The sequence below is a fragment of the Corynebacterium sp. HMSC14B06 genome (assembly GCF_001807075.1).
GTDB lineage: Bacteria > Actinomycetota > Actinomycetes > Mycobacteriales > Mycobacteriaceae > Corynebacterium > Corynebacterium jeikeium_D.
The window spans coordinates 50933-108603 of sequence record NZ_KV787396.1 but is presented as its reverse complement, the minus strand read 5'-3'; the positions used below and the strand labels follow the sequence as shown (position 1 = coordinate 108603).

At 58.3% G+C, this 57671-nt stretch carries 51 protein-coding genes and 1 tRNA gene (1 of these 52 cut by a window edge); 36 read left to right on the top strand and 16 right to left on the bottom strand.

The annotated features are described in order from the left end of the window. Positions 1–556 carry the 3' portion of a hydrogenase maturation protease gene (locus tag HMPREF3130_RS09095; protein WP_049193329.1) on the top strand. 29 nt of this gene lie to the left of the window's left edge, so only the last 556 of its 585 coding nucleotides appear in the window; the start codon falls outside the window, past its left edge; it ends in the stop codon at positions 554–556. On the opposite strand, the gene HMPREF3130_RS09090 is transcribed toward HMPREF3130_RS09095, so the two are convergent. Beyond that, the gene (locus HMPREF3130_RS09090) at positions 553–912 is read right to left on the bottom strand and encodes a hydrogenase maturation nickel metallochaperone HypA/HybF (protein WP_187271236.1); all 360 of its coding nucleotides are present in this window, start codon (positions 910–912) and stop codon (positions 553–555) included. The genes HMPREF3130_RS09095 and HMPREF3130_RS09090 overlap by 4 nt on opposite strands. Before the next feature lie 40 nt (positions 913–952). On the opposite strand from HMPREF3130_RS09090, the gene HMPREF3130_RS09085 reads away from it, so the two are divergent. Then, the gene (locus HMPREF3130_RS09085; protein WP_070429802.1) at positions 953–2290 is read left to right on the top strand and encodes a nickel-dependent hydrogenase large subunit; all 1338 of its coding nucleotides are present in this window, start codon (positions 953–955) and stop codon (positions 2288–2290) included. Positions 2291–2311: 21 nt separating this feature from the next. Further along, a complete protein-coding gene (locus tag HMPREF3130_RS09080; protein ID WP_016422191.1) occupies positions 2312–2572 on the top strand; it encodes a HypC/HybG/HupF family hydrogenase formation chaperone in 261 nt (86 codons plus the stop codon). Here the strand turns inward: HMPREF3130_RS09080 and HMPREF3130_RS09075 are convergent. After that, positions 2569–4065 carry an LCP family protein gene (locus HMPREF3130_RS09075; protein ID WP_246815147.1) on the bottom strand — a complete coding sequence of 499 codons (1497 nt, stop codon included), beginning with the start codon at positions 4063–4065 and terminating at the stop codon, positions 2569–2571. The genes HMPREF3130_RS09080 and HMPREF3130_RS09075 overlap by 4 nt on opposite strands. A 274-nt stretch (positions 4066–4339) precedes the next feature. Between HMPREF3130_RS09075 and rfbD the strand changes: the two genes are divergently transcribed. From rfbD to HMPREF3130_RS09055, 4 genes are all read left to right on the top strand, one after another. Continuing rightward, positions 4340–5314, top strand: coding sequence for a dTDP-4-dehydrorhamnose reductase (gene rfbD, locus HMPREF3130_RS09070; protein ID WP_069359448.1), 975 nt, complete (start codon positions 4340–4342; stop codon positions 5312–5314). 11 nt (positions 5315–5325) lie between these two features. After that, positions 5326–6249, top strand: a complete 924-nt coding sequence (locus HMPREF3130_RS09065) for a glycosyltransferase family 2 protein (protein ID WP_070429800.1) — start codon at positions 5326–5328, stop codon at positions 6247–6249. A 41-nt stretch (positions 6250–6290) separates the two neighbouring features. Further along, on the top strand, positions 6291–7448 hold the full coding sequence (locus HMPREF3130_RS09060; RefSeq protein WP_048731655.1) for a mannose-1-phosphate guanylyltransferase: 1158 nt from the start codon (positions 6291–6293) through the stop codon (positions 7446–7448). Between the two features lie 320 nt (positions 7449–7768). Then, positions 7769–8137: a WhiB family transcriptional regulator gene (locus HMPREF3130_RS09055; RefSeq protein ID WP_005510060.1), complete on the top strand. Its 369-nt coding sequence runs from the start codon at positions 7769–7771 to the stop codon at positions 8135–8137. 372 nt (positions 8138–8509) lie between these two features. On the opposite strand, the gene HMPREF3130_RS09050 is transcribed toward HMPREF3130_RS09055, so the two are convergent. After that, positions 8510–8992: a metallopeptidase family protein gene (locus tag HMPREF3130_RS09050; RefSeq protein WP_070429799.1), complete on the bottom strand. Its 483-nt coding sequence runs from the start codon at positions 8990–8992 to the stop codon at positions 8510–8512. A gap of 172 nt (positions 8993–9164) precedes the next feature. Between HMPREF3130_RS09050 and HMPREF3130_RS09045 the strand changes: the two genes are divergently transcribed. From HMPREF3130_RS09045 to manA, 4 genes are all read left to right on the top strand, one after another. Further along, a complete protein-coding gene (locus HMPREF3130_RS09045; RefSeq protein WP_005509890.1) occupies positions 9165–9572 on the top strand; it encodes a DUF3499 domain-containing protein in 408 nt (135 codons plus the stop codon). A gap of 116 nt (positions 9573–9688) precedes the next feature. Further along, complete coding sequence (locus tag HMPREF3130_RS09040) at positions 9689–11068, top strand: phosphomannomutase/phosphoglucomutase (RefSeq protein ID WP_082149737.1); 1380 nt, start codon at positions 9689–9691, stop codon at positions 11066–11068. Between the two features lie 38 nt (positions 11069–11106). After that, complete coding sequence (locus HMPREF3130_RS09035) at positions 11107–12123, top strand: hypothetical protein (protein WP_070429798.1); 1017 nt, start codon at positions 11107–11109, stop codon at positions 12121–12123. 86 nt (positions 12124–12209) lie between these two features. Continuing rightward, complete coding sequence (gene manA / locus HMPREF3130_RS09030; RefSeq protein WP_070429797.1) at positions 12210–13412, top strand: mannose-6-phosphate isomerase, class I; 1203 nt, start codon at positions 12210–12212, stop codon at positions 13410–13412. On the opposite strand, the gene HMPREF3130_RS09025 is transcribed toward manA, so the two are convergent. Beyond that, positions 13409–14167 carry a hypothetical protein gene (locus tag HMPREF3130_RS09025; protein ID WP_070429796.1) on the bottom strand — a complete coding sequence of 253 codons (759 nt, stop codon included), beginning with the start codon at positions 14165–14167 and terminating at the stop codon, positions 13409–13411. The genes manA and HMPREF3130_RS09025 overlap by 4 nt on opposite strands. Positions 14168–14516: 349 nt before the next feature. Between HMPREF3130_RS09025 and HMPREF3130_RS09020 the strand changes: the two genes are divergently transcribed. The 9 genes from HMPREF3130_RS09020 to secA all read left to right on the top strand — a co-directional run bounded on the left by HMPREF3130_RS09020 (position 14517) and on the right by secA (position 25847). Next, positions 14517–14891: a DUF4259 domain-containing protein gene (locus HMPREF3130_RS09020; RefSeq protein WP_038627901.1), complete on the top strand. Its 375-nt coding sequence runs from the start codon at positions 14517–14519 to the stop codon at positions 14889–14891. Positions 14892–14958: 67 nt separating this feature from the next. Beyond that, the gene (gene ahcY / locus HMPREF3130_RS09015) at positions 14959–16413 is read left to right on the top strand and encodes an adenosylhomocysteinase (protein ID WP_069359453.1); all 1455 of its coding nucleotides are present in this window, start codon (positions 14959–14961) and stop codon (positions 16411–16413) included. 45 nt (positions 16414–16458) lie between these two features. Next, positions 16459–17088, top strand: a complete 630-nt coding sequence (locus HMPREF3130_RS09010) for a dTMP kinase (RefSeq protein ID WP_069359479.1) — start codon at positions 16459–16461, stop codon at positions 17086–17088. A 54-nt stretch (positions 17089–17142) separates the two neighbouring features. Further along, positions 17143–17817 (top strand): MtrAB system response regulator MtrA, encoded by a 675-nt coding sequence (gene mtrA, locus HMPREF3130_RS09005; protein WP_048731669.1) that lies wholly within the window; start codon positions 17143–17145, stop codon positions 17815–17817. A 78-nt stretch (positions 17818–17895) separates the two neighbouring features. Beyond that, positions 17896–19569 (top strand): MtrAB system histidine kinase MtrB, encoded by a 1674-nt coding sequence (gene mtrB / locus HMPREF3130_RS09000; protein ID WP_070429795.1) that lies wholly within the window; start codon positions 17896–17898, stop codon positions 19567–19569. Then, entirely contained in the window at positions 19570–21411 is a 1842-nt protein-coding gene (locus HMPREF3130_RS08995) for an LpqB family beta-propeller domain-containing protein (protein WP_049193303.1), read from the top strand. 493 nt (positions 21412–21904) lie between these two features. Further along, entirely contained in the window at positions 21905–22162 is a 258-nt protein-coding gene (locus tag HMPREF3130_RS11175) for a hypothetical protein (protein ID WP_141737802.1), read from the top strand. Between the two features lie 161 nt (positions 22163–22323). Next, a complete protein-coding gene (raiA, locus tag HMPREF3130_RS08985) occupies positions 22324–22983 on the top strand; it encodes a ribosome hibernation-promoting factor, HPF/YfiA family (RefSeq protein ID WP_016422210.1) in 660 nt (219 codons plus the stop codon). A gap of 161 nt (positions 22984–23144) precedes the next feature. Further along, a complete protein-coding gene (gene secA / locus HMPREF3130_RS08980; protein ID WP_070429794.1) occupies positions 23145–25847 on the top strand; it encodes a preprotein translocase subunit SecA in 2703 nt (900 codons plus the stop codon). Positions 25848–25850: 3 nt separating this feature from the next. Here secA and HMPREF3130_RS08975 read toward each other — a convergent pair whose 3' ends face one another. After that, complete coding sequence (locus HMPREF3130_RS08975; protein WP_070429793.1) at positions 25851–26474, bottom strand: hypothetical protein; 624 nt, start codon at positions 26472–26474, stop codon at positions 25851–25853. 288 nt (positions 26475–26762) lie between these two features. Between HMPREF3130_RS08975 and HMPREF3130_RS08970 the strand changes: the two genes are divergently transcribed. The 4 genes from HMPREF3130_RS08970 (at position 26763) to HMPREF3130_RS08955 (ending at position 30468) form a co-directional block, all read left to right on the top strand. Continuing rightward, entirely contained in the window at positions 26763–27173 is a 411-nt protein-coding gene (locus HMPREF3130_RS08970; protein ID WP_038627918.1) for an HAD-IA family hydrolase, read from the top strand. After that, positions 27173–27664, top strand: a complete 492-nt coding sequence (locus HMPREF3130_RS08965; RefSeq protein WP_070429792.1) for a DUF6912 family protein — start codon at positions 27173–27175, stop codon at positions 27662–27664. Before HMPREF3130_RS08970 ends, HMPREF3130_RS08965 begins: the two co-directional genes overlap by 1 nt. Before the next feature lie 329 nt (positions 27665–27993). Beyond that, positions 27994–29058: a flavin reductase family protein gene (locus tag HMPREF3130_RS08960; RefSeq protein ID WP_049191133.1), complete on the top strand. Its 1065-nt coding sequence runs from the start codon at positions 27994–27996 to the stop codon at positions 29056–29058. 69 nt (positions 29059–29127) lie between these two features. Then, on the top strand, positions 29128–30468 hold the full coding sequence (locus tag HMPREF3130_RS08955; protein WP_070429791.1) for a fatty acid desaturase family protein: 1341 nt from the start codon (positions 29128–29130) through the stop codon (positions 30466–30468). On the opposite strand, the gene HMPREF3130_RS08950 is transcribed toward HMPREF3130_RS08955, so the two are convergent. From HMPREF3130_RS08950 to aroA, 3 genes are read right to left on the bottom strand one after another with little or no spacing between them, the layout of a single operon-like run. Further along, the gene (locus HMPREF3130_RS08950; protein ID WP_070429790.1) at positions 30465–31850 is read right to left on the bottom strand and encodes a chloride channel protein; all 1386 of its coding nucleotides are present in this window, start codon (positions 31848–31850) and stop codon (positions 30465–30467) included. The two genes, HMPREF3130_RS08955 and HMPREF3130_RS08950, sit on opposite strands and share 4 nt — an antisense overlap. Next, a complete protein-coding gene (rsgA, locus tag HMPREF3130_RS08945) occupies positions 31837–32883 on the bottom strand; it encodes a ribosome small subunit-dependent GTPase A (RefSeq protein ID WP_070429789.1) in 1047 nt (348 codons plus the stop codon). Before rsgA ends, HMPREF3130_RS08950 begins: the two co-directional genes overlap by 14 nt. Positions 32884–32885: 2 nt before the next feature. Beyond that, the gene (gene aroA / locus HMPREF3130_RS08940) at positions 32886–34364 is read right to left on the bottom strand and encodes a 3-phosphoshikimate 1-carboxyvinyltransferase (RefSeq protein ID WP_070429788.1); all 1479 of its coding nucleotides are present in this window, start codon (positions 34362–34364) and stop codon (positions 32886–32888) included. Positions 34365–34434: 70 nt separating this feature from the next. On the opposite strand from aroA, the gene HMPREF3130_RS08935 reads away from it, so the two are divergent. Continuing rightward, positions 34435–35130, top strand: a complete 696-nt coding sequence (locus tag HMPREF3130_RS08935) for an SOS response-associated peptidase (protein ID WP_070429787.1) — start codon at positions 34435–34437, stop codon at positions 35128–35130. A 39-nt stretch (positions 35131–35169) separates the two neighbouring features. On the opposite strand, the gene ybaK is transcribed toward HMPREF3130_RS08935, so the two are convergent. Next, positions 35170–35682 carry a Cys-tRNA(Pro) deacylase gene (ybaK, locus tag HMPREF3130_RS08930; protein WP_049193314.1) on the bottom strand — a complete coding sequence of 171 codons (513 nt, stop codon included), beginning with the start codon at positions 35680–35682 and terminating at the stop codon, positions 35170–35172. A gap of 98 nt (positions 35683–35780) precedes the next feature. On the opposite strand from ybaK, the gene HMPREF3130_RS08925 reads away from it, so the two are divergent. Beyond that, a complete protein-coding gene (locus HMPREF3130_RS08925) occupies positions 35781–36410 on the top strand; it encodes a sigma-70 family RNA polymerase sigma factor (protein WP_016422221.1) in 630 nt (209 codons plus the stop codon). Further along, a complete protein-coding gene (rsrA, locus tag HMPREF3130_RS11615; RefSeq protein WP_016422222.1) occupies positions 36407–36715 on the top strand; it encodes a mycothiol system anti-sigma-R factor in 309 nt (102 codons plus the stop codon). Before HMPREF3130_RS08925 ends, rsrA begins: the two co-directional genes overlap by 4 nt. A 152-nt stretch (positions 36716–36867) precedes the next feature. Here the strand turns inward: rsrA and HMPREF3130_RS08915 are convergent. From HMPREF3130_RS08915 to HMPREF3130_RS08905, 3 genes are all read right to left on the bottom strand, one after another. Continuing rightward, positions 36868–36940, bottom strand: a tRNA-Ala gene (locus tag HMPREF3130_RS08915). A 516-nt stretch (positions 36941–37456) separates the two neighbouring features. Next, positions 37457–37726, bottom strand: a complete 270-nt coding sequence (locus HMPREF3130_RS08910) for a WhiB family transcriptional regulator (protein ID WP_005511107.1) — start codon at positions 37724–37726, stop codon at positions 37457–37459. 486 nt (positions 37727–38212) lie between these two features. Then, on the bottom strand, positions 38213–39319 hold the full coding sequence (locus HMPREF3130_RS08905; RefSeq protein WP_240593296.1) for a diacylglycerol/lipid kinase family protein: 1107 nt from the start codon (positions 39317–39319) through the stop codon (positions 38213–38215). Positions 39320–39419: 100 nt separating this feature from the next. Here HMPREF3130_RS08905 and HMPREF3130_RS08900 point away from each other — a divergent pair, with 100 nt between their 5' ends. Continuing rightward, on the top strand, positions 39420–39878 hold the full coding sequence (locus HMPREF3130_RS08900) for a hypothetical protein (protein WP_246815140.1): 459 nt from the start codon (positions 39420–39422) through the stop codon (positions 39876–39878). On the opposite strand, the gene HMPREF3130_RS08895 is transcribed toward HMPREF3130_RS08900, so the two are convergent. Both HMPREF3130_RS08895 and HMPREF3130_RS08890 read right to left on the bottom strand, forming a co-directional pair. Then, positions 39875–41206 carry an Rv3212 family protein gene (locus HMPREF3130_RS08895; RefSeq protein ID WP_070429785.1) on the bottom strand — a complete coding sequence of 444 codons (1332 nt, stop codon included), beginning with the start codon at positions 41204–41206 and terminating at the stop codon, positions 39875–39877. The two genes, HMPREF3130_RS08900 and HMPREF3130_RS08895, sit on opposite strands and share 4 nt — an antisense overlap. A 68-nt stretch (positions 41207–41274) precedes the next feature. After that, positions 41275–42639, bottom strand: a complete 1365-nt coding sequence (locus HMPREF3130_RS08890; RefSeq protein ID WP_049191109.1) for a DEAD/DEAH box helicase — start codon at positions 42637–42639, stop codon at positions 41275–41277. A gap of 94 nt (positions 42640–42733) precedes the next feature. Here HMPREF3130_RS08890 and HMPREF3130_RS08885 point away from each other — a divergent pair, with 94 nt between their 5' ends. From HMPREF3130_RS08885 to HMPREF3130_RS08855, 7 genes are all read left to right on the top strand, one after another. Beyond that, complete coding sequence (locus HMPREF3130_RS08885; RefSeq protein ID WP_042388469.1) at positions 42734–42958, top strand: DUF3107 domain-containing protein; 225 nt, start codon at positions 42734–42736, stop codon at positions 42956–42958. After that, on the top strand, positions 42958–43866 hold the full coding sequence (locus HMPREF3130_RS08880; protein ID WP_049172838.1) for a DUF3152 domain-containing protein: 909 nt from the start codon (positions 42958–42960) through the stop codon (positions 43864–43866). The genes HMPREF3130_RS08885 and HMPREF3130_RS08880 overlap by 1 nt, the downstream gene beginning before the upstream one ends. A 9-nt stretch (positions 43867–43875) precedes the next feature. Beyond that, entirely contained in the window at positions 43876–44727 is an 852-nt protein-coding gene (locus HMPREF3130_RS08875; protein ID WP_048733339.1) for a TIGR02569 family protein, read from the top strand. Positions 44728–44831: 104 nt separating this feature from the next. Further along, positions 44832–48182, top strand: a complete 3351-nt coding sequence (locus HMPREF3130_RS08870) for an ATP-dependent helicase (RefSeq protein WP_246815139.1) — start codon at positions 44832–44834, stop codon at positions 48180–48182. Between the two features lie 2 nt (positions 48183–48184). Then, entirely contained in the window at positions 48185–51679 is a 3495-nt protein-coding gene (locus HMPREF3130_RS08865) for an ATP-dependent helicase (RefSeq protein WP_070429783.1), read from the top strand. Positions 51680–51794: 115 nt separating this feature from the next. Then, a complete protein-coding gene (locus HMPREF3130_RS08860) occupies positions 51795–52862 on the top strand; it encodes a potassium channel family protein (protein ID WP_049182182.1) in 1068 nt (355 codons plus the stop codon). 119 nt (positions 52863–52981) lie between these two features. Beyond that, positions 52982–55051, top strand: a complete 2070-nt coding sequence (locus HMPREF3130_RS08855) for an ATP-dependent DNA helicase UvrD2 (RefSeq protein ID WP_070429882.1) — start codon at positions 52982–52984, stop codon at positions 55049–55051. 26 nt (positions 55052–55077) lie between these two features. Here the strand turns inward: HMPREF3130_RS08855 and HMPREF3130_RS08850 are convergent, their stop codons facing one another. After that, the gene (locus HMPREF3130_RS08850; protein ID WP_049191098.1) at positions 55078–56013 is read right to left on the bottom strand and encodes a TOMM precursor leader peptide-binding protein; all 936 of its coding nucleotides are present in this window, start codon (positions 56011–56013) and stop codon (positions 55078–55080) included. A gap of 68 nt (positions 56014–56081) precedes the next feature. Here HMPREF3130_RS08850 and HMPREF3130_RS08845 point away from each other — a divergent pair, with 68 nt between their 5' ends. Then, positions 56082–56612, top strand: a complete 531-nt coding sequence (locus HMPREF3130_RS08845; protein WP_016422236.1) for a YgjP-like metallopeptidase domain-containing protein — start codon at positions 56082–56084, stop codon at positions 56610–56612. A 4-nt stretch (positions 56613–56616) separates the two neighbouring features. Here HMPREF3130_RS08845 and HMPREF3130_RS08840 read toward each other — a convergent pair. Then, the coding region (locus tag HMPREF3130_RS08840; RefSeq protein WP_246815138.1) for a zinc-dependent metalloprotease at positions 56617–57671 on the bottom strand (1055 nt) is incomplete at its 5' end.

Below are 57671 nucleotides of genomic sequence, written 5' to 3'. Positions count from 1 at the left end.
CGTCATGGGCGACGACGGCATTGGTCTCGAACTGCTGAGGCGCCTCGCCCCGGAACTGGAATCTGCAGGCATGAGGCAGGCAACTCAGGCCGGAGATTCTGCGCATTTGGTCTGGTCGCCCTCTAATCTCGATGATCCTGCGAACATCGCCGGGCGAGGGGACGAATGGACGGGTGCGGTTGCCTACATCGATGGCGGCACCTGCGGTATGGAGTTGCTGCCCCTCGTGCAGGAGGCCAAGAACTTATTGCTGCTCGACGCTCTCGCTGGTCCGGGGGATCCCGGTACCGTCGTCAAGCTTGTCGGTGACCAGATTCCTCGACTATTGGCGGCAAAGCTGTCCGCGCACCAGGTCGGCTTGTTGGATTTGCTCACCGCGGCGCGCCTGTTGGGGCAGGAGCCTGCGCGCGTCGGTGTGGTGGGAGTGGTCTACGAGTCGGCTGACATGGTGGTGGGGCTCAGCGACACGGCACTTGTCGGCATTGAGGAAGCGACTGAGGTTGCGCGTGAGCTCATCGACAGCTGGCTTGCCGACGAGCACGACAGCGGCGTCTAACTCTCGCCCTCAGCGTTGACCTCAATACTGGAGATTTCAAACTCGCGGCCGTGCCGTAGATCCGCAGTTGGGGTGCCGCAGACGGGGCAGGTTAGAGCATAGAATTCATCGATCTCATGCTCGGCCTCGCAGGTGGGGCAGTAGACCGTCGACACAATGAGCTCGGCGTCTAACTCGGCGCCCTCACACTGTGTCGCGGCACTGGCCACGGGCCACGCGGCGATGAGGGAATCGTAGACGACTCCGGAGCGGTCGCCCACACGCATTGACACCTTTGTCACGGTGCGTCCCGGGCAGACCTCGGCAATCTTTTCCACCACGCTGGTCAACAATCCAAGCTCATGCACAGATACCATTATGGCGAAGCACTCAGCGCAAAGGAGGCGCAGGCGGACCATGTCATCCAAATCCGTTCCGGTTACCCAGCACATCCAGCTCGATGAGCTTGTTGACCCATTCGAGGCACGACTGGATGTCTATCGCGATGACAACGGCGCCATCACACAGGTGTCCTTCGACCTTTCAGGGCTACCGCGTATCGACGGGATGCTCGTGGGCAAGCAGGCGCTGGCTGTACCAGATATCACCAAGCGGCTGTGTGGCCTGTGCCCGGTTGTGCATCATCTTGCAGGCGTGCGGGCGGTAGAGGACCTTTACGGGGTCTTCGACATTCCTCGAACCGCACAGTTGATTCGAGAGCTGCTGGCGGCCGGGTCGACCTTGGATAATCTAGCGACCAAATTTGTGGCCGTCGACCGCGAGGGGGCGCGGGCAATGAAGCGTGCCGGAAAAGCTCTGATGCGTGCAGCGGGGGCACCGTCGCATTTCCCAGATGTCGCCGTCCCCGGCGGTGTGCGCGCGGCAGTGGATAAGACGCTTGTTTCTGAGGCCGAAAGTGCTCTGGAGGTGCTGGCTGAGACGGCGGTAATCAAGGAAGTGGAGCTTCTTGCTGCCCCCGATGCTTCTGATGCTTGGACGGATACTTTTGACGGTCTCGACGTCGCAGTCGTCGACGCTGACGGTGAACTTGCTCCGCTGGGAAATCACCTGGCAGTCGCGCGGCACGACACCGATACCGCAGCGCAGATTTTCCCGGCTGCTGATTGGCCTACACGTGTTCGGGAATCCCGTCCGGGCGATGCCGCTCCCAGACCGGTGTTTGATGCCTCGAAGGAGTTGGGCAAGCATGGCTGTGAAGGTCAGCAGGCCGATTTCTACCGGGTGGGGCCGGTCTCCAGGCAGGTTGTCGTCGATAAGCGTGGAATCAGCCCACGCGACGCCCAACGCCAGCTTCTCGCCGACACCGTGGCCTGGGCGAAGCGGGTGCTTGCCGACGGGGAGCTGCTCGGCGACCATGTGTGCAATCCGAATGCTGCGACGGCGATTGAGAATGCTGACTTTGAAGAACCTCGCAGCGGTGTCGGGATGATTGACGGGCCACGTGGGCTGTTAGTGCATCGTTATACGGCAGGAGCTGACGGCATCATTACGGATTGTCAGATTATGACACCGACTGCGCAGAATGAACCCTGGCTGACGCGTATGCTTACCGAGCAGCTGTGCGGTGGCGGGGAGACTGCGGGGGTCGAGAAGTCGATTTGGGCCGCTGATCCGTGCCTACCGTGTAGTTCGGCACCTGCGGGAGTGATGACATTCACGATGCAGGAACATGCCGGTGCACCTGCGGACAATATAACAACGGATAGCCCTGGTTCGGCGGACGCCCGACTGTAGTGGAGAGGACGAAGTAACACGATGTGTCTTGGAATTCCTGCCCGGGTTTTGGCAATCGCCGATGGTCCATTGCCGATGGCGACGGTGGATATGGCGGGGCAGAAGCGGCAATGCTCGGCAATGTACGTGCCTGAGCTGGTGGCAGGTGATTGGGTGTTCGTCCAGAACGGGTTCATCATGAACGTGCTGGACGAACAGGAGGCCAAGGAGGCCTTGGCCGCAATTGAGGAATATAACCTCATCGAACATGTCGCTGAGGTCTCCCCGAAGGGACGGGCCTAGTTCACGCAGGTCACGCCGGCGGCGTCGATAGCGGGGCGATCTTCCTGCGGAATTGCCCCGCCTTCCTGGCCGATGACATCGCCATTGGAACCATCTTCGACTTCAGGCGCGGGTTCGGCACCGTCGCCCGAATCAGCGGCCATTCCCTCTGATGTCAATCCCGGGCCTTCGTAGTCACCGGCAATTGTCACTGAGATGTGGTGCGGGTCGAGGTATGGATCGTGGACAATCGGTACGCCACCGAGTGCCTCAGAGATGGCCTGCGCTGCCGGATCCTCTGGGTCAGCCGCATTGATCTGGCTGGAGGCAACGCCGGCGAACTCAGCGTTGCCGACCTCGCCCTGGGTGTAGCCCTTTTCCGTTAAGAAACCTGAGACGCCGCTGGCCAAACCTTCAATGCCTGTGGCGTTGTAAACGCTGACCGTAGTTTCAGCCGCGTTGGGGTCAGCCTTCTTTTCGTCTTCTTCCTTCGCCGGAGCTTTTTCTTCCTTGGTGCCCAGCAGGGTCTCGAAGTACTTGTGAACCTGGCCCTTATCGATTGTGACCACCGACTCGCCATAGTCACCGACACCGTCAATCGAGGTCACCGGGATAGTTTCAAACTTCACGTTGCCACCACTGAGGCCCTGCATCTGGGTAGCAAATCCGGTGACATCCCAGTTGTCGTCGAGTACCACCGAGCGCTGGACAGCATTGCCCAGTTCAGACAGCTTCGCGGGATTAGACAGTGTGCCAGCGCCGAGCAGCTTATTGGTGAACGAGGCCATGAAGACCTGCTGGCGAGTAATTCGGTCGAGGTCACCGCGGGGCAGACCATGGCGTTGGCGGACGAATGAGAGCGCGTCGGCACCCTTCAACGTCTGTGAGCCCGCTGGGAAATCTGCACCCGAGAACTCGTCGTAGACAGCCTCATTCAGACATACATCGACACCACCAATCGCATCGGTGAGCAGGACAAAGCCGAGCAGACCAACTTCTGCGTAGTGGTCAACGGTGATACCGCTGAGATCGCTAATGGTTTCAATTAGAGCTCTACGTCCGGCCTCGGTCGAGCGACGCTCAATGTCTTCCGGCGAGGCGCCGCTTCTTGCGAGTTCCTCTTCGACCATCTGCTTTGTGTTGCCGTAGACACCATTAATCTTTGTGTTGCCTAGGCGATTGGTGTGGACATAGGTATCGCGCGGAATGGAAATTGCCGTCGCTGAAGAACCATCGGCAGGAACACGAATCACAATAATCGTGTCTGTATTCGTGGCTTCTTCGTCGCCGGCACGCAGAAGCTCAACTTCTTCCGGAGTCAGCGGGTTGCCCTGGGCATCGGTGCGAGAGTCGGAGCCGACGAGCAGAATATCGGTTGCACCGTCCTTCTCACTGCCCAGACCGAAATCGCCACCCGAACCCAAGTTGTCGGTGGTTCTACCAAGTGTCCACCAGCCAACTGCGGAAATAACCAGGATAATGGCTGAGAGCAGCACAAGCGCATTGCGTAGCATCGGCGGCCAAGCTTGGGCTGTACTCTCTGCAGAGGACGGTGGCGCTTGAATATCGCGTGCGTGACGCGCGCGTGGCGTGTGGCTGCTCAAACCGGGGCTCCTCTTAAACCGTTTTTCGAAAATATAATTTGTGCTGCATGTCTGCGTGGGCATTCCACACATCGTGGAGCGCAGTAAGCAGCTGCGGAAACTACATAAACCTTAACCGTCCAACCGTGTGCGGTTACACCTCAACACAGTGTCAATCGTATCTACGATAGTGATAAAGAAGAATATGTCCGAAATTTCAGTCTCGCATTTCGCCACTCCTGGACCAACCCACAGCAACTCGCGGCGTCCCATTGTCGCCATAACTGGTGCGGCGGGACAGCTGGGTACTGCGCTTCAGTGTGATTCCTTCGCCGCCGATGTTGAGGTGCGCGCTCTCACTCGGGCACAGTTGGATATCACTGATTCGGCTGCTGTGGAGGCAACGCCTCTGCTTGACGACGTCGACATCATCATTAACGCGGCAGCGGCGACCGATGTCGATGGCGCAGAATCCGATCCCGGTTCGGCGCACCTTATCAATGCACTCGGACCGAAGTACTTGGCGGCTCGGGCGAAAAAGGAAGACGCGTATCTCATTCATATCTCCACCGACTATGTCTTCGGTGATGTAGCAATCGATGAGATGACGGGGCAGCGTCGAGCGCTGCGAGTTGATGATTTCACCTCGCCTCGGACTATGTATGGACGTACCAAGTTAGTGGGGGAGAATAATGTGCGTGATTCGGGCGCGCGTTTCGCTATTTTGCGCACGGCGTGGGTCTGGTCGGGGCCCACACAGCCGGAGGCTAAGGACTTCGTTTCCACGATGATGCGTCTGGCAGAGACGGCGACTGACGACAAAGGCAATCCGGCAATTATTAAGGTCGTTGACGATCAGCACGGAAACCCCACATTTGTCGGTGATCTCGCCGGAGCTGTCTGGGAGTTGTCCGAACGTGTGTTGTCCGAACCGAGCAGCGCACCGACCGGCACCTTCCATGTCACGGGCAGCGGTGAGGCGACATGGTTCGAGGTGGCTCGCGAAGTGTTTCGGCTCACCGGTCACGATCCGCAGCGTGTGGTGGCTTGTACCAGCAGTGAGTTCCCACGTCCGGCCCCACGTCCGGCCTGGTCCGTGTTGGATGGTTCGGCATGGAGTGAGGTAGGTCTACATGCGCTTCCGGAGTGGCAGGACACTTTGCGGGCAGTCCTGACCTAGGGTCTAGGTTTGTGATTGAAACCTCGAATTCCCCGCAACCCTCGCAGCTTCCGCTCGGTGTGGTCACCGTGACCTTTTCGCCCGGTGAGCACCTGAGCAAGCTGGTGGATTCGCTGGGCCCCGCCGCCAGTGCCTCCACGCGTCTGATTATGGCCGACAACGGCTCGACGGATGGTTCCGTGGAGAAGGAAGAAGCTCGGGCCAAGGAGACCGGAGCGGATGTTCAGCTTCTGCGCACCGGCGGCAACATTGGCTATGGCGCGGCCGCCAACCGTGGCATTGCGGAGCTGGGGCGGGCTCGCCGTGCTGGTGAAATCAATCCTGATTACGTCATGCTGGTCAACCCTGACGTGGTGTTTGCCCCTGGCGCAATCGATGTTCTGTTGGCATGCGCGCAGCGCAATCCCAAAGCTGGAGCGATTGGTCCGCTGATTCGCGAGGCGGATGGCAGCGTGTACCCGTCGGCACGCGCGGTTCCTAAACTTGTCAGCGGTATCGGACACGCGCTGCTTGCCGATATCTGGCCTACTAACCCTTTCTCACGTCACTACCGGGATGACACGGATATGGATCGTGAGCGATCGGCGGGATGGTTGTCGGGCGCATGCCTGCTGCTGCGGTGGGATGCGTTCGACCAGATTGATGGCTTTGATACCCGCTACTTCATGTACATGGAGGACGTGGATTTGGGTGACCGACTGGGCAAGGCCGGTTGGAGCAATGTTTTCTGTCCCCGTGCAGAGATACGTCACGCGCAGGGACATTCTGCCAGTAAGCACCCGGAAATTACCGTAAAGGCCCATCACGAGTCGGCATACCGTTTTATGTCAGATCGCCTGCCGGGGCCGGCGCTGGCACCTGTGCGACTGGCATTGCGTTTGGGGCTGTTCCTGCGTGGCAAAGTCATAATCGCGGTCAAAAAGCGTAGGAATTAATTAACTGTTGGAACGATCCATCGAAGAAAGTTACCGATTTCATGACTACCGAAGTTCGTCCGAGTGCTGGGCATGGCTCCGCCTTCCAGCCGGGAGCGGATGCTGCACAGCAGGCGGGAGCCACGTTGGCTGAACAGACTGACGCTGTCATTCTGGTTGGCGGGCAAGGTACGCGTTTGCGTCCCCTTACCGTGAATACGCCGAAGCCGATGCTGCCCACGGCAGGGCATCCATTCCTGGAGCATCTGCTTGGCCGCATTCGTGCAGCAGGTATGAAGCACGTGGTATTGGGCACCTCCTACCGAGCTGAAGTATTTGAAGAACACTTCGGCGACGGTTCGGATTTGGGTCTCGAAATTGAATACGTCTTTGAGGCTGAGCCGCTGGGAACCGGTGGCGGTATCCGAAACGTCCTAGACAAGCTGCGCTATGACACCGCGATGATTTTCAACGGCGATGTCCTCGGCGGTACCGACTTGCGCGCGGTATTGGGTACTCATGCGGAGAAGGATGCGGACGTTACGATGCACCTCGTCCGTGTGCCGGATCCACGCGCGTTTGGCTGTGTTCCGACCGATGAGGATGGGCGCGTCCTGGAGTTCCTGGAGAAGACCCAGGATCCGCCGACCGATCAGATTAATGCCGGTATCTACGTGTTCCGCCGCGAGATTATCGAGTCGATTCCGGCTGGTCGCCCCATTAGCGTTGAGCGTGAAATCTTCCCAGCGCTGCTTGACCGCGGTATGAACGTCTACGGTCACGTTGATTACGCCTACTGGCGTGACATGGGGACTCCGGGTGACTTCGTCCGCGGCTCCTCCGATTTGGTCCGCGGTATCGCGCCGTCACCACTTCTAGAGGGTAAGCACGGCGAAGCGCTTGTCGACGAATCTGCGTCGGTCGGTGGCGGCGCTCTTCTCTACGGTGGCTCTGTTGTCGGCCGTGGGGCGGAGATTGGTGCGGGAGCTCGGATTGATCAATCGGTGATCTTCGACGGCGCACGCATCGGTGCCGGTGCTGTGATCGAGCGCTCTGTGATTGCCGATGGTGCCGATATTGGCCCGCGAACGGTCATCAGTGATGCCATTATCGGCGAGGGTGCCGTCGTTGGTGCGCGCTGTGAATTGATCAACGGTATCCGTGTGTGGCCGGGTGTCCAGATCCCCGATCACGGAGTACGTTTTTCGACGGATGTCTAGTCTGCAGCCTTCGGCGTGTCAGACTTTTGTCGGCAATATCTGATTAGAGTTGCCGAAGTGTCGCCAAAGGTGCTGGTGAGAGGCATGTGGCGAATGTGATTGAGTTCAGGTGGCAGGTTTAGAGTTCGGGGGCCATCCTTCAACCTGAACTTAATCCCCAACGCGGGGGGAGGGGCTTCAGGGGCAATGAAAAGTATTGGGGCAAATTCTCTATTCGGCTTGACCGATGGTGGGTTACACGTGTGTAATCACAAATGTGTGTTTCGCACACTAAGCCCAATTTAAAGACCCGCAGCAACAACCATCAGGAGGCCCTCGGCATGGAAAAGTCCAGCATGTTTGATGGCGGCTCTGCTGTGGATAGTGAGACGAATGCGGGTGACATCGCTGTGAATGATAGCTCCTCTGAAAACCAGCCTCGGCCGTTGACAGAGTGGGCAGATGACCTTTCGGGGTTGTTTGAAGCCGTCGATCAGGACTGGCAGGAGCAAGCTCTGTGTGCCCAGACCGATCCAGAAGCTTTCTTCCCTGAGAAGGGTGGATCCACTCGCGAAGCAAAGCGTATTTGTCGTGCTTGTGGTGTGCGAGATGAATGCCTGGAGTTTGCTCTCGAGCATGATGAGCGCTTCGGCATTTGGGGTGGCCTCTCTGAGCGTGAGCGCCGCCGTTTGAAGCGGCAGATTGGCTAGGGCAGCCGGGTCTGTATTTTATCCTTCGCTCGACCTCGCAGTTTCCCCTTGGGTAATACCCTGGGGGATTTTTTGGTGAACGAGTTTTTCCTGCTCTCTAGGGTTAATAGACGAAAATATGTCCGCTCAGCATGTCGCTGGGTGGGCCCTTTTGTCGCTTAGTTCTTAATCCGAGTTACTGACTGCGTTTATGACAAAATGACCCAAAAAATGGCCTGAAAGTGTCATAAACTCACACAGTTTCACATTTGCAGCCCGTATTTACGCGTGCAGCCCGTAATTTATGGGGCCTGACCAGTTACTATCTTGAGAATCACAGACACTTTTTGTCTATATACCCGGTTTCTAGGGAGCTCCTTAGGAGAAAGCTTTCTACAGGAAGTTCTCGTTGAAACTAGGGTCCACCTCAACCGGGTCAATGCCCAGATATACCGCTACCAGGCGGGTCAGTACATATTGCAGCATCTGGTCCAGTTCCACTCGGCCCGAGACACGGCGCTCAATGGGGCGGCGGAACACTACTACGCAGGGGCGGGTGGGGTTGCCTACGCGGTCAATGCCAGCGGGGATAAGCCGTCCCAGCGGTACAGGTCCGTCAGCGACAATCTCTTCCGGGAAATACATGTCCGGGCGCAACTGCATGCGAGGAATCGTGTCGATGGCGATGTCCAGGTGTGACAGTTGCCGGGACCAGTGCTGATCCAATGGGGCGTAGGCGTCAATAACCGCCTGGTCAAAAGCTTCTGAACGGCTCTTCCAGCGGGGTACCTCCGGCGGCAACAGAGGACCCCGAGGTCCGCGACCGCGTCGCAGTGAGCGTCGCAAAGAGCGCGGAGTATAAGCCGATGAATTCATATTTGTTGAGCTTAATCGGTCGGATCGTCAACGTGGGTGAGGCCAGCTTCCGGCCATGTCGCAGGTTTACTGGGTAAGGCTGGGGGGCCCCGGGGGAGCGTCGGAAAGCGAAAAACGCCCGAGTGGGAGAAAAACTATCGAAACTTAAAGTTAGGGTCTAGACTTTGATGCCGTGAGTGTTTTTAGACGTTGTTGCCGGCCCGGCTGTGGCAAACCTGCCGTAGCTACGTTGACGTATGCCTACGCGGAGTCGACGGCTGTGGTGGGTCCGCTCGCCGCCGCGTCCGAACCGCATAGCTGGGATCTCTGTGAGAAGCACGCGCGTTCCATCACCGCACCGCTGGGTTGGGAGCTCGTGCGTTACGACGTGCCGACGCCCGCCCAGGACGATGATGATTTGACCGCATTGGCGGAAGCCGTCCGTGAAGCTGGCCGCAACGCGACTGGCCTGGTGCTGCGGGATGAGGTCGACAACCGTCCTCAGACCTACAAGATTGATTCCAGCCGTCACCCGTCGACGCGGAAATCCGCGCGCGGTCACCTGCATGTAGTTCGCGATCCGGAGGATTCGGACGACTAACGGGGCGGGTGCCGTGCCCCAGCTCATGCCATCTTGCCGCGGCATTTCTTTGTGAGAGCCTCTCTGTGGCTAGTATCATTTTTCACAACACTGATACTTACCCAGAGAGGTTTTTCGTGGGCACTTACAATCGTTCCGATTTGGATGCCGTCATCAAGGCCTATGACGTGCGCGGTGTTGTCGGTGAGGGCATCGACGCGGACCTTGTCGGAGCCATCGGCGCCGCCTTTGGGCACATCATGCGTTCAGAGGGCGCAACGCGTGCCGTAGTTGGCCACGATATGCGTGAGTCCTCGCCGGAGTTGGCGGCTAGTTTCGCCGATGGCGCGGCAGCGCAGGGGCTCAATGTCACCCTGCTCGGCCTGACCTCTACGGACGAGCTGTATTTCGCCTCCGGAGTTAGGGAATGCCCGGGCGCGATGTTCACTGCCAGCCACAACCCAGCTGAATACAACGGCATCAAGATGTGCCGTTCGCTGGCCCGCCCAATCGGGCAGGAGACAGGGCTTGCTCAGATTAAGGATCTGCTTGTCGACGGAATTCCGGAGTACACCGGCACTCCGGGCGAAATTGATCGTGAGGATGTTCTGCAGGATTACGCGGCGTTCCTCCATGGGCTGGTCGACATTCGCTCCGGCCGTCGCCTGAAGGTTGCAGTCGATGCCGGTAACGGTATGGGGGGACTGACAGTTCCGGCAGTGCTCGGAGAAGACATGGATGTTGCTGACCTCTACTTTGAGCTCGACGGCAACTTCCCGAATCACGAGGCCAATCCGTTGGAGCCCGCCAACCTCGTTGACCTACAGAAGTTTACGGTGGAGCAGGGCGCAGACATCGGTATTGCCTTCGATGGCGACGCTGACCGCTGCTTCGTCGTCGACGAGAAGGGCAACCCGGTCAGCCCATCGGCCATCTGTGCGTTGGTGGCCACCCGCTACCTGGAGCAGAACCCGGGTGCGGCTATCATCCATAACCTGATCACATCGCACGTCGTGCCGGAGATGATTGTGGAAAACGGCGGAACTCCGGTTCGTACCCGTGTTGGGCACTCCTTTATTAAGGCGCAAATGGCCGAGCACAGTGCTGTTTTTGGTGGCGAGCATTCAGCGCACTACTACTTCAAGGAATTCTTCAACGCAGACTCCGGCATGCTGGCTGCCATGCATGTCCTGGCCGCACTGGCCGAGCAGGATAAGCCGCTGAGTGAATTCATGGCCGAGTACAACCGCTACGAGGCCTCCGGTGAGATTAATTCCCGCCTGGGCAGCGCCGAGGAGCAGCAGGCCAAGCAGAAGGAAATCGAGGCCGCGTTTGCCGATCGCACGGAGTCCTCGGACTGGATGGATGGCCTGACCATTGAGCTGGCGGACTCCAAGGCGTGGTTCAACGTCCGGGCCTCCAATACGGAGCCGCTGCTGCGTCTGAACGTCGAGGCTCCGACGCGTGCTGAGGTCGACGCTCTTGTCGACGAAGTTCTCGGCATCATCCGCGGTTAATCAACCCCACGCGCGCGTTTTAAGGCATGCTTGGGAGTATGACCTCGTCATTTAACTCCTCCCATAACCCGCGCCAAGAGGCCCTGTTCTATCGTATGGCCACTGCCGGTGCAGGTCTCAGAGCTGCTGCTTCCGCGACTCGCGGGGGTGCGTTTGCTCAACTTCCGCTGCCGCGCAGTGCGGTCATCCTTGTGGGAAATCGTCGGGCGCAGCTCGCCGCCGAATCAGTGCGCGCGCTTGCCGACGACATCCGCTGCCCGGTGGTAATTGCGCATCAGTTGCCCAGTTATGTCGGTGCCCTCGACTTGGTCATCGTCTGTGACGACAACCCCGGCAGCCCACTGAGGGCAGCTCTGGCTGAAGCTGATAGGCGAGGTGCTGCCACGGTCGTGGTGGATCCCGGTGAAGGGCCACTGCGTGCCGCCGGTAGCCCCGATACGGTTGTGGTTCCGCGCCCGGCGATGGCGGAGTCCGCGTCCTTTACCGCCTATGTCGGTGCCATCGCCAGCGCGCTCACCGAATGTGGTGCCACCACCCTGGCTCCGGCCGGGGTAGTGGAGGAAGTCGCTGATGCGGTGGACGCCGATATTGCCGCCTGTGCTCCGCCGCGAGATGAAACAGTTAATCCCGCGCGGCAGGTAGCGCAGTGGGTGGCAGGCCGCAGAATGCTTGCAGTGTCGACGACCTCGGCGCTGGCACCGGTAGCGGAACTGGCATCGTTACAGATGCTTGAGGCAGGCGTGGTCTCGGCAGCGTCGTCGATAAGCGAATTGTCTCTTAGCGTGGGCGCGTTGCTCGCTGCAGAACCCCAGGAAAGCCGCGATATTTTCTATGACCCGTTTATTGATGGTGGGGATGAAGGGGCGACAGTGCTACCGTTGGGGGCGATTGTTTTAGCTGCGCCGAACAATGTGGGCCACTACCGGGACCACTACGGCGAGGTTGGATGGGCTCGTGTGGAGTGCCCTGCGCTCGACGCGGAGACTCATCATCCATTGGTTGAAGTATGTGTTGCTGCAGCCAGAGTTGGTGCGATTGCGGCGTTTTCTGCGTAATCGCCGGGTGTCACCGAAGGCTTTTGGGCCTTCGGTGAGATTGGCGTGCTCGCGCCAGAAGTGACTATTAGAGGAGTGATACGGGCATGGAGCTGTTGGACCCCGTGCTGCAGTCGTACCCCTGGGGGTCTCGTACACATTTGGCGAGAATCACCGGTGCGGACGCTCCCACATCGAAGCCCTGGGCGGAACTGTGGTTTGGTGCGCATGCACTGGCATCGGCCACGGTCGCCGGCACGCCGCTGGATGAGCTCATTGCGCAGGATCCGGCAGCTGCGCTCGGATATGCAATTGACACCGACAACGGCAGGCTGCCGTTCCTGTTGAAGCTGCTCGCAGCTGATGAGCCGCTATCGCTGCAGGCACACCCCACCTTGGCAGAAGCTCAGGAGGGATTTGCACGCGAAAATGCGGAGGGCATTCCGGCCACTGCACATTTCCGAAATTACCGGGACAACAACCACAAGCCAGAACTTATTGTCGCCCTGACGACCTTCGACGCGTTGGCCGGATTCCGCCCGGTGGAGCGCACGAAGGAGTTACTCGCGACGCTGGCGGTACCGGAGCTCGACCACTACATGGGACTGCTCGATGCCGCTGATGACGAGAGTGCTCTGCGGGCATTGTTTACAACGTGGTTGACATTGCCCCAGGATGTCCTCGATGAGCTGGTCGAGGCCGTGGCTGCCAAGTGCGCGGATTACAGTGGCGATGACGAGGAGTTCTCGCGAGTGGCCGAGACCACTTGCGAACTGGCTCGAAAGTATCCGGGGGACCCGGGAGTCCTGGGGTCGATGCTGCTTAATCGCCTTCGCTTACAGCCGGGCGAAGCCATCTACCTTGGTGCTGGACAGCTGCATGCTTACCTCAATGGCATGGGCGTGGAAATCATGGCCAACTCCGACAACGTGCTGCGCGGAGGGCTGACCTCTAAGCACGTCGATGTCGTGGAGCTACTGCGCGTGCTCTCTTTCCGACCGCTGCCAGATCCAGTGCTGCAGTCGCGGCTGACCGATGATGGCTGGAATGACTATGACGCGCCGGTGCGCGAGTTCCGCCTTCGTTCGCGGGACCTGGAGCCGGGCGAACATGTTCTGCTCGACGAAGAATCCGCCACGGTTGTGTTGTCTACAGCGGGCACGGTGACGTTGCGTCACGACGACTCCGTGGTTGAGGTTCCCAGCGGCCATGCGGCCTGGGTTCCGGCTGTCGACGCAGTCGATATTGAGCTGACTGCGCGCCAAGACGGGGCAACCGTCTTTGTCGCGACAGTCCCGCGGGTGGGTTAGTCCTCGTCGTTATCGAAGAGATTTCCCAGGAATCCGGAGTCCTTGGGCTTTTCCGGGATTGGGGGAATCTTGCTATTGCTAGCCCCATTGCCGCTATTGGTGTCCTTTTCCTGCGAAGAGGTCTGGCTCTTCGGAGGTGTCGGCTCCTTCGGGGACGTCGGCTCCTTCGAAGGAGTTTTCTGAGGAGTCTCGGACGGAGTTGTGGTTTGCGTACCCGACTGGGACTGCGCCTGCGATGAAGGCGGCTTCGGCTCCGCTGCTGCACCACCGTCGCCTTCCGGAAGACTGTCGTTCGGCTTTTCCGAGTTATCTTCCGGTAGCAGTGGCACCGGCTTGCTGGGCGTCGGCGAAGATATGTCGTCAGAGGTGGGTTCTGTGGTCTCCGTGGTCGTCGGAGGTGTCGATGTCGTCGACGTCGGAGTTGTCGCACTTGAGCTTGTGGAAGTCGGGGGGATGTACGCCTGCGGTGGCAGGTACGGATCCTCAACGATCTCGGTGCTCGATGACGTGGTCGGACGAGGTACTAGACTGTCGTTCGTCTCAGTCAGCGAGGAATCTGAATTCGGTTCAGTGGTCTGCTGCAGCTCGGCATCACTAGGAACTGGAGGCAGTGGAGCAGAGGTCTCCATTTCCGACTGAGATCCGGCGTTTTCCGGATTCGCCCCCTTGGCGGCACTGCTATCGGAGCAGCCTACGAGCGTAGCGCTCAGGGGAAGGGCTGCGAGCAGAAGAGCTCCAAAAGCCTTCTTCACCATGGTAGGTACTCCTTTCGTGTCATGCGTGGGGTCGCCCTGTAACGAAAAAGATAACAGTTGCATTACGAGGTCTGGGAACTAACTTAACATGCCCGTTATCGTCTCTCTAGGGTGAAAATTGTGTTGAGGGGATTAAATATGTCTCTCGAACTGTAAAAGTGACGAAAAGTCGGGTAGAACTTCGGTAAGGCCACATGCGGTTTTCCGGCTAGCGGTACGTGCAGGCGACAGCCCTTAGGTCGGCGGCCAGATTACCGTGGGCTCGTCGAAAAGCGCTCTTTGGAAAGCGCTCGTCGATAGACGAAACTGGCTATTGGTTCGAAGCGCGAAAGGAGCGTGGCCACCTATCATGTCCATCTGGGATACTGAGATTTTTGGTAGCGATTCGGTCATTGAACTCTTCGATGAGGTTCAGGATCTCGACTCACAGGATCGTGTTGGTGCATTGATTGATGCTGGCCGCATTGGAGTGGATTCCGAAAATAGCGATGAGAAAGCATGCGCACTCGCGGCGGCTGTGATTATTGCAATTTGGAATGGTGCGCCATTTAGCGGCGGTGACATTGTGGAGGACTACAGCTTCATCCGGGAGGGAATCTCGGAGGCGCACGGCAGCGAGGAAGATGCGTTGGCTATCGCATCCGAGGTGTTCGATAGTCTTCTGGGGGAACTCAGTGAGTCTGACCAGGCGGCGCTGGAAAACTGCGTCGAAGCGGTAGAGTAACTCTCGCGTCCCCAGTAGTAATTCTTTAAGAAGAATCTCACGTCAAAGAATCTAGAGAAAGCGTTACATGTCCTCGAAGAACATTGATTTCAAGGTTGCAGACCTCTCCCTGGCTGAGGCCGGTCGTCACCAGATTCGTCTGGCTGAGCACGAGATGCCAGGTCTAATGGCGCTGCGCGAAGAGTACGCAGAGCAGCAGCCACTGGCCGGTGCCCGTATTTCCGGCTCCATTCACATGACGGTTCAAACCGCAGTGCTCATCGAGACGTTGACGGCGCTGGGCGCACAGGTCCGTTGGGCCTCGTGCAACATCTTCTCCACACAGGATGAGGCCGCTGCGGCAGTCGTCGTTGGGCGAAACGGCACTCCGGAGGACCCGCAGGGTGTTCCGGTTTTCGCTTGGAAGGGCGAGACACTGGAAGAGTACTGGTGGTGCCTCGACCGCATCTTCGACTGGGGCGATGAAGATGCCAACATGATTCTGGACGACGGCGGCGACGCCACCATGGCTGTCATTAAGGGCATGGAATTCGAGGATGCTGGCCTGGTGCCGCCTGCAGAAGAGTCGGATTCGGATGAGTTTATTGCCTTCAAGGACATGCTTCGCGCCAGCCTGGAGAAGGATGCCGGCCGTTGGCACCGAATTGCAGAGTCGGTCAAGGGTGTCACAGAGGAGACCACCACTGGTGTCCACCGCCTCTACCACTTCGCAGAGCAGGGAGTGCTGCCATTCCCGGCCATGAACGTCAACGATGCGGTCACCAAGTCCAAGTTCGATAACAAGTACGGCACCCGTCACAGCCTTCTGGACGGCATCAACCGCGGTACCGACATGCTGGTTGGCGGCAAGAACGTACTGGTCTGTGGCTACGGTGACGTGGGTAAGGGATGCGCAGAGGCACTGGCTGGCCAGGGCGCTCGCGTTCAGGTCACCGAGGCCGACCCGATTAACGCATTGCAGGCATTGATGGACGGTTTCGACGTTGTCGCTACTGAGAGCGTCATCGCAGATGTCGACATTGTCATCACCGCCACAGGCAACAAGGACGTCATTACTTTCGAGCACATGCAGCAGATGAAGAACCACGCGCTGCTGGGCAACATCGGGCACTTCGACAACGAGATTGACATGCATAGCCTGCACCATCGCGATGATGTCCGTCGTGTGGAGATCAAGCCGCAGGTCACCGAGTACATCTTTCCGCATGCAGACGGCGAAGAGCGCTCTCTGATCGTGCTTTCCGAGGGGCGTTTGCTCAACCTGGGCAATGCCACCGGACATCCGTCCTTCGTAATGTCGAACTCCTTCGCCGACCAGACGATCGCGCAGATTGAGCTCTACTGCAACGGTGATAAGTACGACAACTCTGTCCACCGTCTGCCGAAGATTCTGGATGAGAAGGTCGCTCGCATTCACGTCGAGGCACTTGGCGGCGAGCTCACCCGGCTGTCCAAGGAACAGGCCGAATACATCGGCGTTGATGTCGAGGGCCCGTATAAGCCAGAGCACTACCGCTACTAGTTCTAAGCAAGGCTAGGCCGTAGCCATGTGTGCGAGGAGAAAAATTTGATTATCGCAGTCGAAGGAATCGACGGTGCTGGCAAGAACACGCTTGTCACAGCTGTTACCAATCAACTCCGAAGTCAAGGGCACTCCGTTTCATCGATGACCTTTCCGGCGTACCGGCAGACAATCTTCGCTGATTTCGCCGATCAAGCCTTGCACGGTCAGCTCGGCGACACTGCGGACTCCGCCTGGGCAATGGCACTCCTGTTCGCTCTGGACCGCAAAGAACGTCGTCAAGCGATTGTTGATGCAGCGCGCGAGAACGATGTTCTGATTATCGACCGCTACGTCGCGTCCAACGCGGCCTACTCCCTGGCTCGCACACAGGATTCGGCGATCGTTGAGTGGATTGAGAAGACCGAATTCGGAGATTTCCAGCTTCCGCTTCCCGACGTTCAGGTCTGTCTGGCCACGTCGGTGGGAGTGGCAGCCGACCGCGCACGCAATCGGGAAGCCGCTGATGTGCAGCGAACTAGGGATACCTACGAAAAGGACTCGGGTTTGCAGGAGCGCACGCTGGCGGCGTACCAGAAGTTCGCGGGGGGCTCGTGGCAGTCACCATGGTTGATGCTTACGGGGGATGATGGGGCGGACCGTCTTGTGGAATGGATCAGTGCACGCCTGCGCTAGCCACCTCAACCGGAAACTACAGAACTAGATAGCTTTACGTTTAGAATATGACGCATGAGCTCAAAAATCCTGGTTGTTGATGATGATCCGGCCATCGCCGAAATGCTCACGATGGTGATGGAGCGCGAGGGCTTCGACACAGTAGTAGTCGACGATGGCCTCGAAGCTGTCAAGGCAGCAGAGCGGGAGAATCCAGATTTGATTCTGCTGGATCTCATGTTGCCGGGCATGGGTGGTGTCGATGTCTGTCGCACTGTGCGAGAGACATCGGCGGTGCCGATCATCATGTTGACTGCGAAGACCGACACGGTCGATGTGGTCCTCGGCCTGGAATCCGGTGCGGATGACTATGTCACGAAGCCCTTTAAGCCGAAGGAGCTCGTGGCGCGTGTGCGCGCTCGGCTGCGTCGTCAAGAGGACAGCCCGAGTGAGACCCTCGAGGTCGGCGACCTGACTATCGACGTGCCCGGTCACGCCGTGTTCCGCGATGGCAAGGAGATTTCTCTGACCCCGTTGGAGTTTGACCTATTGCACACTCTTGCTTCCCGTCCGAAGCAGGTCTTTTCCCGTGATGAGTTGTTGGAAAAGGTCTGGGGATATCAGCACACCTCGGATACCCGACTCGTCAACGTTCACGTTCAGCGTCTGCGCTCGAAGATTGAATTGGATCCGGAAAACCCCCAGATTGTGCTGACCGTCCGCGGTGTCGGGTACAAGACGGGTGACTAATCAAGGTCAGTCAGCTTTAGTGGGAGCCGATTCTTGCGTCGATTAATAACGAAGCTTCGAGACTTCACCAACAGGGGAGTGACCTGGGCGGTTACGCTCTGGCGCACGTCTATCCAAGCGCGCATTCTGACCTCTGTGGTGGTACTGAGCGCGATGGTGATTGCGGTACTCGGTTTCGCGCTGGCGACTATTGTTACCCAGCGGCTTATCGACGCAAAGGTTACCGCTGCCGACGAGGAAATTGACCGTGCTCGCGCGGTGGTGGAGCAGGCGATTGAGAACTCTTCGTCCAACGAGCTGCAAGCTCTTCTCAACGTGGGGCGCGATGCCCTTGTGAACCGTGCAGCCGGTTCCGGTGCTGCGCCACTGACAAGTTATGAACCGCTGCTCGTGGCGCCGGTGCCACGAGGCACGGTGTTGGCTTCATCGCCGATTAAGGCCGATGTTCCAGAACGATTGCATGAAGTAGTCCGACAAGGGCAAATTGCGTATCAGGTACGCCAAGTCACTGATAACCGCGGCGATACGTACTCGGCGTTAATTATCGGTAGCCCTACTTCTACCTCGGTTGATGGGCTCGAGCTCTATCTGGTCACCTCTATGGCTGCAGAGGAATCGACTATTAAGTTGGTTCGTGGTCTCCTCGCCGGTGCGACAGTAGTCATCATGGCGCTTCTCGGCGGTATTACTTGGTTCTTCTCCAATCAGGTGACGACACCAGTGCGTTCCGCCGCCCAGATTGCCCAGCGCTTTGCCGACGGCCACTTGCGCGAACGCATGGTCGTGCAGGGTGAAGATGACATGGCGCGACTGGCCATGAGCTTTAACAAGATGGCCGAATCGCTGTCGACGCAGATTAGACAGCTGGAGGAATACGGCAGTCTGCAGCGACAGTTCACCTCCGATGTCTCGCATGAGTTGAGGACGCCTCTGACCACGGTGCGTATGGCCGCCGACCTTATTGCTGACGGCGCTGAGGACCTCGATCCGGCGACTCGCCGCGCAGCTGAGCTGATGAATGAGGAGCTTGAGCGTTTTGAGATGCTTCTCAATGACCTGCTTGAGATCTCACGCCACGATGCCGGCGTTGCTGATCTGTCCGCAGAAAAGGTCGATGTCCGTCGCTGCGTGGATGCTGCCTATCAGCAGGTAACGGTCGTGGCTAAGGAGACCGGTACACCCATCCGCTTCCACCTGCCCGATGAACCGGTAATGGCAACAGTCGACTCGCGTCGTATCGAGCGCGTGCTACGCAACCTTATGGCCAACGCTGTTGACCACAGTGAGGGCAATCCGGTGGATGTCACAGTGCGGGCGAGCAATTCCGCGGTCTCGTTTACGGTCGTTGACCACGGTGTGGGGCTAAAGCCGGAACAGCAAGAGCTGGTGTTTAACCGGTTCTGGCGCGCTGACCCCTCGCGTGTCCGACGCACCGGCGGGACCGGACTTGGCTTGGCGATCGCGCGTGAGGACGCACAATTGCATGGTGGGGAACTGGAGGCATTTGGCGTGCCGACGGTCGGTAGCTGTTTCCGCCTGACTGTGCCACTGGAGCCTGATGCGAGCTTCGGTGAGCATCCGCTCGGCCTGGAAGTTCCGCCGCTGCCCGATCAGATTCCGCATCAGCAGGAAATTGGTGCACGGGAGTTGGAATCGGATTCGATTGCACCGCAAGTCAAGAGCCAGGATCAGGGTAAGGGGCAGCCGACTAGCGATAGCGAATCCCGACAGGCACGAGAGGAGGATATTTAAATGACGGCGCAGCAACAGTCAAAGGCTCGTCGCGTCCTGCGTAAGACAGTGGCGCTTAGCTCAGTGATCATTTTGGGCACGGCCGCAGGATGTACCACCATTCCGAGAAACACCAGCCCCCAGGTGCTGCGTCCGTTTGAGCCGCCCCAAGTTCGTATTGAAGTTCCTCAGCCACGACCGAATGTCAATGCAGACATTGTCCTGCGCGACTTTTTCGCCGCGGCCGCGCATCCGGTTGATGATTTTCAAGCTATGCGTGCCTTCATGACCCCGGAACTTGCGGCCAGTTGGAAACCGCAGGATAGTGCCCGCATTCTCGACGGTGTCAACCTCATCGCCCAGAGGGATGAAGGAGGATCGCGACAGTCCTTCGTTGCCCGAGGTCGCAGCGTTGGTCAATTCGGTACTGATGGTGCGTATGAGCCCCAGTCCGGTGACTATGAGGAAACCGTGGAGATGAAGCTTGGTTCGGATGGGCAGTGGCGCATTTCCTCGCTGCCCGACGGTGTTGTCATGGAGCGTCAGGCATTCCTGGAAAACAATGTGCCTCGCAATATCTATTTCCTCGATCCGGCGGGTAATCATTTGGTCACAGATCGTCGTTGGCTCTATCGTGGCGTCACCGATGGCGCGACCAATCTGTTGACGAAGCTGAAGAACGGCCCATCAGCACCACTGCGGCCGGGCGTCACCACCGTGCTCAAGCCCAATGCCTCAATTGCGGTGGAAGCAGGACCTGTGTCCAACGCGGACGGTCGCAGGGTCGAAATCACCGGATTGGGTGATGTTTCCGAGGAACTGCGTGTCATGCTCGCGGCGCAGATTATCTGGACTCTCGACTCGGCAGATTTCCGTGGTCCGTGGATCCTCATGGCCGACGGCGAACCACTAGTTGCCAGCCACGACGAGCCGTGGACGAAGGACACCGACACAATCCAGCTCTACGACCCGAATCATCTACCGGCTGATAACGCACCGTTACGGACGGTCGACCGCAGCGGTATCTACGAGATCGCTGACGGCCACGCCACACCTGTGGGACGCGGCTGGACCGCCAGCGGCAGCACCGCGGTGTTCTCCGCGGCAGTGGGCACCAACCCCAATGGCAGCGAGCTCATTGCCGCCGTGTTCCGCTCGGCCGTGGATGGTCGTGCTGGGTCGTATGACCTCGGGGAGTCCACATTGATGCTCGGCGGAATACAAGATCAGCCGGTTCCTGTGCTGACTGGCGAGAGTCTCACCCGTCCGACATGGTCTCCAGACGCCGAGGCGGTCTGGACAGTGAAGGACGGTACAACCGTCGTACGCCTGGTTCGGCAGTCGACGTCATCTCGGATTCAGCAGGAGGAGGTTGATACCTCTGAGCTCAATCACCTTCTTGACGGCGGCGCAGGCACGGGGCGCCCGAGCGCCGGTATTTCTGAATTCCGCGTCGATTCTTCAGGCACGCAGGTAGCGATGATTATCGCTGGTGAAGTCTATATCGCCACCATCGAAAGGCATGACGATAAACCGTGGAAGTTGACGCACCCGCGTGCTCTGCCGCTCCCTGAAAACGTTTCCCCGGTGTCGCTGACGTGGTCGCCGAATCAAACGGTCACGGTGGGCGGTTACAGCGGGGACACCCCGATGTGGAGCGCCTTCCCGGACGGTGCGACCAGCTCTGTTCTGCCGAAGCTCAACCTGACACCGCCAATTCCTGTGGTTACCGCGACCTCGTCGAAGCGTTACGCATTAGATGCCACCGGTGTTATGGAGCTGATCTCCAGCGAGGGGCAGCAGCAGTTCTGGCGCCAGGTTCCGGGTGCGCGTGGTCGAATGGCTCCGGTGTCTGTGGAATAAGCGCAAATCGGGGAGGGGATTAATGGCGCAGGGGAGGTCATCGCAGGAATTTCTGCGCGTGCTTTACGACGTTACCCGCGATGCAATCGGCCTCGTGATACCGGAAACCTGTCCGGTGTGCGGCTGCTCCGGGACGCTGTGTCGCGATTGCAAGGACGATCTTCAGCAACCTCCAGTGCGGTTTTCACCGCGGGCTGCGTTACGCGCAGCAGCGTGGACCTGCGGTCCGTACTCGGGTGCGAGGAGACATCTCATTTTGTCGGCCAAAGAACGGGGCAGTGGTGAAGCCAGACGAATCATGGGGGCCGTGTTCGCCGCTGCGGTACGAAGGCTAGCCTCTGATGGCCATATAATGCCCCCGGAAATTACCCCCGTCATTTTGATTCCCGCGCCGACAAGATCGTCATCCCGTCGACAACGGGGTGGGGACCCGGTAACAATTGCCTGCGACTTTGCTTGCAGTCAGCTCCCCTCCAGTTCGGTATTGCCCCTGGTGCGCATTGGCGGGCGCACGCGGGATTCCGCGGAGCTGGGGGCTTCTCAACGCAGACGAAATCTTTCTGGCCACATTGTGCCGCTGACGCAATTCAAGCGCGGAATTAGCGACAAGCTGCGACAACGCTGTGCGCAGGCGACAGTAATTCTGGTTGATGATGTGGCCACTACTGGTGCCACTGCAGCGGAAACCGAGTTGGTGGCAGCGTCATTGGGGATTCGCATCGACATGGTGTTGGTGCTCGCCCGGGCGTAGACGCAGGGGTGTCGTCGGCAAGCGAAAAATAAACGAGGGGAACGTGGCATTGGTTACCCCCGGAACTGTATCCTGGGGGTGCAGAAAGACTCGTCACCGTAGACGCCGTGAGTAATCCCGCTCACGGAAGGGCGGTGGCCATACCGGGAGGTAGGTAGCAAGTGTCCACACCTGCTGACAACAACGAGGTACTCAGCCCGAACGCTCAGGTGACCATCACCGGGCGCAATGTTGAGGTTCCAGAGCACTTCGCAGATCGTGTTAAGGCGAAGCTGGCGAAGATTGAGCGCCTCGACCCGACTTTGACCTTCTTCCACGTGGAGCTCCAGCACGAGCCGAATCCGCGCCGTGCAGACCGCTCTGACCGTATTCAGATCACCGCTACTGGCAAGGGTCACCTGGCTCGTGCGGAAGCCAAGGAAGATAGCTTCTACGCTGCACTGGAGTCTGCTCTGGGCAAGATGGAGCGCTCCCTGCGTAAGGTGAAGGCTCGCCGCAAGATTAGCCGTTCTGGCCACCGTGCACCGATGTCCGTCGGCGAGGCAACTGCTTCGCTGGTTGCAGAGGCTGAGGCAGCGGCTCCGGAAAAGGCTGATCCGTACGAGGATCTGGTCGAGGACGTGACCCCGGGTCAGGTTGTGCGTACCAAGCAGCACTCCGCAACTCCGATGACGGTGGAAGATGCTTTGTCTGAGATGGAGCTCGTCGGTCACGACTTCTACCTCTTCGTTAACGAGGCAACCTCTCGTCCGTCCGTGGTCTACCGTCGTCACGCATACGACTACGGTCTGATTGAGCTGGCAGACGAAGACGAGAAGTAAGTCTTCACCAAAAAGAGCACGCAATACCGCGCAGAGCTGTGTATTGGTAAGTAATTGCTCACATGAGCCCGTCTTCTCTTAGAAGGGAAGGCGGGTTCGTCGTATAATCAACCGTTGCACATTAAAGTTCGACGTGAATCGGCCGGAAAGGTCCCAATTTAGTGTTTTCGCTCAGCAAGTTGCTCCGCATTGGTGAAGGCCGCGCTGTCAAGAGGCTTGGCAATATTGCAGATCAGGTCATCGCCAAGGAAGACGAGTACGCAGCTCTTTCAGACGATGAACTCCGTGCCAAGACCGAGGAGTTTAAGAAGCAGCTGGCTGACGGTGCCGATGTAGACGATTTGCTTCTGGATGCTTTCGCCACGGCGCGCGAGGCATCCTGGCGCGTGCTGGGGCAGAAGCACTACCGCGTCCAGGTTATGGGCGGTGCGGCACTGCACTTCGGCAACGTTGCCGAGATGGGTACTGGTGAAGGTAAGACCCTGACCTGTGTGCTGCCCGCATACCTCAATGCGTTGGCAGGCAAGGGTGTTCATGTCGTTACGGTTAATGACTACCTGGCTAAGCGTGACGCGGAGTGGATGGGTCGAGTCCACCGCTTCCTGGGGCTTGAGACTTCCGTGATTCTCTCTGAGCTCAGTCCGGACCAGCGCCGCAAGGCCTATGCTGCCGACATCACCTACGGCACGAACAACGAGTTCGGCTTTGACTACCTGCGCGATAACATGGCGCATTCGCTCGACGATTTGGTGCAGCGTGGGCACCACTTCGCCATCGTCGATGAGGTTGACTCGATTCTGATTGACGAGGCCCGTACCCCGTTAATCATTTCCGGTCCGGCAGATGGCGATCCGCACTGGTACCTGGCGTTCTCCAAGATTGTGCCGCGTATGAAGCGCGACATTCACTACGAAGTCGATGAGCGTAAGCGCACCATCGGTATTCGTGAAGAGGGCGTTGAATTCGTTGAGGATCAGCTGGGTATTGCCAACCTGTATGCTCCGGAAAACTCCTCGCTGGTCAGCTACCTGAACAATGCCCTGAAGGCCAAGGAGCTGTTCACCCGCGACAAGGATTACATTATCCGCAATGGTGAGATCCTCATTGTCGATGAGTTCACCGGTCGCGTGCTGGCAGGCCGTCGCTATAACGAGGGCATGCACCAGGCAATTGAGGCCAAGGAAGGGGTGGAGATTAAAAACGAGAACCAGACGCTGGCAACCGTTACGCTCCAGAACTACTTCCGCCTCTACGACAAGCTGTCCGGTATGACCGGTACGGCTGAGACCGAAGCGGCTGAGCTGCACCAGATTTACAAGCTGAATGTCATGTCGATTCCGCCGAATCGCCCGAAGCAGCGTGAGGATCTGCCCGACCTGATTTACAAAACGCAGGAGGCAAAGTTTGCCGCTGTTGTCGAGGACATCCGCGAATGCCATGAAAAGGGCCAGCCAGTTCTCGTTGGTACGACGTCAGTTGAGAAATCCGAGTACCTTTCCAAGCTCCTGCAGCGCGAAGGTATTCCTCACTCTGTGCTGAACGCTAAGCACCACGAGAAGGAAGCTGAGATTGTCGCAGTGGCGGGTCGTCTCGGAGGCGTTACCGTGGCAACTAACATGGCCGGTCGTGGTACTGACATTGTGCTGGGCGGTAACCCGGACATCATCGCTGACCTGAATCTGCGCTCTCGTGGTCTGGACCCGGTGGAAACTCCGGAAGAGTACGAAGAGGCGTGGGACGCTGAGATTGAGCGTGTTCGTCAGCAGTCGAAGGAAGAAGCTGACAAGGTACGTGAGGCCGGTGGCCTCTACGTCCTGGGTACTGAGCGTCATGAGTCACGCCGCATTGACAACCAGTTGCGTGGTCGTACCGGTCGTCAGGGTGACCCGGGCGTTACCCGCTTCTACCTGTCCATGCGCGATGATCTCATGGTTCGCTTCAACGGTCAGCGCATGGAAGCGCTGATGAACACTCTGAATGTTCCGGATGACGTTCCTATCGACTCCAAGGTTGTCTCCAACTCCATTAAGAGCGTCCAGGCTCAGGTGGAAAGCCAGAACTTCGAAATCCGTAAGAATGTTCTGAAGTATGACGAGGTTATGAACCAGCAGCGTAAGGTCATCTACGCTGAGCGCCGTCGCATCCTCGAAGGTGAGGATTTGAAGACTCAGGTCCGTGACATGCAGGACGACGTAGTCGATGCGTATGTCAACGGTGCCACCGCTGACGGTTACGTGGAGGATTGGGACCTCGACGAGCTGTGGAATGCCCTTGAGCAGCTCTATAGCCCGACGTTTACGGCGCAAGAGCTTATTGATGGCTCTGACTTCGGTACCCCGGGTGACCTCTCGGCCGATGAGCTGTCCAAGGCTCTGCACACGGACATCTCGGCCAGCTACGACCAGCTTGAGGATGCGGTCTCCGCAATTGGCGGCGACGACCAGATGCGCAACATCGAGCGCTTCACCATCCTGAACGTCATGGACCAGAAGTGGCGCGAGCACCTCTACGAGATGGACTACCTCAAGGAGGGCATTGGCTTGCGCGCCATGGCCCAGGCTGACCCGCTGGTGGAGTACCAGCGTGAGGGCTACGACATGTTCACCGCGATGATGGACGGCATCAAGGAAGAATCGGTTCGTCAGCTGTTCCTAATCCGTAAGCAGGTTATGCCCGCAGTGGAAAACACTGAGGGACAGGAAAACCAGGCTCCAGCTCTGCCGACGGAAGCTGCTGAGCAAAATCAGCAGATGACCTACTCCGGTCCCAGCGAGGACGGCAGTGCAGAGCAACAGCGCGTGGATCAAGAGTCTGAGGGCAACCGAGCACAGCGTCGGAAGGCGGCTCGCAAGCGCCGTCGCTAAGCACTAAAGCACACGAAACGCGGTCATGGTCCATGGCCGCGTTTTTGCTGTTCCGCGGCGGAACGTGCCAGTGAACGCGCGAACCTTCGGACCGACACGGCAACTACCCAGGAACTCGACCTTTTTGCCGTCCGCGGAAGCGCTGGCGTGGAAGGATTGCAACGCGACACCCTTGAGGCTGGTGTTCTTCGACAGCGTGAGTATCGCAGCGTGAATAATCGGGTCGATATTGATGCGACGTAGATCGTTGACTCGCCTGCGACCCGCGATGATGTCGAAGACGCGGCGAGTAATCGTGCCAAGCTCCTGTCTCAGATTCTGTTCACAGTGCTGGACGACGTGCGGTGTTTGCGGCGTCTTTTTTGCAGCAGGAGCGGCCGCGACGGGCGGTAATGCCGTTATGACAGCGGCTCCGGTGGCAGCCGAGCATCCGCTGTAGGTCGGTGCCACTTTTGCGGTTTGAGAGGCGGCGGCATTAGCTGACTGGCCGAGTTGAATTGTGTGGAGAAGCGAAAAGCCCGTTGCCGGTTCAATGGATTCCCTGCCACTGGAGCGGTGCTCAGCGGCGTGCGACAGCGCGTAAGGCATCGGTGTCTGAGATTTTGGTACGTGAGACGTTGGTGCCATGGATTAATCCCCCTAAAACGCTCCATTGGCAAGTTCCCCCTTGCTGAAGACCATTGTCCTACAAGTGCTTTAAGTGTGCAGCTTGTGAAGGGGAATTCACGGCCGGCGTGGGGGGGGATTGGGGAGAAGGCGCAGTCGCGAAATGGGCTGAGTGTTTCGCTGTTAATGGTCCTATCGGTTTCCGTCAAGGCCGTTCTGGTCGCCTACAATTGGGCGTAACGAACAGCCAATTAACACGCTGAACTGGAAAAAAGGCAAACGTGCAGGTCATGCGATAAACTACAGGCCATGCGCGGAATGATTATCGATTACTGTGGTGTCCTTGACGGCACGGATGAAGACCAGGCACGTTGGCGTAATTTGCTGGTAGAGGCGCGTGCAAATGGTGTTGGCCTGGCAGTCCTGTCGAATGACCCAGGTGGCCCATCGGCGGATCCGATTCGCAAGCTCGAAGATGAGGGCCTGGTAGACGCAGTTGTGCTCTCTGGTGAAATTGGCCATGAGAAGCCTTCGGCAGAGGCTTTTAATGCAGCCGCTGCGGCTATTGAACTGCCGGCACGGGACTGCGTGCTGGTAGATGATTCGATTGAGAACATCCATGCGGCCGTCTCTAACGGCATGGTGGGAGTCTTCTATCAGCAGTTCGACCGCGCAGTGGTCGAGATTGCCGGTCTACTGGGTCTCGAGGGCGAGTTCTAATGCGCGTCTATATCCCAGCGACTTTCTCCATGCTTGAGGCGCTGAAGGAGGATGAGCTCTTCCACGCCCGCGGTGGTTGGGGCTTTGCTGTCACTGAATCGCTGCGCGATTTCTTTACTGAGGGCGATGATGAGGAACTGGCAGACGTAGCCTTTGATGAGGCTGCGCGTGCGTCGCTCCGTCTGCTCGATGCCGCAGAAGAGAAGTTCCCGCACCGTCGAGTGGTCATTTCCGTTGATGTGGAGGCGGAGCCGCAGTCGGATATGGGAGATGCCGTGGTTAAGGTCGGCGGCCCAATTTCGCTTGCCGACGTTGCAGCGCTCCACATTGATGTGAAAGAGGCGGAAAACAAGGTTGAGGCTGCGATTGATGCCGTCGATAAGGCGGATCTCGGTGACGAGGATGCGGAGCTCACTGTCGGCGATGCGCTGGAGATCCCGCTGGCGTGGTACGACGTAGCTGAGCTCGGCATGGTGGTCGACTTCCTGTAGTAGCGCGTGCTTGGCGTTGATGAAGGGGACTGGGTTTAGGAACCCAGCCCCTTTTTTGTATGGCACAAGTGTTTTCGGCGGGGGTATAAAAGGCGGGATTGTTTTGTGTAGATAAGCTCCATGTCAAAGGGGGTGTTTCGCACGAGGGGGGGGGTAATGACAATTTCGCTATTTGTGTCAAAATCATTTGTTTCTCTTGACCAATAACTTACCGCTCCGTAGTCTACGTCTAAGTAACCTACGGACACGTAATAATGAATCGGGTGGGGCATGCCTACTGATGAACAGCGTTATTACTTGTTCGCCCGTGACAGTCAGGAGGGCCAAAAATGGGGCTTAAGACCAAAGTTTCCCGGGTATTCAAGCATTTATCCACGCCACTTTTGCCCGATGATTACACGCATTTGCTAAATCCGCTGTGGTCAAGTCGCGAGCTGCGCGGTCAGATTGAGGCCATTAATCCCACATCTCCTACTTCAGCAGAGTTGATAATCCGTCCGGGTTGGGGGATGCCAACAGACTTCAAGCCAGGCCAGTTCATCGGACTTGGCGTAGAGGTCAAGGGGAAATACCTGTGGCGTTCCTACTCGCTGACAAATGCGCCGCGGCCTCATGACGGGCTGCTGACTATCAACATCCGTGCGCTCAACGACGGCTACGTGTCCCAACACCTCGTCGCCAATGTCAAGCCGGGTACTGTCGTCCGCCTGGCTGCCCCGGCTGGGGATTTCCATCTTCCGGAGCCGCTCCCAGCCCGCATTGCGTTTGTTACCGCAGGCTCCGGCGTCACTCCGGTGATTTCGATGCTGCGTGATCTTTCAGCTCGCAATGCCTCGGTGGAAGTCGAGCACATTCACTCCTACCGCGGCGAGGCAGAAGCTGTGTTTGTCAACGAACTTCGCGAGCTGGAACAGCGCAGCGCTACTAGCGCGTTGAAGTATCACCTGCATGCCCGGAATACCGAGACGCAGCCGCGGATTGACGCTGCGGCGGTTACCGACATCATTGCTGACTTTGGAGCGCTGGCATCGTCGGCAAGCGCCTATTCCTGTGGTCCGGTTGAACTGTTGAAGAACCTTGAGTCGGAGTTTCCCGGGCTGCGGACGGAACGTTTCACCGTTGACCGCTCGGCGGCGGGGGAGGTCGGCGGCACGGTGAGTTTCGGCAGCCGAGGCGATATCGACGTAGACGGTGCAACGACCATCCTGGAGGCGGCCGAGAGCGTCGGGGTTGACCTGCCGTACGGCTGTCGGATGGGAATTTGTGCGACGTGCGTGCAGCAACTCTCCGACGGCGCAGCGCGGGACATCCGCACCGGGGCGACGTTTGTGGCGGGCGAGCGGGTCCGAACGTGCGTCTGTGCGCCGGCGGGGCACGCGCGTATCGAACTGTAAGTTCGCCCCACATCTATCTCAACCTGCATTAACCAGGAGAAACTACCTAAAGGAGTTGGGACCCTTCCCATGGCAATTTCCGATATCGCATCGTATGCGCACTTGAGCGAAGAAGACGTCGCAGAGATTGGGCGTCGGTTTGCGGAAATCGAAAAGCAACACCGCGATTCGCTGGGACAGAAGGATGCTCGCTACATCCGCACGCTCATCCGCATTCAGCGCACCCTTGAGGTGACTGGTCGAGGCCTGCTGATGGTGCCGACCGCCGGCATGGCCCTGAACAAATTGGGGATGCTGCCGAAGTCGTGGAAGAACACCGCGCACTGGGGTTTCAAATGGGCGGGCGTCTCAGCGCTGGGGTTGGCAAAGATTTTGGAAAACCTCGAAATCGGACACAACACCATGCACGGTCAGTGGGACTGGATGAATGACCCCGAGATTCACTCGGCCACCTGGGAGTGGGACAATTCCTGCCCATCCAGCGGGTGGAAGCACTCCCACAACTTTGTCCACCACAAGTACACCAACGTGCTCGGTATGGACAACGATGTGGGATATGGCATTCTCCGGGTGACTCGTGACCGCCGTTGGAAGCCATCGACGCTGCTGCAGCCGGTGACAAACGTGGTGTTGGCCAGCCTTTTCCAATGGGCAGTGGCCTTCTATGACGTCGAGCTCGGGCGCGTGTTCGCCGGCAAGAAATCCTGGGATGAGGCCCGACCGCAGCTCATGGAGGTGCTCAACAAGTCGGGGCGCCAGGTGCTCAAGGACTACGTTCTCTTCCCGGCGATGGCGGGTCCGCGTTACCGTGAGGTGGCCTTTGCGAACATGATGGCCAACCTCGCCCGTAATCTTTGGGCCTACGCGGTCATCTTCTGCGGACACTTTCCGGATGATGCCGAGACTTTCACCAAGGAGCAGTACAACACCGAGGACAAGAGTGAGTGGTATTTGCGCCAAATGCTGGGCTCGGCGAACTTCCACGGTGGGCTGGCGCTGTCGGTGCTCTCAGGAAATCTGAATTACCAGATTGAGCACCACCTGTTCCCGGACATGCCGTCCAACAGGCTCGCGCAGATTTCGAAGCAGGTTCAGCAGATCTGCCGGGAATACGACCTGCCATACAACACGGGGTCGTTCCCGAAGCAGTTCTTCCAGGTCCAGCGCACGCTGCTGAAGTTGTCGCTGCCGGATCGTTTCTTAGTCGCTGACCCGGACAACGCCCCAGAGGTACGTTCGGAGGCGGCGTTCAAGAAGTATCCGCAGGTTGAAGCGGAGCTCCAGTCCAGTTCCCCGCAACGCAAGGGCTTAGCGACGGGCCTGCGAATGCTCCGCCGTCTTCGCCCAGGTGTCCGGGAAATTGTCCGGGCCTACACCGGTCGCTCGACGCACACTGCTGCGCGCGGTTAGCCCTCGGCCCGCTTGCGAACCGCAGCCGCGACTGCTGGTTCGCGGTTCCATGGCATTGATTGCTTGTGGGGGAGCCGTAGCCAGGCGCGAATCATGGTCACGGTCAGCGTCGCAGTTGCACCAGCGAGGAAGAGTGCTAAGTAAGCCGAGGAATTCTGGCCGGTGAACTCCACGGTCACGATCAGTGCGAAAAGTGGTGCTGCCATGGACGCCGACAGGAAGGCCGCCGCGCCGAGAATCGCAAAGTCGCTCAGCGGAACTGAGGGCATCAATGGCTGTACGAAGCAGCCGACGATGAAACCGCTGAGCGCGCCAAGGGCAAAGCCGGGAGTCAAGAGACCACCGACGGCACCAGAACGGAAAGTAACGAGAACCGCGACAGCTTTCGCAATCAGCAGGATGACTGCAAAACCCAGCAGCGGGCGGTCCATGAGAACTGTGGTCGCAGCGATACGGCCATTGCCCAACACTTCTGGAACCCACAGTGAAATCACACCAACCAGCGTAAATGCGAGGGGGATGGCCCAGGCAGAGTGCCAGCCAGTCGGTGCTGTGTCCGACATTCGAGAGCTGAGAATGCGAAATGCGTAGCCAATGGCACCGCAGATAACACCGATGAGCAGTGCTGCCCCGAGGTTGCCCCAGCCGTCTGAGAGATTAATTGGGCTGTAGAGCGGGCTACTGCCGACCACGATGCCCGACGTCACCGTGGCGATGGCTGAACACGCCAGCACCACCATCACCGCGGTAATGCTCAGTGAGCCCAGCAGAATCTCCAACGAGAAAACCGCTCCAGCCAACGGGATGTGATAAATCGCCCCCAGGCCGGCACCGGCTGCTGCTGCGACCAGAATACGGCGGTGTAGCGGATCGATGCGCAGTCGATGCGACATCTGTGAAGCCACCATCGCACCGAGCTCACGCGGGGCATTCTCGCGTCCCATGGATGCACCTGCAGCGACGGTCGCCATCTGCAAAAACACATTGACAAGAGTTGACCACACCGGCATGAGTCGACCGTTCATGCCTGCCTCAACGCTCTCAATGGGCGTGGCCTTTGTGCGCAGCGCTGCCCACACCGGTCCTGCAATCAGTCCCGCCAACACAATTCCGACAAAGCGCTGGAGGCCAGTGGTGCCATCGGTCACGACGGCTACGTCGCCCTCATGTTGTCCGTAAACTGCGTACTCGATGCCGTGCATTATTAGTGTGAGGCCGGCTGCGCCGAGTCCTGTCGCAAGACCCACGATAAGCGTGTAGATACACAGCCGAATCCAACTGCCGGGAGCAGGGTAGAGTCCGGAGCCCGCTTTGTCCGACTCAGCACCAGCCGAAGCTTCAGTGGGCGTCTCCACAGAATCGGTGTGGCTAGTCTCTTTCAATGTCCAGCTCCCAATCCTCGTTGTCGCTGATTGCACTCAACAGGCGACGCACAGCCATCGCTCGGCGGTGCTGAACTCCCTCCAGCTTGTCGAGGGCACACTCTGGATCCGCGGGCGGTCCCAAATGGGTGCAACCACGTGGGCATTCATCTGTCGCTGCCTGGATATCTGGAAACGCCGCCAGCAGCGTCTCCGGTGTCACATGGGCTAGACCAAAGGAACGAATGCCCGGGGTGTCAATGATCCACGACGTCGCGCTGTCTTCGCTTTCCGACGGCAGCATCAGCGCCACCGACTGTGTGGAGGTATGGCGGCCCTTACCCACACCGCTGACTTCGCCGGTCTCACGGTTGGCTTCAGGAACAATCCGGTTGACAAGGGTTGATTTCCCCACACCGGAATGCCCAACCAAAGCTGTCACTCGTCCGGGGACATCGATGAGCTCTGACAAGGGAGCCAAGTCATCATTAATACCGCAGACAACGACATCCACTCCGAGTGCCGAGAACTCCCCGGCAAATTCCTTTGGGTCGGCCAGATCGGATTTAGTCAGACAGAGCACGGGGCGGACACCGCCGGCGTAGGCCGCGACCAGCGCGCGTTCGACAAAACCGGTGCGAGGTTCAGGATCGGCGACTGCGCACACAATGAGCAGCAGGCTGGCATTGGCCACGACGATGCGCTCATACGGGTCATTGTCATCGGCGGTGCGACGCAAAACCGTGCTGCGTTCTGCCAGCTTGACGATGCGGGCCAGTGTGCCCTCACGGCCGCTGACATCGCCTACGACACCGACACGGTCACCGACAACGATATTGGTGCGGCCGAGCTCGCGGGCACGCATGCATGTCACTGCAACATCAGGGTTGTTATCGAGGACTACACCCCAACGACCACGATCCTTGGTCACCACCATGCCCCAGTGGGCATCGGCGTGGCGGGGGCGATCCTTCGTCCGTGGCCGCGACCCTTTACCGGGGCGGATGCGTACATCGGACTCGTCCCATTGCCGTCCACGCCTGCGTGCCGCCACTGTTATTTCCCTGCCTCGGTTCCGTTGTCCACACCATCAAGTCGAGCTTCGACTGACTTTTCCAACGAACTAGGGCTGGGGGAGGCCAGTCCGAGCATCTCCAGCCAGCGCAGATCGAATCCAGGCATGGTCTTAGCAGTGGTACCGATATTTTCGACTTCCACGCCCTCCGTGCGCAGGCCAACAATGGCACCAGCGGTGGCCATTCGATGGTCGGCGTAGCTGTGCCAGAGACCACCGTGGAGCGGAACGGGGTCGATCGCAATGCCGTCGTCAAGCTCGGTCGCGCGACCGCCGAGACGGTTGATTTCCGTGGTGAGCGCGGCAAGACGGTTGGTCTCGTGACCGCGCAGGTGTGCGATACCCGTCAGCTCGGTGCGGGTAGTGGCCAAGGCGGCGATGGCCGCGACGGTGGGGGTCAGCTCGCCAATCTCGGACATGTCCAGCGTGATTCCGCGCAGCTCGGACGGCTTTGGGCCCACGACGGTGAGGCTGGTGCGGCCACCTTCGTGACGGTTGAACGTCACGGTAGCGCCCATAGCGGTGAGGATCTCGCGGATGCGGTCGCCCGGCTGCGTGGTGTGCTCTGGCCAGTCGGGCACGGTGACGCTGCCACCAGTGACAGCCGCAGCGGCCAGGAAAGCGGCGGCGTTAGACAGGTCGGGTTCGACCTGCCAAGTACGACCCATCATTTCGGTCGGGTGAATGGTGAACGTTGTGCGTGGTCCCTCAGGTGTGTCGGCCGTGGTCTCCTCGACCTGCACACCGGCCTCGCGAAGCATGTCCAGGGTCATGTCAATGTGCGGGCGGGAAGGAATCTCACCGGTCGGGCGAAGTACCAGGCCACGGCCGTAGCGCGGTGCTGACAGCAACAGACCAGAGACGAACTGGCTCGAAGCCGAAGCGTCAATTTCCACTTCGCCGCCGATGTCCGGCAGATCCTGCTCCTGGACCGAGTCACCGAGGCGGTTGCCCTGATTCGGACCCTGCGGATTGACCGTGAAGGGAAGCCCATTGCCCGCGATGTTCACACCGAGGCTGCGCAGGGCATCCAGCACGGCCGACATCGGGCGAGCCTTGGCTTCTACGTCGCCTTCGAAGAACACCGACCCCTGCGCAAGAGCTGCGATAGGTGGCACGAAGCGCATAACCGTACCTGCGAGACCACATTCCACGACACCACCGCGAAGCATGCGTGGAGTGACGCGGAGCGTGTGGTTCGGGGCACCCGAATATGTCGAGTCGGCACTGATGTCAGTTCCCAGGGCCTGCAGTGCGCGAATCATAAGATCGGTATCGCGAGAGCGCAGAGCACCATGGATAACCGATGGTGTCGAAGATATCGCCGCGATGACAAGGGCACGGTTCGTAATCGACTTCGAGCCGGCAATCTGCACCGTGGCGCTAAAAGGCTGTCGACCGGCCTCGGCACCGTCGACACTTACAGTAGGGGCGGACCAATTCTGATTTTGGGAACACACACAACCAATTATGGAACACTTTCACTCCATACCTCGACTAGAGGGGGAGTCAACGGCACAATCAGTTGGTATGTGTGGTCGTTTCGTCAATTTCACAGTCGCCGAAGAACTGCTCAGCACCACGGCTGAGATTCCCGGTTTGGCGCCCGTGCGTGCCGACGGCCCGTTGCCCACCTCGCGCTACAACATCGGCCCGACCATGCCAATAGTTGCGCTTGCCCGCGAGCACCCCGGCCGCACAGGAACCATTGCCGCCACCGTGCGCTGGGGTTTAATTCCGCAGTGGGCCCGCGAAGTGCCAACGACACCTTTCTTCAATGCCCGCGCGGAAACCTGGCAGTCCAAACCGACTTTCCGCGACGGTTTGCCCTGCACAATCCCGATGAATGGTTGGTATGAGTGGAAGGGTTGCCAGCCCTACTTCGTCAGCTTCGGCGATGAGGCACCGCTTTTCACCGTCGCGGGGCTGTGGGCGCGCTGGGGCGATATCGTTTCCGCCACAATTCTCACCACCGACGCCGTGGGGAAGCTCACGAATCTGCATCATCGTATGCCGCGCGTGCTTGCCGACGACGAAGTCAGTGATTGGTTGGATTTTTCGGCCTGGGCAGCAGACGGAGATGTCGGTATGACCAGCGCAAAGGTGGTGGACAAGCTGACCATCCGACCGGTCAACCGTGCCGTCGGCAATGTTGCGAATGAAGGGCCGCACCTGCTGAATGGGCCCGATGGAGCAGCACCCGGCCACAACGAGGAGCTGTTTTAAGGCCGTATCAGCGGGGACGTTGCAGGAGTAGCCGCAGGGTTAGCGGGCGATGTCGGCGACCGTGGCGTCGCAAAGCGAAACCAGATCAGCGGGTGACAGTTCGATGTCCCACCCGCGGCGACCACCGGAGACAAACACAGTGTCGGCGAGAGTGGCTGTCTCATCAATGACGGTGGGGAGCTTGCGGCGACCGCCAAGCGGGGAGATGCCGCCGGGAACGTAGCCGGTGGCAAGTGACGCGTCATGGGGGTCGGCCATCGTGGCCTTGGAAGCCCCGACAGCCGCGGCAGCGGCCTTGAGGTTGAGCATTCCGGTGGCGGGGACGACGGCGATGGCCAGCCCAGTGCGTTTGCCGGATAGCTCGATAATGAGAGTTTTGAAGATGCGTTCGGGCTCGACTCCGAGATGCTCTAGTAGCCAAGAGGCGGCCTCTTCGCCGAAGTTGTCGCTGCCGTGGGGGAATTGGTGAACGTGGAAGTCGATTCCGGCGTTCTGACAGACGGCGATTGCCGGGGTGGCGGCAGCGGATTTCTTGGCGGACTTCTTCGACATAATTTCCCATCGTTGCACACCAGTGCCGCCACGCTACGAAATGCCTGGTGACGGGGGTCTGGCCGACTCGTGGGTGCGGATGTTTTAGGATAGGTAGCATGTCAGGTGATCAGACAGGAACATCGGCCATCCGGACTGATGAGTCGGATGAGGAGCTTGCGCAGCGCTTTGAGCGTGATGCCATGCCGCTTTTGGATCAGCTCTATGGAGCGGCGCTGCGGATGACACGCAACCCCGCCGATGCCGAAGACCTGGTGCAGGAGACCTACATCAAGGCTTTTCAGGGCTTCCGCTCCTACAAGCCGGGCACGAACCTGAAAGCGTGGCTCTACCGCATTCTGACGAATGCGTACATCAACAACTACCGCAAGGCGCAGCGACGTCCTGCCGAGTACGCCACCGATGACATCACGGATTCACAGATCGCGGAAACCGCGTCGCACACTTCGATAGGGCTGCGCTCTGCTGAGGTTGAAGCGCTGGAAAAGCTTCCTGACGAGGAAATTCGTGACGCTTTGATGAGCCTCAAAGAGGACTACCGGATGGTGGTCTACTACGCCGATGTCGAGGGATTGCCCTACAAGGAAATCGCCGAAATCATGGGCACGCCCATCGGAACTGTGATGAGTCGGCTCCACCGTGGAAGAAAACAGCTCCGAGACGCGTTGCACAACGTAGCCGTGGAACGTGGATTCTTGAAAGAAGAGAAGGGAGATTCTCCGCGATGAGCCGAGAGTCGAGCCAAGATATGGAGCAGACGCCAGAGCGCGGGCACGCCTGTGAAGATGCTTTCTGTCAGGATGTCCACTCGCGCCTACACGCATTTTTGGATGGAGAGTGTGATTCGGAGGAACGCCGCTTTCTCGAGGAACACATTCACAAATGCCCTCAGTGCTTGGAAGAGTTCGGTTCCGAGCAAGCTATACGACGGCTGCTACGCCGGTGCTGCCAGCAACCTGCCCCTGAGGACCTCCGTCAGCGCATTACCACTCGGATTCGCGTGTCCTATACGCGGGTGGAGTACCGCAGGTAGCTGCTGGCGGCTAGGTTTTGGTGCGTCATCTTTTGGCGCGTATTCCTTTGATGCTTAATGCGATGTTGCGTAATACGGTAATGCGGTAATGCGTAATGGGAAAATCCCAGGTCACGGTGATGTGGCCTGGGATATTTTTGTGGAGCTATTTGTGGAGCTAAGGGGAATCGAACCCCTGACCTTCGCATTGCGAACGCGACGCTCTACCAACTGAGCTATAGCCCCGTTGCTTTCGAGCAACCTAGCTGAAGCTGCCGTAAAAGCTCTATTTTTAGACGTTACTCCCGGTGGGGTTTGGGCTCCAAACTCGCTGGTAAGGTTCCGGCGGATGGTTAATCCGGAAAGCGAGGATGCGGTATCGACGAGGCATCGAAAAGGTGTTGAAAGTGACTAGGTTTATGACAAAAAACCGCGGGTGAATTCAATTCATGTGTCATAAACCTAGTCACTTTCAAATCTGCTACCCGCTGAGGTATCCGCTGGAGGCATAAAAAACTCCACCCCGTCCTTCGGTGCAATACCGAGTTGTGCCGGGGTGGAGTGAGATGTCTTAGCCGGTGATGGCTAAGACTGCTGCAACTAAGGGCAACTTAGCTGTTCGGACGCTTGCCGTGGTTAGCCTTGTTCTTACGACGGTCCTTGCGCTTACGGCCACGCTTGCTCATAGCTGGGCTCTCTTTCTATCGGGTTAAACAGGTATCAACCGGTATAGATTACACGGTAAGAGGGTAAGTCTTTTAATTAGACTGCGGTGCTGGTGCGAGTGCGGCGAGTGCGACCGCGGTTGCGACGGCGCTTCAGTGCGCGACGCTCATCCTCGCTCATGCCGCCCCAGACACCTGCATCCTGGCCGGTCTCAAGTGCCCAGGCCAGGCACTGAGCAGTAACGGGGCAACGGTTGCAAACGACCTTGGCCTTAGCAATCTGGGCGAGAGCCGGGCCGGAGTTACCGACCGGGAAGAACAGCTCCGGATCCTCTTCACGACAAACGGCCTTGTGACGCCAATCCATGACAAACTCCTAAAACATTACGAGCCCCGGGTGAGGGCAGGGTTAAATTTCCTTGCGGGAAGGCAGCTCCGGAAATGGATTTCGTCAGACACGACAAATCGCCGTATCTCAACGAAGGTTTGGGGTTCATTCCCGGTTGCCCAGGGGTATTAGGCATCTTGGGAGGGGCCACCTGTTCCATCGCCTATACGACGTGAAAGGTAGTGGGGACTCACCAAAGAGTTTGCGCCTAAAAAGGCGAGACTTGCATGGTTACACAACCAGTGAACTGCGTGCCTGTCTCGCTGACGATTTACATGTTTTCACGACTGGGGCGGTTCGTAAAGAGCAAAATGAATAAAAGTGCCAAACCTCACAGAAAAGTGAAGTTTTGGTTAAAACGCCAGGTCAAAACTAGCCCCTTGTGGGGGTGATTTTAGTTTTGGTAATTGCAGTAGTGAGGGTGTATGGCGCATTTTTGTTGGCTTGTCAGTAAACAGTTGCAGTTTAAGCCGGGTTTGCCTCGGTCTTTTGGCTAGTACTGAACAGTCGGCGTGTGCGATCCATGACCTTTTTGGTCACCACAACGAGCAAGCGCTCGTCCACGGGGCGGGTAGCGACTTTCTTGGTGAACTGGTCCTCGGTGTAATCGTCGGCACGCGCCACAAAATTGATAGCGCCTTGCTTAACACGGATGTTGAGGGACTCACACTGATTGATGTACTCGCCGTCCAACTGGAGACGAAGTGGGGCAGTAGCGGTGAGCTCGATGTGCTGGGCGTTGTCGACGCGTCGTTCGCGGGCTTCGACGTGGAAGGGGGAACGCAGTCGGGTGAAGAAACCGGCCAAATTGGCTGCGGCGACAAGTCCCGTCACTCCCCTCAGGGAAGTGAAGCCATAAAAGCCCAGGCCTCTGCGTAGGGACACAGTGGGGTTGGTGACGATGGGGAGGTCGCCGAGGAATGTCCAGGGATTGGAGTTGGACACCACGGCCATTGCGAGATCACGGCCAAACTCCGTGCCGTCGATAGTTGCGGTGATTTGTGGCGGGCTTTTGCGCAACTGATTCCATGCGGTGAAAATTGCCGGCAAATAGCGCACGGCTTTGGCGCGGGTACCGTTTTGTCGGAGCTGTTCCATGGTGGAAATGACTTCCGCATCGATGCCGATACCGGCATTGACCACGAAGCATCGCTCCGCTGCATGTCCAACGCTGATAGTGCTGCGGGTTCGGGAGCGCAGCAGACTTGCGATGTACCACGCGGCATCTACGGGGTCGCGGGGAATACCCAACGCACCTGCCAAAACGTTGGCGCTGCCGGTGGGAATTGTCGCGATGACAGGCAGGTCAGTGGCAGGCAGTGCGGAGAATGGGTTGGAGTTCATGAGCCCATTGACAATCTCGTTAATGGTTCCGTCGCCGCCGAGAGAAATAATGACGTCGTAATCGCGAACCGTTTTACCCGCCACCATTTCCGCAGCATGGCCAGGGTAGGCGGTAAACATGGATGTCAAGCGAATCCCCTCGACCGAGCGAAGCGCCCGCACAACGCCGGGCATACGTCGAGCAGTGTTACTGGTCGAATTTGGATTGGAGATTAGCAACGCACGCACAGGCACCAAGAATAGTGCATGAGCAGACTTGTGATGGGCGCATTAGCCGGTATGCCTCCAGGGTGTATTCATCGGTTCGCACCGGGCTAACATGTAGGGCGTGAGTAACCAGAAAAACAGCAGCAATGCGCCCAAATCGCGTACTACCGACCAGCTTGCGGCAGCCGACGGGCCGATCGCCGCACCTCAGGTTGTTATGGTCGGTGCGTGGATTGGTGTCGCCGAATGTGCCCTCGGTCTGGGCTACGGGGTTTTCCTTCTCATTCGTGATTTGATGGGGTACCGCGACGAGGCCGCGGTCATTTCCGGTTGGGGTACCGCGCTGTGGTTCCTTCTCATTTTCGGCGCTGTTCTCGCTGGTGCGATTATGTTGCTGCGTGGCGCCCGATGGGGGCGCGGGCCGATTATTATGCTCAACCTCTGCTTGCTGGGCGTGGCCTATTACATGTTCCGCTCGAGCGCTTTTCTGCTTGCTCTACCGACGGCGGCAGCTTCAATTGCTGCGCTGGCCTGTATGTTTAGTCCGAAGGCGATTGATTGGGCTGCCCGCTCTTTCTAAGCTTCGATGGCGAACGCGTCGACTGACTCACCGCGCTGAACTAGTAGCGTGTCACCGACAACCGCAAGGCGCACGGGCACTTCCGGCTTGTCCGCATTATTTGCATGAGTGGACTTCGCAGCTGCAGGCAACGGGAGTGTGCCGATAATCTCGAGAGTCTTGGCATTCAATACCGCGACTCCGTCAGCGACTGGCATGAAAACATGCTCACCCCATGGAGCTGGGGTTCCTGTGGCCTCAGGAAACTCGAAATCCGGCGCCAGGGTGCTCGGGCGGAAGCCTAGTAAACCACGCGGCGACCACCACGTCATGTGATGGGGAAGATCCGTTGTAAAAGGCGCAAGCGGGGCATCGCCGTTGGAGTTAGCTTCCGCCGGTGCTGGGCGCAGGGTAGTCTCATCCAGCGCCAATTCAGTCAGCATCGTGCCGTCCATACGAAAAACTCGGATGCGATTGTCTGACAGTACCGCCGCCGTGTCCTGGCCAATCGATACCAGTGACATATCTGCAGTTACCGGACCAAGGTCAATATCGCTCTTGACCTCCGGTTTCCGAGACTCCTCCGGATTTGCCGCCTGCATGACCAGGCGCCCGTGACCATCGCAGTTGTTTACGACGGCCAGCAGCTCCACGCGCGTGAGCGCACTGATAATCGAACACTCCGGATGCGGCTGCATCTTCGGTTCCGGAGACGCTGGAATCTTGCCGTACTCGACTACTCGGACCAGGTCAGAGCGCCACAGCTCCAGGAATCCAGAGTCGTAGACACCCGCGTATGAGTTCGAGCGCACGGCGGCAGGGCTGTCAGCCGCAATCGATTTACGGGTCGCGACATACTGCCCCGAGTCGGGCTTGAGTGCAACGGTCTCACCGCAGCCAGCTGCCCCACGAAAAGTCGCGAAAACTTGGCCATCACTGCCCGAGAGCGCACAAAGCGGAATATCTCGTCGATAGTGCCAGCGCTCCGTGCCGTCGTTAAGCGAGATAGCACGCACGCCCTTGTTCTCAGCAACGATGAGGGAGTTGTCCATCACCAGTGGCGCCGGGGAGATGGTGTGCGTGCTTGTGCTTGCCGACGATTCAGTGGACCACACCGGCCGGAGAGTATGTGGCATTGCCTCCGGATCGTTCGCGGCCGGGGCTTGCGCTGTGCTGCTCGTCGGTGCCGTGGATTCAGTGCGATCGACCTTACGAGCCGGAGAAGCGACCCATGTCCAACCGACGACTAGCACTACGGCGATGATGAGAACTACTGATGCGATTCGATTGCGGCGCAGTCGGGTCTCTGCAGTGGTGGGCTCAGCGTTGGCTTGTGGTGACTGCAGCACGGTTGGAATGTCCTGTCGACGAGTGGTCGTGGCGAGAGGTGAGGCGGGGAGTTGGCACGCGCAGCGGCCTAGCTGCGACGATGAGAATTGGAGTGGCCGGCCCGCTTTGAGCTTCGTCCTTGGCCGCGATTGCGATGATGAGCCTGTGAGCGGTTGTTTCGCGGGCCTCTTCCGCCACGCCCGCGAGGTGGTCTGGAACCCAACACCGGGCGGGCTGGCCCGACCTTCTCATCGATCCCCTCGGGGATGTCTAGAGCTTCAGCGAGCTCGGGGGAGGTGGAAAACCACGTCGGAATCTCGGCCATGTCCAGGTCGAGAGCATCTGAAATAGCCTTCCACTTTGTGGTTTCATCCCAGCCGACGAGCGTAACGGCGACACCGCTGTGTCCCGCGCGGCCGGTGCGGCCGATGCGGTGGACATAGGTCATTTCGTCATCGGGCACCTGGTGGTTGATGACGTGGGTGACATCGTCGATATCGATACCGCGAGCCGCGACATCGGTTGCGACCAGGACGTCGACGTCGCCATTGCGGAACGCCGTCAGCGAGCGCTCACGTGCAGGCTGGCCCATATCGCCGTGGACGGCGGTGACCAGGAAGCCGCGCTCGCCGAGCTGCTCAGCAACCGAGGCGGCGCCGCGCTTCGTGCGAGCAAAAATGATGGTGCGACCACGACCGTTGGCTTGCAGGATGCGGGCAATGACCGAGACCTTATCCATCTGGTGCGATTGGAAAACAATCTGTTTAGTGGTCTCGTGGACTGTGGCCTCTTCCTCGCCTGATTCAGCGCGGATGTGCACCGGGCGATTCATAAAGGTACGTGCGAGAGTCAGAATTGGGCCCGGCATTGTTGCCGAGAAGAGCATGGTCTGACGTTCATCTGGCACCGCAGCCAGAATCTTCTCGATGTCCGGAAGGAAGCCCAAGTCGAGCATCTCGTCGGCCTCGTCGAGAACCAAAATCTTTACGCCTGACAGCTCTAGATTATTGCGCTGGTAAAGATCGATGAGACGGCCGGGAGTACCGACGATGATGTCCACGCCGCGGTCTAGCTGTTCAATCTGTTCCTCATAGGGGCGGCCACCGTAAATAGTGCACACACGCAGATTGGTTGAGTGCGCAGCGCGGGCCAAATCCTCGCCGACCTGCACACATAGCTCACGGGTGGGGACGATGATGATTGCGCGGGCAGTGCCATCCGGTTCTGGAATGCGGGCGTCATCAAAGACGCGGTCAATAAGGGGGACACCAAAACCAAGAGTTTTTCCCATTCCAGTACGGGCTTGGCCGATGATGTCCGTGCCGTCGAGCGCCAAGGGCAGCGTCAGTTCCTGGATGGCAAATGTGCGGGTGATTCCTTCGTCGGCGAGTGCGTCGCAGATTTCCGCGGCGACCCCCAATTCGACGAATGTCGGGGACTGGGACTCTGCCACGGCGACTCCTTTGCTGTTTGTAACCTCACGTGACACGACGGCTTAATCGGTCTCTCTAATCCTAGCCGCTTTGGGAATGGTTATGATGTCACCTATGGACATCACTATTGGATTTGCAGACAATACGCGTGAGCTGAACATTGAAAACGTCGCTGGTGGCGAGGAGGTCAAGGCTGCGATCTCCCAGAAGCTGGCTGCTGGCGAAGGTGTGATTGAGCTCAGCGACGGCGCTGGTCAGGAGTACCTGATTAATGCTGACAAGGTCGCCTACGTCCGTACCGGTAATAACGCAGACCGTAAGGTTGGCTTCTTCGCCTAATGACGCAAGAACCCTTTCTCGTACGCATTGCAAGGAGTTGGGGGTGGCGAGCCTATGCCATCCCTGTACTTGTGGTGCTCACAGTCATCATTCTCTTCGACATCTTCACTGCTGAAGATGATTCTTCAGGTTCCGGCACTGGCACTGTCGCCTCGCAGAGTGGCAATGGTCGCCCTGGTCCGGTGCCCGGTGAGGGATACGGTGATGGTTACGAGGGAGGGCAGTTGCCACCCGGTCCGGCCTTTGCCACGGAACCCTCGGGAAATTTTAAAGATGTTACCGTGGCGCATCCCCGTGTTGGGGAGGGGCGCGACAATGCGGTCAGGTATTCCGTGGAAATTGAAGACAACATTGATGTTCCTTCGATTGGTGGCGAGCGCGCCTTTGCAGAGACGGTGAACTCGATTCTGGCCGATCCACGTGGCTGGACAGCTAATCCAGATTTTTCTTTCGAGGCAGTGCCTCGCGACCAGGATCCGACGATTGTCGTGCAGCTTTCCGCGACTGGAACCGCACATCAGCTGTGCGGCAACACCTTGGGAATGGAGACCTCCTGTTACCTGTCTGGGCAGCGGGAAGGTGAGCCTGGGCGCGTGGTCGTCAGTATCGCCCGGTGGGTTCGAGGTGCCCTGCCTTTTGAGGGGGACCTGGGATTGTATCGCCAATACCTTATTAATCACGAGGTTGGTCACGGACTTGGGTACGCGGTTCACGAGCCCTGTCCGAGGGACGGCGGTATCGCGCCAATCATGATGCAGCAGACCCTGAGCGTGTCGAACGATGAACTGCACAAAATCGACAGCAGCGAGGTCTATCAGGTCGATGGTAAGACGTGTTCTGTCAACGGCTGGCCGTACCCATTTGGGGCGGACGACGATACGGCCGCACCGACTCAGAAAGCAAGGTAGTAGCAGATTATGATCGCCACTCCTCCCGACCGTGTTTTAGAGGCCTTTGGTGCCGAGGGCGAGCCGCATCGTGCCGGGCGAGCTTGGGACAATGGCTGGGTCTACGACGATTCCATTGTCCTTTCGCCGGTACATAATTCGGCGCAGGCGCTGTGGTCTGCAAAGGTTCGCAGTGCGCTAGATGTCGATGGCGTCCGAGTGGCGAAATCCGTGCGTACCAGTGACGGCCGCTTAGTCATTGCTGGGTGGCAGGCTCGTCATTTCATCCCGGGGGGATTCGCGCCACGTGCCGATGAAACCATTGTGGCCGCTGGTCGCGTGGAAGAGTCGCTTGCCAGTATTGAACGGCCACAGTTCCTCCTTGATAAAGAGCCCGATTACTTCGTCATGTGTAATCGCGCAGCTTGGGACTCTGACCCAATCGGCATCCTCGAGCAGCTTCTCGACGCGGATAGCGTCCCCCGCGCCGATTGTGCCGAGGCTCTCACGATCTCCGGTGATCTTCTCCAGCTGCGGGCAGAGATGGTTGTGCCAACGGAGCTTCTGCAGGTCTGTCACGCAGACCTCGTCGGCACGCTGCTTTACGACGGCACGGCCGCCCCGGTTCTCACCGATATCGTGCCAGCGTGGCATGTCCGTGGTTGGACAGCTGCCTTGGCGGCAGTGGATTGTCTGTCCATGATGGGGGCTGATGAGGAGCTACTGCGGCGCTTCGATCACCTGCCGGATTTCGGTCAGTTGCTCGTTCGTGCGATGTGTTATCGACTTTTTGTCCACGCTGTTAGTCCAGAATCGCAGCCGAGTGCGTATCGCGGTCTGTTCCGCGCGGCTTCGCTAGTTCGCGCGTTTGTGTCTAAGTAACGCCGGGCAGTATTTACGGGAGTTTTTTGGGGCGGGGGTATTTTTCTCCTTACTTCGAATGGGTGTTCGAGTATTGGTCCGGAGGTTGTGCCACAATGGTGCACATGAACGTAGATGGAATGCCGAAGGTTCGGTTCGTCCAGGAGGAACCTCCTCGTCGTCGGCAGTGGTTGGGTACTGCGGTAGAGGCGCTTTTCCCTTCCCATAATCGGGCGCTCGTGGTAGAGAACAAGCTTGTAAACCAGTCTGTTGTGCGCGTTTTAGGCGGCCCAGGGACTGGTAAGAGTTCGCTGCTGGCAGATCTCGCGGTGGACTACATGCAGGCGGGCATTCCGGCGGACAGCATTTTGGTGGTGTCACAGTCAAAAGAGGCCGCCGCGGAATTGAGGCGGGATATTGACAGGCGTTTTTCCTCTGAACTGGGGGAAGGCGGTTCGGTCGGGGCAGGTCAAGGTGGCATGGTGCGTGCCGTGCATTCGCTTGCCTATGCAGTAGTACGTGATGCCGCTGTCAGTCGGGGAGAGCCTGAACCATCGTTGACCACTGGTGCACGCCAAGATGCTGTCGTGCGGCAACTTTTGGCCGGTCATGCGGAAGATGGTGGTGCGTATTGGCCAGAGCGGTTGCGCCCGGCTCTTCCGTTAGTCGGTTTTTCCCGTGCGGTTCGTGACTTTCTGCTGCGTGCAGCTGAGCGGGGGATTGATGCCCCGAGGCTTCAGCAGCTCGGCGTGGACTATGGCATTGAGTCGTGGTGTGCGGCTGGCAAGTTTATGGCGGAGTATCAGCAGACTATGCGGTTGGCGTGGGAGCCCAGCCTGAACGCTGCAGAGATTGTCTCTGCGGCATTGATGGAGCTGGATACAGACGCGCAAGCACTGGCTCGGTGGGGAAAGTCGGTGGTGCTGGTCGATGATGCTGAACACCTATCCCCGGAAGCTGCGCGTCTTGTGGATCGGTTTGTGTCGCAGGCGGCCGTAGCCGTCATTACTGGTGATGAAGATCAATCGGTATTCCATTTCCGCGGTGCTAATAATGACTATCTCCGGGGGACTGGTGAGGTCGAGTACAAGGCAATCCACTTGCAGCAGTCTTACCGCTGTAACGCTGATATCGCGGATTTAGTCAACGCAGTTTCTCAGCGCTTGCCTAAGGCTCCTGCATACCGTGGCATTGTCGGTTCAGTTGGAGCACAGGAAGCTCGTGAATCCGAAGTTGGAAACAACAGCGATACCGTCGCAGCGGAAAACTCGTACGCAGCTAAAAGTGCAGTAAGCATAGCTATTCATCCTTCTGAACGTGCACAGCGAGCCACAGTCGCGGACTACTTCCGGCGCCTTCATATTGACGAGGGAGTGGCATGGAAGGATATGGCGGTCATCGTCCGGTCCGGTGCAGGGGAGTCCTCTCTGTTCCGTGCGTTGTCGCGTGCGGGTGTGCCTGTGCAGATTGACCCAACGGACATCGTGCTAAGTCATCAGCGATTGGTGCGAGCGCTGATGGTGGCGTTGCGGGCAACTATGAACCCGCTCGATGACGTGGAGTGGGACGAGTTCCTCTCCGGCCCATTGGTCAACATGGATCCGATTGTCAAAGAGCGTCTGCTGCGCGGAATCCGAAAGGCCGACCTGTTCGGCGGGGCCGCGATGACTCAGCTCATCGGAATCTTGAAGGCAGAGGGACTCACAGCTGAACAGCTGGAGCTTATTGAGTCTCTGTCGCAGCGTGAACGTCAGGCGCTGCAGGTGCCGCTGGATCTGTTGAGCGCAGCTCGTGAAGCGTTGCGCGATGGTGTGGAAGCAACTTTGTGGGCAATTTGGCAGTCCACTGGTTTGGCAGACCATCTGGTGGCGGCATCGTTGCGCGGCGGTACAGCTGGCGCATCGGCTGACCGCGATTTGGATGCTGTGATGGCACTGTTCGACTTTGCTGGTGACCGTGTGGAGCTGAATCCAAAACTGACGGTTGACGGTTTTATCGCTTCTGTGGAAGAGCAGGAGCTGCCCATCGGCGCACGTGACCGTAGCGGGGTAGAGCGCGATGCCGTGCGCATTCTCTCAGCCCATGCGGCTCTGGGCAGGCAGTGGAAAGCAGTAGCGGTTGTCGGAGTCCAGGAAGGCCAGTGGCCCAGCCTCGGTGTGACTGGCTCGGTGATGAAGCAGAACGAGTTCATCGGTCTCGTTGATCACGGAATTGAGCCGCGGGAGTACATCAATTCCATGGCGGATGCGCTGGCGGAGGAACGTCGTTTGCTGCACGTCGCGGTATCACGGGCGAGCGACAGGGTACTGCTGACCGCAGTCGATTCTCCTGACGATGTTGGAGTTCCCAGTCCGTTTATTATCGAGCTCGTTGAAAAGCTCGGTAATTCGGTGACGGAGCTGGTGAAACAGTCGGAAGCATCGTCGTCTGCGAACGGAGTCGGGGCTACGGCTAATGAAGCAAACGCCGGCAATCCGGATGTTGCAGAGGCAGAAGATGTCGCATGGGCCGGTGAAGGCCTGCCACGGGTGCTCTCTGTGGAGTCACTGCTGGCAGAACTGCGTGCAGCCGTTGTGGACGATGCGGAGACTGAGACGCGGCGTCGACAAGCTGCACGTCAACTCGCGCGATTGGCGCAGGTTGAGGTTGCTGGCGCACATCCAGACACCTGGTGGGGGCTCCGTGCACCGTCGACTTCGAAGCCGGTAAATGACAAGAAGCCGATGAGGATCAATCCCTCCAAGGTGGAAGCAACCCTGAGTTGTCCGTTGAAGGCCATGTTGGATAAATCAGCACCGACATCGGCCATGTATCTGGGCTCTCTACTGCATCAGGCGGTAGAAGCAGTCGCCAAGGGAGTGACTGTGCCTGAGGCTCAGTCTGAGATCCGGCGTGTTTTTGGGGACCTGTCCGATGATCCGGAGTGGCGTAAGCGTACTGAGGAAGAGACCTGGTTGACCGGGCTGGAGGATTGGCAGCGGTGGATTGAGACTAAGAAAGATATCGGAACCGAGGTCCCAGTAAATGTCAACATCAACGATGACATCGTGATTGTCGGACGAATCGACCGGTTGATTGAAGACGCTGATGGTGCAGTTCAAATCGTCGATATTAAAACCGGTAAGACAGCGCCCTCCGGTAAAGAAGTAGAAGGACACGCACAGCTAGCTACATATCAACTGGCGCTGTCGAAGGGGAAGCTCGTTGAAAGCGGAGATGGGCTCGCTGTGGACAACGGCGAAGGCATTGAACAATCTGGGGCATACCTGGTATTTCCGCGAAAGTCACACAATAAGACCATTATCACTAGCCGCGAACAGTCAAAGCTCACGGAAGACAAGTTGGCTGACTGGGAGCGTCGCGTAGAGCAGGTAGCACGTGCGACGTCTGGCCCGCGTGCCTTGGCGCTCGCTGGTGATCATTGCAAGTTCTGCACGCTTTCGAAGGCGTGCCCGGCAGCAGAAGGGAATCGGTAGTCATGTCGGAGGAACGAACCATCATTGATCCCGTCACCCTGTCGGAGATGATGGGGCAGGACTTTCCGCCCACCCCGCAACAAGCGGCGGTAATCGGTGCACCGATGGAACCAATGCTTGTTGTCGCCGGTGCCGGTGCTGGTAAAACAGCGACAATGGCTGCCCGTGTTGTGTGGTTGGTCGCCAACGGCTTTATCCGCCCAGAAGAAGTTCTAGGTTTGACCTTCACCAGGAAGGCAGCGCGCGAGCTCGGCGTCCGTATCCGCCAACAGCTGAATGCGCTTGCTTCTTCCGCTGCATTTCGTGCACAAGCTTCACCAGAGGTGCTAGCAAGCCTCGAGGTCATTGCCCCAACCACGCTTACTTACGATGCCTATGCCTCTGAAGTCGTGAGCAATTATGGTCTTTTGCTGCCGACGGAGCCGGGGGTCACCATTATGGATGGCGCGACGCAGTGGCAGTTGGCCTGGGAAACAGCTCGCAATGTGACCGAAATTGATGTCGATATTGCGCCATCAACGCTGGCCAGTCGCATTATTGAGCTGGGGTCGAACATCGACTCAAACTTGTCTACTCCGCAGGCGATTCGCGAGGAAACCGAAGCGTTCATCAGCAATATTGAGCAGACCCCGCAGAAGGGTAAACGCGAGGGGCTAATTGGCGATCTACAGGGCATCGTCGATAAGCAGCGGGAGAGATTAGAGATTTTGCCGCTGGTAGAGCAGGTTCGAGCTCGGTGCAATGAAGAAAATGTAGCCACCTTTGGTATGCAGATGGCTCGTGCGGCCCGGCTAGCCACCGACTTCGCGGAAGTCGGGGAGGAGGAGCGGCGTCGCTTTAAGATCATCATGCTCGACGAGTACCAGGACACGTCGCACACACAGCGGCTGTTCCTGCGTGCGCTGTTCTCCGGTGGTTGTGTCACCGCTGTCGGCGATCCGATGCAGGCAATTTATGGCTGGCGAGGAGCAACGGCCGAAAACCTTGTGCAGTTTGTCAATGATTTTCCGCGGTCGGATGGGCAGCCAGCGGAGAAAAAGCAACTGACCATTTCTTGGCGAAACCCGCAGTCAGTGCTGCAGCTTGCTAACGCAGTCTCCGACCGTGCTTTTGCGGGGCAGGCTCGTACGGTAGAGGCACTGGATGCGGGGCCAAAAGCAGGTCAGGGCGAGGTGCAGCTTGCTTTCACTGCAACCGGTGAGGAAGAAGTTGCATACATCGCAGATTGCATGGAGGCGCAATTACGCGAATGTGAAGCAGCTGGCAACAAGCTCGATGCTGCCATCCTGGTTCGGACAAATGCTGAATCGGCTGTCTATTTAGATGCACTGTCTGAGCGGGGTGTGCCTGCAATCATTGTGGGACTCGCTGGATTGCTGCACTTGCCCGAGGTCATGGATATCACCTCGGTGATGAAGATATTGGTCGACCCCAGTTCAGACCAGGATGCTCTGCGTCTGCTACTCAGCCCACAGTTCAATTTGGGTGCCGCAGACGTGGAGGCACTTCGCACTCGTGTAGATCAGCTGGCAATCACAGGAAAGGACGAGTTGGCCCGCAAGAAGGGCAACGTCGAAGAGACTTCAGACTCCTCACCGCTTTCCCAGCTCGCTCGCCAGTATGACAAGCTCGTGGAAGATGCCGAAGCAGCATCGTCCGCGGTGGGGCTGGGGCACGCCATCGCCGACCCGGATATTCGTTTTTACGACGGCACCCCGCTGGCGCGCGGCAGTGTGGAAAAAAATGGGCGGTTGGTCTGCAGCGAGTCACTGAACTACACAGATGAAGCAATGGTGCGCATCGCACAGTTGGGTGCAAGCCTACGAAAACTACGCCGGTTCTCGCTGAATAAGCCTCTGCCGGAACTGGTCGAGGACATCGCTACTGAGTTTGGAATTCGCGTAGAAGCAGCGGCCGGACAGTACGGTTCCGCTACCGCGATAACCAGGCCGACGACTGCACATCTGGATCGGTTTGTCGATATCGCTGCGACGTATTCTCAAAATATCTCGGACGATGTGACAGGGTTTTTGAACTATCTGGAATTCGCTGTCGAACACGATGATGGCTTGGAACGGGCACCTATGAACATGCCGGAAAACTGTGTCCAAATCATGACTATGCACAAGTCAAAGGGCTTGGAGTGGGAAACCGTTGCTGTTCCGGGCATCACCACTAGCAAGTTCGACAGAGTTGATTTGTCATCGTGGCTCACCAATTCAGTTCAGCTTCCTCCTGGCGCAATTACTCAAGTGGATCCGCTAACGGCTAGTGCGGAAACAACAGAGGATGCAACGCAGCTTGCAGCAGGCGATTGGGCTCCTGTCGCTGATTCTGTCGATAGCAACGCCCCCGAACTGGACATATCAGGCACCGATAACCAGACCGACCTCAACAAGGTGATCAAAGCCTACAAGGAAGAGCTGCGAGAAGTGGAGAGGGAAGAAAAACAGCGCCTCTTCTACGTTGCCATGACTCGCTCCGCGAAAAAGCTCATTGTCACTGCAAGCAGGCGGCCTAATCCGAGCTTGAAGAAACCCACCGACGTGTCGGCGGACTTCGCAGCCATCGCCACTCAATTCAGTGACTATGTGGTGTCGTGGACAGATGGGGAGGACCCTGAGGTAGAGGACACTGAAGTCGATTTGGACTGCGACACTGCGGTTGATGGGGTGGTCTGGCCCGTCGATACCCTGGGCAACCGCCGAGATAGTGTGCAGCGAGCAGCCGAAAGCGTCATGCGCTACATGGGCGAAGACCAGGATGAGCGCCCCATTGCAGGTGACCTGTCTGAGGTATGGGAAACGGAAACGACCATTCTCGTGGATGAAATCCTTCGAGCTAAGGCCGCGGAGATTCATCTACCAATGCCGACAAGCATGTCCACTAGCGAATACCAAGCGATGATTGCGGATCCGGTCGCGTTTGCTCGTCGGAAAGCACGCCCGGTGCCGTTTAAGCCAAACCGATTCGCGCGCCGAGGTACGGCATTCCACGCTTGGTTGGAGAATCGCTTCGGTGCACACAGTCTGCTGGACGATGAGGATCTCTTCGGGGATCAACTGGATGACTTCCTCGGCACAGAACAAGTCGCGTCCGAACGCGAACTGGAGAAATTGAAGGCGAATTTCGAGGCATCTGAGTGGGCTGACCGCACGCCAACGCATGTAGAGGTGCCGTTTGAAATTGCCATCGGGCAGAGGCGGGTCGTCGGCCGAATCGACGCGGTGTTTAACGACAACGGGAAGTGGAGCGTCATTGACTGGAAGACAGGCCAGATGCCGCGCGGAAAGGAAAGGGAAGTAGCGGCGCTACAGCTGGCGATTTACCGCCTGGCGTGGTCGGATAGGCTGCGCGAGATGGGAATGGAAACTGCCCTCGAAGACATTGAAGCCGGGTTCTTCTACGTTTCGGCAGGACGGACGCTAATACCAGATGAAGCGCTACTGCCAAGCAGGATAGAGTTAGACAGGAAAATGCGCGAGCTGATTGGATAATCATCTACGTATGTAACTGCCGCGTGGCCGTGGCCAGTTATCCAGGTGAAAGCAGCAGTTTGTATGCGCTATTTTTCACCGGGAGGAGTTTTCATGAAAGGCAGGCGAGGAGCGGTTGCGTAATCCAATTCGGAAATCTTCGGGATACGAAACCGGGCTCAATGATCTTCCCGGGCATGCACTGCTGGGAGTCATTGGTCTGCCTGAGTCCGCGCCGAAGAATCCTTGGCGGCTAATCATACGTCGTTTGAACTACGCCGTGTTTTTGCTGCTGATTGCATCCGTCGTGGTCTACTACGACCACGACGGATACACGGAGCCTCTCACCTTCATCGATGCGGTGTATTACTCGGCTGTCAGCCTGTCGACGACGGGCTACGGTGACATCACGCCGGTCACACAGAGGGCTCGATTACTCAATATTTTGATCATTACGCCACTGCGTGTGGCCTTCCTTGCTCTCTTGGTCGGTACTACTCTGACCGTTTTGACCCAAGAGTCTCGGAAAACCCTGCAAATTCAGCGCTGGAGGAGACAGTTGCGCAACCACACCGTCGTTATCGGATACGGCACCAAGGGTCGTTCTGCCATTGCAGCTCTTCTCGCGGACGGCGTAGATCCGGCAGAAATCGTTGTTATTGATACGGACAAGGAAGCACTCGACCACGCTTCGAATCAAGGCTTGGCGACGGTGCATGGGTCGGCTACTAAATCTGATGTGCTGAAGTTAGCTGGTATTCAGCGTGCCCGCTCTATAGTCGTTGCACCGAACAAAGATGACACAGCGGTGCTGGTCACGTTGTCTGTCCGCGAGTTGGCACCGGGTGCCTCAATTGTGGCTTCAGTGCGTGAATCAGAAAACCGCCACTTGTTGACGCAGTCAGGTGCAGACCAAGTGGTCATTTCTTCTGAAACCGCCGGCCGAATGCTGGGGCTGGCCACGGTGACTCCTTCGGTGGTGGAGATGATGGAAGACCTCCTGAGCCCGGATGAAGGATTCTCTGTTGCAGAGAGGCTCGTCACCGAAGAGGAAATCGGTGCCAGCCCACGGCACCTCGCGGATATTGCACTCGGTGTGGTGCGCTCGGGTGAGCTGTACCGAATTGATTCACCGGAGTGTGAATCGGTGGAGCCAGGCGACCGGCTGCTGTACGTCCGCCGTGTCTACAGCAATGACGAATAGCACTCGACAAGTTTAAAAATGGGGTCTAACAACTTTTGACTTACTCAGAGGCGGATGTGAACGAGCCGGAATATCTAGCTGGGCTGGATCCAGATCAGCGTGAGGCAGCCACGGCTCCGATGGGGCCGGTGTGCATTCTTGCCGGAGCCGGTACAGGTAAGACCCGAACAATTACTCATCGCATCAAGTACCTCATTGACCAGGGGTTTGTGCAGCCGCAAAAGGTATTAGCGGTGACATTTACCTCGCGTGCCGCAGGGGAGATGCGCGACCGCCTGGCAAAGATGGGAACGCCTGGAGTCCAGGCGCGCACTTTCCACTCGGCATCACTTCGCCAGCTGCGCTACTTCTGGCCCCAAGTCGCCGGTGATATGCCCTGGCAGCTGTTGGATGACAAGAAATTCCGTGTTGTCGCCCAAGCAGTACGTCGAGTGGGCCTGGACACCTCTAAGGAAACAATCCGAGATGTCATGGGCGAGATTGAGTGGGCGAAGGCCACTCTGGCCGGTGCGGATCAGTACCAAGCCGCGCTGCGGGAGCATGGGCGCACGGCGCCTCTGTCTGCGGAGAAAATTGTCGATTGCTATCGCGCTTACGAGGACATAAAAACCACCCCGGACGGGCTATTGCTCGACTTCGACGACCTACTCATTCACACCGCCGGTGCGATGGAGAATTCCCGTGCAGTGGCGGAGGAATTCCGCAACCAGTATCGGTGCTTCGTCGTCGATGAGTACCAGGATGTCACCCCGTTACAGCAGCGAGTTCTCAACGCCTGGCTGGGAGACCGTGACAACCTGACAGTTGTCGGGGACGCCAACCAGACGATTTACTCTTTCACAGGCGCGACTCCGCAATACCTGATGAACTTCTCTCGGGACTACCCGGAAGCCACAGTGGTCCGCCTGCAGCGGGACTACCGATCGACCCCACAGGTCGTCGGTCTGGCTAACAATGTCATCGGCCGTGCGCAGGGACGTATCGCCGGCTCGCGGCTGAAGCTGATTGGGCAGCGTGAAGACGGCCCGGAGCCGACTTTCAATCAGTACGACGATGAGCCAATGGAAGCTCGCGCGACCGCGCGCAGCATCAAGCGACTTATCGACGCGGGTACGCCGGCATCGGAGATTGCCGTTTTGTACCGGATTAACGCACAGTCCGCAGTTTTTGAGCAGGCTTTGTCCGAGGTAGGAGTCGCCTACCAGGTTCGTGGCGGGGACGGTTTCTACCAGCGTCCCGAGATCCGCGATGCCATCGCAGCACTTGTGCGAGTTTCCCGTTCCTCACGGACTGTTCCGACATTGCAGGGCACGAATCTGTTGGATTTGGTCAAGCAGGTTTTCGCGGGTCTTGGCATGACTGACCAAGAGCCGGAAGGCACTGGTGCCAGGGAACGTTGGCAGTCACTGCGCGCCCTATTCGACCTGTGTAAGGACATCGTTCATGCCAACACCGAGGTCAATATCCAGGCGCTCCTCGGCCAATTGCACACTCGGCAGCAGGCCAAACATCCACCGACGCTGGATGGCGTGACGCTGGCTAGCCTGCATGCAGCCAAGGGGCTGGAGTGGGATGCGGTGTTCCTCGTTGGGCTTACCGACGGTTCGCTGCCTATCCAACATGCGCTGAATAAATTCGACCGTTCTCCTGCGCAGGGGGCGGAAGCCATCGAAGAAGAGCGCCGTCTGTTCTATGTCGGCATTACCCGAGCCCGCGAACATCTGGAGCTATCTTGGTCATTGTCGCGGACAGAAGGCGGCCGCAGGTCACGTCGCCGCACACGATTCCTCGATGAACTCGACATTGATGTCTCTGACTACTCGGCTGAGGCACAGCGAAGCTCAAGGAGCTCTAGTTCCCGCAGTAAGCGTCAGCAGTCCAAACAGTGCAAGGGCTGTACTAAGCCATTGCACACCGATGCCGAGCGGATTTCAGGGCGTTGTGAAGAGTGCCCAGTCAGTGCGGATCCTGCACTACTGGAAGCATTGCGTGCATGGCGCTTGGAAATGTCGAGGGAAATGACGGTCCCCGCATTCGTAATCTTCTCCGATGCGACCCTTCTGGCCATCGGTGAGCAGCAGCCGACTACGCCGGAGGAACTTCTGCAGATTCCCGGAATTGGAGAAGCGAAGCTCAATCATTTCGGCGAAGGCATCTTGGGAATCGTCAATTCTTTCGTGAATTCCTAGTCAGATTCTGCTCAAGGCACTTCGAATTACATGAACTGCATCTGCGAGTTTCCATGACCACACACTGGGCACTGCGGGTGGGGAGCAACAGTAGTGCGAGTGATATCGAGGCTTTCCAGATCTATGCGCACCTCCGTTGCACATAGATCTGAGAGATCCGGCCGCCGCAGCTGCCCAACCAACAGTGGCACCGCTGTGTTCAGCCATTCCGGTGCGGCCACGGGCGTAAAAGTGCGAAGCTGTAGCGCAATCAGTGCCCGGACGGGGTCGCGGTCTCGTCGATAAGCTTCGAAACACATCGAGCAGGGTCCTTGACCTGGTTGAACAAGTGGCCCAAGAATCAGTGCCCCATCGCGGAAATGCGTGTGCAGATGCTCAATTCCACGATGAAACAGAGCGCGAACCAAGGGCATGCTCGGTACTTCCATGCCCGTGACCACCGCGAGCCCGATCTCTTCCGGTGTGGATTGAGATATTTTCAGCGTCGCATTGCGGGTGGGCGACATTGCCGTCGTCCAACTACCACAACCCGTGCGACGAAGCTCCTTTAAAAGTCCGGTGCGCAAGCTGTCCCGACCAATCAGCGTAATCCTCCGCCGTGTCGGTGGTTTTTGGACCAGTGCGGCTCGGTGAAGGTCGGAGATAAGTGCGGTAATGAACTGCGGTGACAGTTTGTCGTGACTGTCAGTAAAGGCCTCGCTTAAGGTGCTACCTCTATGAGCTGCAAGAAGCGCCGAGAAGACAGGCCCCGGCGGGGTGCCGTCGGAAAGCGGCAGAATCATGCTGCGCTCCGGTTCCACGCCGAACTGAATCCGCGCGCCTGGGCGCATGACAATCGGTACCTCCGGCCGCAGCGCGTAGTCCGTGGCAGGCGCGGCAAGTGTTTGTGCCGCGGGTGCGTCCGAACCTATTACGCCAGCCGTACCATCCCGCCCCCGAGACGTATCCCTGTATTCCCCCATAAAAATATCTTTTACCCCGGGGCCAGCTTTTACGCAATCGCAGCGCAGAGCATATACGCTTAAAAAGCATGAGCACCAAGCGACCTGAGTACGGCCCGGATGTTGAGGTTCGGCGCTCGAAGCGCCGCCGCCGTACTGTGTCCGCCCGCGCGGAGGGAAACCGGATCATTGTCATGGTTCCGGACGATCTCAGCGCCGCTGCGGAAAAACAGCAGGTCAATGAAATTGTTGCGCGAGTGCGGAAGAAAGTTGGCAGCAACCTGGATAATTCCGAGCTGGAGCGCCGCGCACGGCTGCTCTCTCGTACGGTGCTGGAAGATCGCCCGCGGTTCGAGTCAATCAAATGGGTCAAGAACATGTCGCGCAGGTGGGCATCCGTCACCGGCGGTGTCGATAGTCCTGGGCGCATTCGCATTTCGCACAGGCTTGCCGACGTCCCGGGGTACGTCCTCGACGATGTCATTGTGCACGAACTGGTGCACACTTTCGTCGACGGTGGTCATACCGAAGAGTTCTGGTATTGGGCGGCAAAAGCCCCGTACCACGAACGGGCACGGGGCTATTTAGAGGCGTATCAACGCTGGGGAACCCAGAGCTAACTCGCTACTTATCGTCGTCGGCGTCACTGTCGTTGCCCTCAGCCGCGCGCTTTTCGGCCTCTTTGCGCAGCTGCTCTTCAAGCTCTGCGATCGGGTCGAAGTCATCGTTTTCCGAGCCGCCAAGGACCGAATCAATAAAGGCCGCGGGTTCATCCAAATCCTCTGCCACGGGCAGGAAGTCCGGGTGATCCCAGACCTTGTCGCGTCGCTCGATGCCCACAGCGGTGGTCAGACGGTGCCACAAGTTGGTTGCCTCACGCACCTTGGGGGATCCGAGGTCAATGCCGGTGGCTTTCTCCAGCGCCTGTTCAGCACCTTCGGTGGCGCGGCGACGACGCCAGGCTTCATCCAGCTGTGCGGCACCCGATAGACGCTCACCGAGGGCATCGGTGACAACCATGTCCACCCATCCCTCGACCAGTGCTAGCAGCGTCTGGAAACGAGTACGAGCATTCTCGTTACGAGAACGAATCTTCGGGCTCAGATCCATATTCTGCAGCTCGCTCATAGCCTCCTGCATACGCTGCGGATCCTGCATGTTCTCAATATCCAGACCGCGGGCGGCCTCTTCAATCGCCGAGTAATCGATGACGATGCCGGCAGCGTATTCCTCGACAGAGGAAATCATGCGTTCAGCCAGCCATGGCACGCGGTCGAAGAGACGTTGGTGGGCAGCTTCGCGGGCAGTGGCGTAGATAAACAGATCGCGCGCTGGAACCTCGAGTTCCTCCGCGAGAGCGACGAGATGCGTTGGCAGCAGTACCGCCGCACCAGTGGTGTGTAGCGGCAGCCCGAGGTCAGAACCAGTCAGGCTCGTCTGTGCCAACTCCGCCAGCGCATTTCCTAGCTGAGTACCGAAACTCATCGAGTTCATCTGGCGCATGATGCCCAGCATCGGCCCCATCATCTCGCGAGCTTCCTCTGGAACACCCTCGAGGGAGGCATCACTCATGCGGCTGGCGACGGGATCGACAAGGCGAGTCCATGTCGACTTGGTGTTCTCCAACCACTGCAGGCTATTCCACGCTTCTACGCGGTTGACACCAGCCGGCAGGGAGG

Coding starts and splice junctions, on each gene's coding strand:
- HMPREF3130_RS09085 (WP_070429802.1), top strand. CDS start 953: ATGTCATCCAAATCCGTTCCGGTTACCCAGCACATCCAGCTCGATGAG.
- HMPREF3130_RS09055 (WP_005510060.1), top strand. CDS start 7,769: ATGGAAAAGTCCAGCATGTTTGATGGCGGCTCTGCTGTGGATAGTGAG.
- HMPREF3130_RS09080 (WP_016422191.1), top strand. CDS start 2,312: ATGTGTCTTGGAATTCCTGCCCGGGTTTTGGCAATCGCCGATGGTCCA.
- HMPREF3130_RS08935 (WP_070429787.1), top strand. CDS start 34,435: ATGTGTGGTCGTTTCGTCAATTTCACAGTCGCCGAAGAACTGCTCAGC.
- HMPREF3130_RS09090 (WP_187271236.1), bottom strand. CDS start 912: ATGGTATCTGTGCATGAGCTTGGATTGTTGACCAGCGTGGTGGAAAAG.
- HMPREF3130_RS09075 (WP_246815147.1), bottom strand. CDS start 4,065: ATGCTACGCAATGCGCTTGTGCTGCTCTCAGCCATTATCCTGGTTATT.
- HMPREF3130_RS08875 (WP_048733339.1), top strand. CDS start 43,876: ATGATCGCCACTCCTCCCGACCGTGTTTTAGAGGCCTTTGGTGCCGAG.
- HMPREF3130_RS08960 (WP_049191133.1), top strand. CDS start 27,994: ATGGGGCTTAAGACCAAAGTTTCCCGGGTATTCAAGCATTTATCCACG.
- HMPREF3130_RS08925 (WP_016422221.1), top strand. CDS start 35,781: ATGTCAGGTGATCAGACAGGAACATCGGCCATCCGGACTGATGAGTCG.
- HMPREF3130_RS08910 (WP_005511107.1), bottom strand. CDS start 37,726: ATGGATTGGCGTCACAAGGCCGTTTGTCGTGAAGAGGATCCGGAGCTG.
- HMPREF3130_RS08865 (WP_070429783.1), top strand. CDS start 48,185: ATGTCGGAGGAACGAACCATCATTGATCCCGTCACCCTGTCGGAGATG.
- HMPREF3130_RS08955 (WP_070429791.1), top strand. CDS start 29,128: ATGGCAATTTCCGATATCGCATCGTATGCGCACTTGAGCGAAGAAGAC.
- ahcY (WP_069359453.1), top strand. CDS start 14,959: ATGTCCTCGAAGAACATTGATTTCAAGGTTGCAGACCTCTCCCTGGCT.
- HMPREF3130_RS08880 (WP_049172838.1), top strand. CDS start 42,958: ATGACGCAAGAACCCTTTCTCGTACGCATTGCAAGGAGTTGGGGGTGG.
- HMPREF3130_RS09025 (WP_070429796.1), bottom strand. CDS start 14,167: ATGGTGAAGAAGGCTTTTGGAGCTCTTCTGCTCGCAGCCCTTCCCCTG.
- HMPREF3130_RS09035 (WP_070429798.1), top strand. CDS start 11,107: ATGACCTCGTCATTTAACTCCTCCCATAACCCGCGCCAAGAGGCCCTG.
- HMPREF3130_RS08970 (WP_038627918.1), top strand. CDS start 26,763: ATGCGCGGAATGATTATCGATTACTGTGGTGTCCTTGACGGCACGGAT.
- HMPREF3130_RS09060 (WP_048731655.1), top strand. CDS start 6,291: ATGACTACCGAAGTTCGTCCGAGTGCTGGGCATGGCTCCGCCTTCCAG.
- HMPREF3130_RS08855 (WP_070429882.1), top strand. CDS start 52,982: ATGGGGCCGGTGTGCATTCTTGCCGGAGCCGGTACAGGTAAGACCCGA.
- HMPREF3130_RS08995 (WP_049193303.1), top strand. CDS start 19,570: ATGACGGCGCAGCAACAGTCAAAGGCTCGTCGCGTCCTGCGTAAGACA.
- HMPREF3130_RS09020 (WP_038627901.1), top strand. CDS start 14,517: ATGTCCATCTGGGATACTGAGATTTTTGGTAGCGATTCGGTCATTGAA.
- rsrA (WP_016422222.1), top strand. CDS start 36,407: ATGAGCCGAGAGTCGAGCCAAGATATGGAGCAGACGCCAGAGCGCGGG.
- HMPREF3130_RS09050 (WP_070429799.1), bottom strand. CDS start 8,992: ATGAATTCATCGGCTTATACTCCGCGCTCTTTGCGACGCTCACTGCGA.
- HMPREF3130_RS08885 (WP_042388469.1), top strand. CDS start 42,734: ATGGACATCACTATTGGATTTGCAGACAATACGCGTGAGCTGAACATT.
- rfbD (WP_069359448.1), top strand. CDS start 4,340: ATGTCCGAAATTTCAGTCTCGCATTTCGCCACTCCTGGACCAACCCAC.
- HMPREF3130_RS08845 (WP_016422236.1), top strand. CDS start 56,082: ATGAGCACCAAGCGACCTGAGTACGGCCCGGATGTTGAGGTTCGGCGC.
- mtrA (WP_048731669.1), top strand. CDS start 17,143: ATGAGCTCAAAAATCCTGGTTGTTGATGATGATCCGGCCATCGCCGAA.
- ybaK (WP_049193314.1), bottom strand. CDS start 35,682: ATGTCGAAGAAGTCCGCCAAGAAATCCGCTGCCGCCACCCCGGCAATC.
- manA (WP_070429797.1), top strand. CDS start 12,210: ATGGAGCTGTTGGACCCCGTGCTGCAGTCGTACCCCTGGGGGTCTCGT.
- HMPREF3130_RS08870 (WP_246815139.1), top strand. CDS start 44,832: ATGAACGTAGATGGAATGCCGAAGGTTCGGTTCGTCCAGGAGGAACCT.
- HMPREF3130_RS08965 (WP_070429792.1), top strand. CDS start 27,173: ATGCGCGTCTATATCCCAGCGACTTTCTCCATGCTTGAGGCGCTGAAG.
- HMPREF3130_RS08975 (WP_070429793.1), bottom strand. CDS start 26,474: ATGGCACCAACGTCTCACGTACCAAAATCTCAGACACCGATGCCTTAC.
- HMPREF3130_RS08850 (WP_049191098.1), bottom strand. CDS start 56,013: ATGGGGGAATACAGGGATACGTCTCGGGGGCGGGATGGTACGGCTGGC.